The 57,671-nt window shown below is 36.2% G+C and carries 47 protein-coding genes (1 of these 47 running past the window's edge); 43 read left to right on the top strand and 4 right to left on the bottom strand.

Annotated elements, in window-relative coordinates:
- Positions 1–224: 224 nt before the first annotated feature.
- The 3 genes from MF646_RS01275 to MF646_RS01265 all read left to right on the top strand — a co-directional run bounded on the left by MF646_RS01275 (position 225) and on the right by MF646_RS01265 (position 3,751).
- Complete coding sequence (locus MF646_RS01275) at positions 225–1,184, top strand: aldolase catalytic domain-containing protein (protein ID WP_250094667.1); 960 nt, start codon at positions 225–227, stop codon at positions 1,182–1,184.
- Positions 1,185–1,556: 372 nt separating this feature from the next.
- Entirely contained in the window at positions 1,557–2,903 is a 1,347-nt protein-coding gene (brnQ, locus tag MF646_RS01270) for a branched-chain amino acid transport system II carrier protein (RefSeq protein WP_250094666.1), read from the top strand.
- A 221-nt stretch (positions 2,904–3,124) separates the two neighbouring features.
- Positions 3,125–3,751 carry an SGNH/GDSL hydrolase family protein gene (locus MF646_RS01265; RefSeq protein WP_250094665.1) on the top strand — a complete coding sequence of 209 codons (627 nt, stop codon included), beginning with the start codon at positions 3,125–3,127 and terminating at the stop codon, positions 3,749–3,751.
- A gap of 83 nt (positions 3,752–3,834) precedes the next feature.
- Here MF646_RS01265 and MF646_RS01260 read toward each other — a convergent pair whose 3' ends face one another.
- Complete coding sequence (locus MF646_RS01260) at positions 3,835–5,205, bottom strand: MATE family efflux transporter (RefSeq protein ID WP_250094664.1); 1,371 nt, start codon at positions 5,203–5,205, stop codon at positions 3,835–3,837.
- A gap of 352 nt (positions 5,206–5,557) precedes the next feature.
- Between MF646_RS01260 and MF646_RS01255 the strand changes: the two genes are divergently transcribed.
- The 22 genes from MF646_RS01255 to MF646_RS01150 all read left to right on the top strand — a co-directional run bounded on the left by MF646_RS01255 (position 5,558) and on the right by MF646_RS01150 (position 32,453).
- On the top strand, positions 5,558–6,511 hold the full coding sequence (locus MF646_RS01255; RefSeq protein ID WP_250094663.1) for a sugar kinase: 954 nt from the start codon (positions 5,558–5,560) through the stop codon (positions 6,509–6,511).
- Positions 6,512–6,547: 36 nt separating this feature from the next.
- Positions 6,548–7,183, top strand: coding sequence for a bifunctional 4-hydroxy-2-oxoglutarate aldolase/2-dehydro-3-deoxy-phosphogluconate aldolase (locus MF646_RS01250; RefSeq protein ID WP_250094662.1), 636 nt, complete (start codon positions 6,548–6,550; stop codon positions 7,181–7,183).
- A gap of 186 nt (positions 7,184–7,369) precedes the next feature.
- A complete protein-coding gene (locus MF646_RS01245; protein WP_250094661.1) occupies positions 7,370–8,941 on the top strand; it encodes a response regulator transcription factor in 1,572 nt (523 codons plus the stop codon).
- A 7-nt stretch (positions 8,942–8,948) separates the two neighbouring features.
- Complete coding sequence (locus tag MF646_RS01240; RefSeq protein ID WP_250094660.1) at positions 8,949–10,670, top strand: sensor histidine kinase; 1,722 nt, start codon at positions 8,949–8,951, stop codon at positions 10,668–10,670.
- A 125-nt stretch (positions 10,671–10,795) separates the two neighbouring features.
- Entirely contained in the window at positions 10,796–12,454 is a 1,659-nt protein-coding gene (locus MF646_RS01235; RefSeq protein WP_250094659.1) for an ABC transporter substrate-binding protein, read from the top strand.
- Positions 12,455–12,594: 140 nt separating this feature from the next.
- Positions 12,595–14,652 (top strand): alpha-glucuronidase family glycosyl hydrolase, encoded by a 2,058-nt coding sequence (locus MF646_RS01230; RefSeq protein ID WP_420842469.1) that lies wholly within the window; start codon positions 12,595–12,597, stop codon positions 14,650–14,652.
- A gap of 176 nt (positions 14,653–14,828) precedes the next feature.
- The gene (locus MF646_RS01225) at positions 14,829–15,467 is read left to right on the top strand and encodes a YesL family protein (RefSeq protein WP_250094658.1); all 639 of its coding nucleotides are present in this window, start codon (positions 14,829–14,831) and stop codon (positions 15,465–15,467) included.
- A 633-nt stretch (positions 15,468–16,100) separates the two neighbouring features.
- Positions 16,101–17,750, top strand: a complete 1,650-nt coding sequence (locus tag MF646_RS01220; RefSeq protein WP_250094657.1) for an extracellular solute-binding protein — start codon at positions 16,101–16,103, stop codon at positions 17,748–17,750.
- Positions 17,751–17,901: 151 nt separating this feature from the next.
- Positions 17,902–18,828, top strand: coding sequence for an ABC transporter permease (locus MF646_RS01215; protein ID WP_250094726.1), 927 nt, complete (start codon positions 17,902–17,904; stop codon positions 18,826–18,828).
- Positions 18,829–18,840: 12 nt separating this feature from the next.
- Entirely contained in the window at positions 18,841–19,722 is an 882-nt protein-coding gene (locus MF646_RS01210; RefSeq protein WP_250094656.1) for a carbohydrate ABC transporter permease, read from the top strand.
- 28 nt (positions 19,723–19,750) lie between these two features.
- Positions 19,751–21,259 (top strand): GH39 family glycosyl hydrolase, encoded by a 1,509-nt coding sequence (locus tag MF646_RS01205; protein WP_250094655.1) that lies wholly within the window; start codon positions 19,751–19,753, stop codon positions 21,257–21,259.
- Positions 21,260–21,380: 121 nt separating this feature from the next.
- The gene (locus MF646_RS01200; protein ID WP_250094654.1) at positions 21,381–22,481 is read left to right on the top strand and encodes a Gfo/Idh/MocA family protein; all 1,101 of its coding nucleotides are present in this window, start codon (positions 21,381–21,383) and stop codon (positions 22,479–22,481) included.
- 126 nt (positions 22,482–22,607) lie between these two features.
- A complete protein-coding gene (locus tag MF646_RS01195; protein WP_250094653.1) occupies positions 22,608–23,771 on the top strand; it encodes a Gfo/Idh/MocA family protein in 1,164 nt (387 codons plus the stop codon).
- 44 nt (positions 23,772–23,815) lie between these two features.
- Positions 23,816–24,355 carry a D-lyxose/D-mannose family sugar isomerase gene (locus MF646_RS01190; protein ID WP_250094652.1) on the top strand — a complete coding sequence of 180 codons (540 nt, stop codon included), beginning with the start codon at positions 23,816–23,818 and terminating at the stop codon, positions 24,353–24,355.
- A 75-nt stretch (positions 24,356–24,430) separates the two neighbouring features.
- Complete coding sequence (locus MF646_RS01185) at positions 24,431–25,114, top strand: GntR family transcriptional regulator (protein ID WP_420842468.1); 684 nt, start codon at positions 24,431–24,433, stop codon at positions 25,112–25,114.
- A 99-nt stretch (positions 25,115–25,213) separates the two neighbouring features.
- Positions 25,214–26,665 carry a glucuronate isomerase gene (gene uxaC / locus MF646_RS01180; RefSeq protein WP_275980161.1) on the top strand — a complete coding sequence of 484 codons (1,452 nt, stop codon included), beginning with the start codon at positions 25,214–25,216 and terminating at the stop codon, positions 26,663–26,665.
- Positions 26,628–27,725 (top strand): mannonate dehydratase, encoded by a 1,098-nt coding sequence (gene uxuA / locus MF646_RS01175; RefSeq protein ID WP_250094650.1) that lies wholly within the window; start codon positions 26,628–26,630, stop codon positions 27,723–27,725. Before uxaC ends, uxuA begins: the two co-directional genes overlap by 38 nt.
- Positions 27,701–28,549 (top strand): SDR family oxidoreductase, encoded by an 849-nt coding sequence (locus MF646_RS01170; protein ID WP_250094649.1) that lies wholly within the window; start codon positions 27,701–27,703, stop codon positions 28,547–28,549. Before uxuA ends, MF646_RS01170 begins: the two co-directional genes overlap by 25 nt.
- 377 nt (positions 28,550–28,926) lie before the next feature.
- The gene (locus MF646_RS01165; RefSeq protein WP_250094648.1) at positions 28,927–29,316 is read left to right on the top strand and encodes a GntR family transcriptional regulator; all 390 of its coding nucleotides are present in this window, start codon (positions 28,927–28,929) and stop codon (positions 29,314–29,316) included.
- On the top strand, positions 29,309–30,208 hold the full coding sequence (locus MF646_RS01160) for an ABC transporter ATP-binding protein (protein WP_250094647.1): 900 nt from the start codon (positions 29,309–29,311) through the stop codon (positions 30,206–30,208). Before MF646_RS01165 ends, MF646_RS01160 begins: the two co-directional genes overlap by 8 nt.
- The gene (locus tag MF646_RS01155; protein ID WP_250094646.1) at positions 30,183–32,180 is read left to right on the top strand and encodes a DUF6449 domain-containing protein; all 1,998 of its coding nucleotides are present in this window, start codon (positions 30,183–30,185) and stop codon (positions 32,178–32,180) included. Before MF646_RS01160 ends, MF646_RS01155 begins: the two co-directional genes overlap by 26 nt.
- A 15-nt stretch (positions 32,181–32,195) precedes the next feature.
- Complete coding sequence (locus tag MF646_RS01150) at positions 32,196–32,453, top strand: hypothetical protein (protein ID WP_250094645.1); 258 nt, start codon at positions 32,196–32,198, stop codon at positions 32,451–32,453.
- Positions 32,454–32,511: 58 nt separating this feature from the next.
- On the opposite strand, the gene MF646_RS01145 is transcribed toward MF646_RS01150, so the two are convergent.
- Both MF646_RS01145 and MF646_RS01140 read right to left on the bottom strand, forming a co-directional pair.
- On the bottom strand, positions 32,512–33,045 hold the full coding sequence (locus MF646_RS01145) for a CueP family metal-binding protein (RefSeq protein WP_250094644.1): 534 nt from the start codon (positions 33,043–33,045) through the stop codon (positions 32,512–32,514).
- Positions 33,046–33,209: 164 nt separating this feature from the next.
- A complete protein-coding gene (locus tag MF646_RS01140; protein WP_250094643.1) occupies positions 33,210–33,923 on the bottom strand; it encodes a GntR family transcriptional regulator in 714 nt (237 codons plus the stop codon).
- Positions 33,924–34,103: 180 nt separating this feature from the next.
- Between MF646_RS01140 and MF646_RS01135 the strand changes: the two genes are divergently transcribed.
- Together MF646_RS01135 and MF646_RS01130 are read left to right on the top strand one after the other, a co-directional pair.
- Complete coding sequence (locus MF646_RS01135) at positions 34,104–35,462, top strand: 6-phospho-alpha-glucosidase (protein ID WP_250094642.1); 1,359 nt, start codon at positions 34,104–34,106, stop codon at positions 35,460–35,462.
- A gap of 121 nt (positions 35,463–35,583) precedes the next feature.
- Positions 35,584–37,641 carry a PTS sugar transporter subunit IIABC gene (locus tag MF646_RS01130; protein WP_250094724.1) on the top strand — a complete coding sequence of 686 codons (2,058 nt, stop codon included), beginning with the start codon at positions 35,584–35,586 and terminating at the stop codon, positions 37,639–37,641.
- A 110-nt stretch (positions 37,642–37,751) separates the two neighbouring features.
- Here the strand turns inward: MF646_RS01130 and MF646_RS01125 are convergent, their stop codons facing one another.
- Complete coding sequence (locus MF646_RS01125; protein WP_250094641.1) at positions 37,752–38,915, bottom strand: dicarboxylate/amino acid:cation symporter; 1,164 nt, start codon at positions 38,913–38,915, stop codon at positions 37,752–37,754.
- A gap of 232 nt (positions 38,916–39,147) precedes the next feature.
- Between MF646_RS01125 and MF646_RS01120 the strand changes: the two genes are divergently transcribed.
- The 16 genes from MF646_RS01120 to MF646_RS01045 all read left to right on the top strand — a co-directional run.
- The gene (locus tag MF646_RS01120; protein ID WP_250094640.1) at positions 39,148–39,999 is read left to right on the top strand and encodes a patatin-like phospholipase family protein; all 852 of its coding nucleotides are present in this window, start codon (positions 39,148–39,150) and stop codon (positions 39,997–39,999) included.
- A gap of 413 nt (positions 40,000–40,412) precedes the next feature.
- Positions 40,413–41,408: a LacI family DNA-binding transcriptional regulator gene (locus MF646_RS01115; RefSeq protein WP_250094639.1), complete on the top strand. Its 996-nt coding sequence runs from the start codon at positions 40,413–40,415 to the stop codon at positions 41,406–41,408.
- Positions 41,405–42,334, top strand: a complete 930-nt coding sequence (rbsK, locus tag MF646_RS01110) for a ribokinase (protein WP_250094638.1) — start codon at positions 41,405–41,407, stop codon at positions 42,332–42,334. Before MF646_RS01115 ends, rbsK begins: the two co-directional genes overlap by 4 nt.
- 18 nt (positions 42,335–42,352) lie before the next feature.
- Positions 42,353–43,372 carry a TRAP transporter substrate-binding protein gene (locus tag MF646_RS01105; RefSeq protein ID WP_250094637.1) on the top strand — a complete coding sequence of 340 codons (1,020 nt, stop codon included), beginning with the start codon at positions 42,353–42,355 and terminating at the stop codon, positions 43,370–43,372.
- Positions 43,373–43,409: 37 nt separating this feature from the next.
- Entirely contained in the window at positions 43,410–43,907 is a 498-nt protein-coding gene (locus MF646_RS01100; RefSeq protein ID WP_250094636.1) for a TRAP transporter small permease, read from the top strand.
- A gap of 35 nt (positions 43,908–43,942) precedes the next feature.
- Positions 43,943–45,220, top strand: coding sequence for a TRAP transporter large permease (locus MF646_RS01095; protein WP_250094635.1), 1,278 nt, complete (start codon positions 43,943–43,945; stop codon positions 45,218–45,220).
- A 22-nt stretch (positions 45,221–45,242) separates the two neighbouring features.
- A complete protein-coding gene (rpiB, locus tag MF646_RS01090) occupies positions 45,243–45,695 on the top strand; it encodes a ribose 5-phosphate isomerase B (protein ID WP_250094634.1) in 453 nt (150 codons plus the stop codon).
- A 448-nt stretch (positions 45,696–46,143) separates the two neighbouring features.
- Positions 46,144–46,917, top strand: coding sequence for a 3-hydroxybutyrate dehydrogenase (locus MF646_RS01085; protein WP_250094633.1), 774 nt, complete (start codon positions 46,144–46,146; stop codon positions 46,915–46,917).
- Between the two features lie 101 nt (positions 46,918–47,018).
- Positions 47,019–48,302: a GntP family permease gene (locus MF646_RS01080; RefSeq protein ID WP_250094632.1), complete on the top strand. Its 1,284-nt coding sequence runs from the start codon at positions 47,019–47,021 to the stop codon at positions 48,300–48,302.
- An 87-nt stretch (positions 48,303–48,389) separates the two neighbouring features.
- Positions 48,390–49,805, top strand: a complete 1,416-nt coding sequence (locus tag MF646_RS01075; RefSeq protein WP_250094631.1) for a sigma-54 interaction domain-containing protein — start codon at positions 48,390–48,392, stop codon at positions 49,803–49,805.
- A gap of 275 nt (positions 49,806–50,080) precedes the next feature.
- Complete coding sequence (locus MF646_RS01070; protein WP_250094630.1) at positions 50,081–51,838, top strand: cache domain-containing sensor histidine kinase; 1,758 nt, start codon at positions 50,081–50,083, stop codon at positions 51,836–51,838.
- Entirely contained in the window at positions 51,828–52,997 is a 1,170-nt protein-coding gene (locus tag MF646_RS01065) for a response regulator transcription factor (RefSeq protein WP_250094629.1), read from the top strand. The genes MF646_RS01070 and MF646_RS01065 overlap by 11 nt, the downstream gene beginning before the upstream one ends.
- A 27-nt stretch (positions 52,998–53,024) precedes the next feature.
- The gene (locus tag MF646_RS01060; protein WP_250094628.1) at positions 53,025–54,275 is read left to right on the top strand and encodes an ABC transporter substrate-binding protein; all 1,251 of its coding nucleotides are present in this window, start codon (positions 53,025–53,027) and stop codon (positions 54,273–54,275) included.
- Positions 54,276–54,730: 455 nt separating this feature from the next.
- Positions 54,731–56,041, top strand: a complete 1,311-nt coding sequence (locus MF646_RS01055; protein WP_250094627.1) for a sugar ABC transporter substrate-binding protein — start codon at positions 54,731–54,733, stop codon at positions 56,039–56,041.
- A gap of 90 nt (positions 56,042–56,131) precedes the next feature.
- Positions 56,132–57,082 (top strand): carbohydrate ABC transporter permease, encoded by a 951-nt coding sequence (locus tag MF646_RS01050; RefSeq protein ID WP_250094626.1) that lies wholly within the window; start codon positions 56,132–56,134, stop codon positions 57,080–57,082.
- 17 nt (positions 57,083–57,099) lie between these two features.
- Positions 57,100–57,671: the 5' portion of a carbohydrate ABC transporter permease gene (locus tag MF646_RS01045; RefSeq protein WP_250094625.1), read on the top strand. 280 nt of this gene lie beyond the right edge of the window; only the first 572 of its 852 coding nucleotides appear in the window; it begins with the start codon at positions 57,100–57,102; its stop codon lies beyond the right edge, outside the window.

Below are 57,671 nucleotides of genomic sequence, written 5' to 3'. Positions count from 1 at the left end.
GCCTTTTTTGTGTTATCACGAGTAATTGGTGTAATGTGTCGAGTAAGACCGGTTTACGGCTAGTAAAGCTGTTCTTACGAAAGTTCTAAGAGGAAAAATTATTTGAATATTGACAACTATTATCGAATCATGGTACAAACTGCATATGGTTTTTCTACATATTGAGTTGTAAGTGGCACAAAAGAGCATACTGAAAATAAGAATAACAGAAGGAAGGTCTTACGATGGAACAGAGTTGCCAGATTATAGATTGTACCATTCGAGATGGGGGATTAATTAACAACTGGGATTTTAGCGTTGAATTTGTTCAAGACTTGTATGACGGCCTTAGCGCTGCAGGCGTTGAATATATGGAAATTGGCTATAAAAATTCACCAAAGCTTCTCCAAGCGACGGAGCCGAACCCATGGAGATTTCTTGATGATAACTTCTTAAAAGAAATTATTCCTGAGAAAAAGTTCACAAAGCTTTCTGCTTTAGTCGATATTGGGCGTGTTGACCCTGACGATATTTTGCCGCGTGAGCAAAGTCCTTTAGATATGATTCGTGTCGCTTGTTATATTCGTGAGGTTGATAAAGGATTAGAGCTTGTTCAAATGTTTCATGATTTGGGCTATGAGACATCGCTTAACATCATGGCGCTATCTAGTGTACCTGAGAATCAACTAATTGAAGCATTTAATATGGTGAAAAAGAGTGCTGTTGATGTAGTTTATATTGTTGACTCTTTTGGAAGTTTAGATCCAGCTGACATTCAGCACCAAGTTAACAAGTTTAAAGAAATGATACCTAACAAGAAGCTAGGCATTCATACACATAACAATATGCAATTAGCTTTTGCGAATACGCTGACTGCGATGCGAAATGGAGTTACCTTTCTTGATTCTTCTGTTTACGGAATGGGCCGAGCTGCAGGAAACTGTAATACAGAACTTCTCGTTACTCATATCCAAAAAGCGAGTTATGAATTAAAACCAGTACTTGATGTTATTGAAAAGCACATGCTAGAAATGCGTCAAAGATGGGAATGGGGATACATCATTCCTTATATGATCTCTGGAACCTTAAATGAACATCCACGTGTTGCTATGGCCTACCGTGCAAGCGAAGATCGTAATAAATTTGTTGATTTTTATGATAAGGTAACTTCACCAGAATCTTCTTTGGCTCCAGAGTCGAAGTAGGTTATTGATTCAAAAGAGAAGGGGCTGTCTAAAAACTCCAGAACAGAGGAGGCAATAGCACCGTCGCTAAGCTCCGTGAAAGTGTAATCCAATCCTCTCAAGGCTTTATTTTAAAAGATGTAGCGACTCCGCACATTGCTTCAGGGGTGTCTCAAAAGGTCAAAAACAGACCTTTTGAGACACCCCATTTTTGATTCAATTTCTACCCTTCCGAAAAATGTCGTATTTTCGGAATAAACATTGCTTTTACTATTTTAGTATGATATATTATCATCCGTTGGCTTTAAAATTATTGTAATTTAAATTTTTTGATAAAAGACAAAATTTCGTAATATAGTTTTTGTTCTGGGAAAATGTAGGAGGATATTATATATGTCATCAAGAGCTTCATTCACAAATGTTATTGCAGTAGGGTTTATGTTGTTTGCTTTATTTTTTGGAGCTGGGAATTTAATTTTCCCTGCGATGCTTGGTCAAATGGCTGGAGAGAATATACTATCTGCGAATGCTGGTTTTATCGTGACGGGTGTCGGATTACCAATTCTAGCGATATTAGCTTTGGCCTTTTCGGGTAAAGGTGATTTACAATCACTAGCAAGTCGAGTACATCCGTTTTACGGAATAATTTTTACTGTTGCTCTTTATTTAGCTATCGGGCCACTTTTTGCTATACCGAGAACAAACACGGTTTCTTTTGAAATGGGAATTAGGCCATTTTTAAGTAACCATGATAGCTTTTTACCATTGTTTCTTTTTTCAATCGTATTTTTTGGAATTGCACTCTTTTTCTCATTACAATCTAGCAAACTAGTTGATATTATTGGGAAAATTTTAACTCCATTATTATTAATTTTTATCGGAGTTCTTATTGCCGTTTCATTCGTTAAGCCGATTGGACAAGTTCAAGCACCAGTAGAATCCTTTATAGATAATAGCTTTTTCAAAGGATTCCAAGAGGGCTATTTAACGATGGATGTTCTTGCTGCTTTTGTCTTTGGTATTGTGATTATTAACATCATGAAGGACAGAGGAATTACGACGAAAAGGGAAATCATGATCTCTACTCTAAAAGTAGCATTAATTGCTGGCGGGCTACTCGCAATCATTTATTCTTCCCTTACGTACATGGGGGCAAAGAGTGTTATTGAGCTAGGCCATTTAGATAATGGAGGGGCCATTTTAGCGAGTGTATCAAATTACTATTTTGGATCTTTTGGTAAAGTAGTATTAGGCTTTATCGTGATTGCTGCATGTTTAACAACGAGTATCGGATTAATCACAGCCTGTGCATCATATTTTAATAAGATTGTACCTTCTATTTCTTATAAAAAATGGACAATAAGTTTTACGATTTTTAGTGCAGTCATTTCGAATTTTGGTTTATCTACTTTAATCAACATTTCGGTTCCGGTATTATACATGCTTTATCCATTAGCAATGTGTTTAATGGTTCTTACATTTTTACATCCGATCTTTAAAGGAAAACAGAAAGTTTATCAGATTAGTATTTTGTGTGCCTTTATTGTTAGTTTTTTTGAAGGGTTAAATGCAGCCGGCTTTCAAATTGAGACTGTCCATAATCTATTTACTGCGGTTCTTCCTTTATATACTGTTGGATTAGGTTGGGTTGTTCCGGCTATAGTAGGTGGAGTCATTGGCTTTTTGGTCAGTTCAGTTGGCAAAGAGACAGTGAACCATACTTTGGTTGAAGAGAAATAGAAAAACATAACTTAAAAGCTATCTAACGGCCAATGGGTGTTAGATAGCTTTTTGTTAGAAAGAGAGAAGTATAGTCCAAGAACATTGACTTCAACTACTTCATTAAGTTTTTAAATGATTTTATATACTTTTTACCCTTGGAAATAGAAATGATCTGAAATATAATAAACCTACTAATTACCAATATATACATATGTCATATTAATAGGGGAGCTTATAGAATGAAGGCGACAAAAATCTTATTTATTGGAGATAGTATAACTGATTGTGGAAGATTAGAAGATCACGATGGTTTGGGATATGGCTATGTAAGACTATTGCATGATTATTTGGTGACAACTTATCCATCTATGACTTTTCAATTTGTGAATGTAGGGATAAATGGAAATCGAATTGTTGATTTGTTTTCAAGGTGGCAAAAAGATGTAATAGACCATCAGCCAGACTTTGTTTCTATATCAATTGGAATAAATGATGTATGGAGACAACTAGACCGTCCAGAAATGGAACAAGTAACACCAGAAGACTATAATCGAATTTACATTGAGTTATTAAAAGAAGTTAGAGACAAAACCAATGCTAAAATCTTATTAATGGAACCAACGATCATTGGGGAGGACCCTAACTCAATTGGAAATGAAATGCTAGTAGATTATGTAGAGATCGTAAATACAGTAGCGAAACAGTTTAATGGAACAGTTATACCAACAAATAAAGCGTTTATCAACTTTTTGCAATCCAATCCTAATCATAAGCTGACGACAGATAGTGTACATATGAATACAAAAGGAAACATGCTAATGGCTACGACCTGGCTTAAAGCTATTGAAGATCAACTTGTATATTAAGTAGTTTCTTAGTAGGGCATTGAAAAAGGTGAAAAATTTACCTTTTTCAGTGTCCTCTACTCATTGTGTTTGACAGACTTCTTTTACCCAAGCGCTTTATTTTTCTGTTTTTCTTTTTTTACTAATACTTTCTTTTCCCAGACTCTGCTCTTCCAACGTCCAAATAAAACTAACCCTCGCAGCCATTCATCAACAACAAAAGCCAACCAAATCCCAATCAATCCGTAGCCAAGTTGAATACCTAGTAAATAATATAATGGGACACTAAAGCACCAGATGATGATAATGGTCACCATCATTAAGTAGCGTGCATCGCCAGCAGCCTGAATTGCTTGACCGAGGACAATGTTAAAGCAGCGACCAGGTTCTAGAAAAATCCCCATTAGAATCAACATACCACCTGTAGAAATAATTAATGGGTTATCAGTAAAAAGACTAAACAATGGTTCTCTAGCTAAAATAAGAATGATAGCAACACCTAGACAAAGTAACATACTCATCCGCAGATTTTTTAGAGCCGTTTTGTACGCTTGTTCAAATTCTCCGGCACCAACCAAGTGCCCTATTATAATTTGAGTTCCTCTTCCTAAAGAAATGGAAATGACAATCGCAAAGAATAAAATATTTAAAGTGTAAATTCTAGTCGTTAACATCTCCTGTCCAAGTGAAACAATAAAACCTGTAGTAACAATTTGACTTAATGAATAAGAAAGGTTACCAATTGCACTTGGAACGCCAATACTTAAGATTTGGTAGAGCCGTTCCTTATTCCAATCGATCATATCTTTTATATGTAGTCGAACGTCAACTCTCTTAAATAAAATCATAAAGTTAACGATAAGTCCTAAAAATTGACTTGCAACTGTGGCAACAGCAACTCCAACTACACCTAATTGGGGAAAGCCGAAAGCTCCAAAAATTAATAAATAATTTCCTATAATGTTTATAATGTTCATTCCTACTGTTACAAACATTGTATCCCTTGTAAAGCCATGGGCTTGAATAATTGCCGAAATAGTGAGCATCATCGCTTGCAGGAACAAAGCTCCCCCTACTATCAATAAAAAGCTTCTTGCTTGTTGAAATAATGCTGGTTCTAAGTTGAAGAATCCTAAAAACGTTTTGCTAAATAGAATCATAATGATGCTAATGATTAAACCAAACAAGAAATTAAAGGTAATCGCATTCCATGCAAATTTTCGAACATCATTGTATTTGTTTGCACCAAGATATTGAGCGATAACTACTCCTGCTCCAGTAGCACCAAATTGAAAAAGAAAAAACATAAACATAACTATTTGGTTAGAAACACCGACGGCTGCTACAGCTTCGTCTGATATGAAACTTAACATAAAGGTATCAGCTGTTCGAAGGGACATGTGCAAGAATGTTTCGATAAAAATAGGCCAGGTTATTGCAAAAAGAGAGAGTTTTTTTACTTCACTTGTAGCCATTAAAGTCTCCTATTCTAAAAATTTGTTCAAAATCATCTGTAAAACGCTTTCAATAACAAACTTAATCTATTCATTTGTTTATGGATTCATGCCCTAATAGTAATATATATTACTATAAATGCAACGGATAATTTTAAAGAGTATAAAGAAAAATAAGAAAAATATTAACCAATCTAATTGTTTGTCAAACTATTTATAACATCTGAATTATTACGAAAACTTAGTTTGAACGATACACAAACTAAGAATGTGATGATATAATCATAAAAAGTGAAAGCGGTAACAAATATTTTTGGAATAAGGCCATTGTTTTAAGATGGACCTAACTTTTTAAGGGAGGGAGAAAATTCTTATGGTAGATGTATTGACAATAGGAGATGCTATGGTTTCATTGAATCCTCAGGCAAAGGGACCTTTGAGGTTCGTATCAACTTTTGAACGCAAAGTAGGTGGAGCCGAGTTAAATGTGGCAATAGGTTGTTCCAGATTAGGATTACATACAAAATGGTTTAGTCGGCTTGGACAAGACGAATTTGGCAGATATATTCTTAACTTTGTTCGAGGTGAAGGTATTGATGTGTCTCATGTCAAGCTTGTTGAGGGATATCCTACCTCTGTCTATTTTAAAGAGATCATGGAGGATGGAAGTGGAAGTACATTTTATTATCGCTCGAACTCTCCAACATCAACATTAACAGAGGAAGAATTAGACGAATCGCAGTTTGTAGGTACAAAACTACTGCATATAACCGGTGTTTTTCCAGCTATTGATTCTAAAAAGAATATTAATGTTATTAAAAAGGCCATCATTTTAGCAAAAGAACAGAAAATGCTTATTTCTTTTGACCCTAACATACGTTTGAAATTATGGTCTAAGGAAGATGCGAAAGCGGCATTAACTGAATTTCTCCCATATGTCGATATTTTGTTAACTGGTTTAGATGAAGCAGAGATGTTATTTGGTACAAACGACCCCAAAACGATTATTGCAGAATGCAAGCAATTTGGAATCTCCTATGTTGCGATTAAGCTAGGAGATAAAGGGGCAATTGGGTTTTACGGGAACGAATATTTGGAGAGTCCACCAGTTGCACCAAAAAAAGTAGTGGATACAGTTGGTGCAGGTGATGGGTTTGATGCGGGTTTTATCTATGGAGTGTTGAATCAATGGCCGTTAGAAAAAACGCTGCATTTTGCTAATACAATTGGTTCCATGGTTGTCAGTGTAACTGGTGATAATGAAGGTCTGCCTTATTTAGATGATGTATTAGTGCAACTAGGTGAAAAAGAGTTTATTGAGCGATAATAATACATAGAAAGCAGAAAAGAATGGAGGAGAAGCATGAGTTTATTACAAGAAATTAAGGGTAGTGGAGTTGTCGCAATTATTAGAGGGGCCACGATTGATAATATTATTCCAATTTCAAAAGCATTACGTGAAGGTGGAGTGAAGACACTTGAGATCACTGTAGAAACACCAAATGTATTATCTATTATAGAAAAAGCTTCAACAGAATTAGATGGTGTGATCGTGGGGGCAGGTACTGTACTTGATCCTGAAACAGCACGAGCAGCTATTTTGTCAGGAGCTAAGTTTGTTTTCTCACCAACTGTGAATACAGAAACCATTCGAATGACGAAACGCTATGGTGTGATTAGCATATCAGGAGCTTTAACTCCTACAGAAATTTTAACAGCTTATGAACATGGATCTGATGTTATTAAAGTATTTCCGGCCAATGTATTTGGACCAACTTATTTGAAAGATGTGCATGGACCCCTTCCGCATATTCCTCTTATGCCAACAGGAGGAATTAACTTATCCAATACGGCTGATTACATAAAAGCCGGTGGGGTTGCTGTAGGACTTGGTAGTTCTTTAGTAAATACAAAGCTAGAAATGAATGAGAAAACGTTAGCAGATCTAACGGCTAAATCTAAAGAGTTTGTTAATGAGGTGCAAAAAGCAAGGCGTTGAGTCTATAAAAATTAGAAACAGCTTCGGAGGTGTCAAATAAGGTGATGTTGTCCCTTTTAATGGCACCTCTATCACTTTTTTATGATTCTTTACTTACATGTTATTTAGTTTCTCCCACTTTTTGTACAAAGTGTGAATGGGAACAGCATATAGACTGAATCTTGTATGAAAGGGGTTAGAAATAGGATGAACAAGGTAGTACTAGTAGATGACGAACACTTTGTTAGAAAAGGGATATTAGCACTTGTAGATTGGCAAGATTGTGGTTTTGAAGTTTGTGCAGAAGCATCTAACGGTGAAGATGCATTAGAAATCATTGAACGAACCAAGCCTGATTTAGTTATTACAGACATACGTATGCCTGTACTAGATGGTTTAGAATTAATACGGCATTTAGTGGAAGACAAACAATTTCCAACTAAGTTTATTATCCTAAGTGGCTACAATGACTTTAAGTATGCTCAAAAAGCTGTTCGATACGGAGTTGTCGATTTTATATTAAAACCACTTGATCAAGACGAGATTGAAATCGTATTAAAGCAATTGACCAAAACACTTGATGAAGAAAGGAAGGTCAAAGAGTACAGGCAAAACATATTAGTAACAAATTTGTTTGAAGAATTAGTTTCAGGGAACATGGAGAATGTCAAAGAAGAGCAAACCGATATGTTACGCTTAGATTCAGTTAATCAAATGAATTATTTAATTGTTGAAATAAATGAAATCATTTCAAGTCCTATAGATAGAACTAGGATAGAATCATATAAAACGGTGATCGGTAATGCGATATGCGATCTAACCAAAGAGGAAATATGGGCGGTAAGAGAACATGAGTTACTTCGATTTGGGGTAACAATTACCGACAACCATTTGGCGTGCTTTGATCATAATATTTTTGTGTTTGTAAGTAGCTTACAAAATAACTTACAACATGAACTTGATAAAAGTTTAACGATTTATATTGGTCAAACGGTAAATAAGATCAACCAACTAAATGTATCCTTTGAATCGGCAATTGAATCTTTGCAGTATAAATATATGAATGTTAGTAATCAACCAGTTATGTTTGATAAAGTTAAAGACTTGTCCATCGCTCATATGGATATAGATGACCATTTGTATACATCTCTTATGGAATCAATCGAAGAAAAGGATAAAAAGAACATTCAAGAAAAAATCGATCTTATTTTTTCAGAGTTTCAGGTTCAGCTCTTTGCTCCAGGGTCAATAAAAGCATCGATTACTCGATGTGTAAATAAAATCATCAAAACGATTAGAAGTATGGAAGGCAATGAACAACAACTGACTACGCTTACTCCTATGTTACATTTGCATGATAGCTCGGTGACATTCATTCAATTAAAAAAGTTATTTTCGGAATTGGTACTTGAGGCTTGTGAGTACATTTGCAGCTTGCGAAAGAAGAATGGAAAAGGTGATATATACAAGATAAAAGCGTATATTGAAAGTAATTTTAATGAAAATATTAGTTTGAAAAGTATAGCGAGTGCTTTTTATATGAATCCTGTCTATATGGGACAGCTTTTTAAAAAGACTTATGGGGTGTATTTTAAAGAATTCCTTCTGCAATTAAGGATTGATGAATCAAAAAAGCTCCTTAGGCAAACAACATTACGAGTTTATGAAATTGCTGAGAAAGTAGGATTTAGAAATTCAGATTATTTTGTTACTCAATTTGAGAAACAAGAAAGCATGACTCCAACTGAATATCGTAAGTCACTCGAAAGAAATGGATGAAACAGGTATGAAAAAGTTTAGCCTAAATAACGTTCAACTTAAGAATAAATTATTAATTACTTATTTCTTATCTGTCTTTATTCCGATCCTCCTAACAAACATCATTTTTTATCATGTAACAATCAATAATGTTAAAAAACAAAAAATGCATGATTTAACACTTGCTTTTGAGCAAGTAGAAAATGAATTTATTAATACAGTGGATGAGGCTATAGGGGTTTCGACAACGATATATACTGATAATATCATTCATGGTTTTTTAGAAAAAGAGTATGAATCTGTTATTGAGTATATAACAGATTATGAATCTATTTTTCGTAACTTTAATAAATATAGCCCTGTCTATTCTTCAATTAAAGAAATTACGTTTTATACCGATAATCAATCGATGCTGTTTGCAGGAGGGATTCACAAAATTACGGAGGACGTAAAAACGAATGCACTACATCAAGAATTTATGTTATTAGAACAATCGCATCCGGTTTTACGGAGAAATGAATCAACCGATATATTTAGTGTGATCCGAAAGTTAGACTATTTTCAAAATAATACAAGAGAGAAGTTCGTAAAAATAGACCTAAATACAGATATGATTAAACAAGCTTTTAACAATGTAACATTTCAAGGTCATATTTATTTAGTAGGTGCAGAGGATCAGATTGAATACAGTACGGGTACAGTTAAAAATGATGAGCAATTAAATTTCTCGAAACTGTCTGATATTCCTCAAGAGTCCATTACTTTTGAAAAGGAGTTCGAACTTAATTACTTAAATAATTGGAAGTTAGTTGGAGTTGTTTCTGAGAATGCTATATTAGAAGAAGTGCAGAATTCTGGAAACTTTATTTTGTATTTAGCCGCTCTTAATTTCTTCATACCATCTTTTGTTATTATATGGATTTCGTCTTCTCTTCATAGTCGGATATTACGAATACTACGCCATATGAAACGAATGAGAAACCAAAATTTCGCATTGATAGATGGTATAGAGTACAAAGATGAAATAGGGCAATTAACAAGTGAATTTAATCGGATGGCCAAAAAGATTAATGATTTAATCAACGACGTTTATATAGCTAATCTACAAAAGAAAGACTTAGAGCTAAAGAGAAAACAGGCTCAACTTAATGCGCTGCAGAGTCAAATTAACCCGCATTTTCTTTTTAATTCATTAGAAACCATTCGTATGAGAAGCTTACTGAAAAATGAAGTTGAGACAGCCAAGATTATTCAAAATATGGCTAAGTTGTTACGAAACTCTATATCGAGTGGGAAAGATTGGGTGAAGATTCAAGAAGAATTAAAAATTATTACTAGTTTCTTAGAGATTCAGCAATATCGGTTTGGTGAAAAGTTGCAATACGAGATAGACGTTGATCCAGCTTGTAAAGAGTTAGATATTCCATATATGTCTCTTATTCCTTTTGTAGAAAATGCAAGTATTCATGGAATTGAACCAAAAAGAGGTAATGGGTTTATCCATATCCAGTTAAAGAAGGTTGAAGACGGTGTGATGTTTACCATTACAGATGATGGAGTTGGCATGAATGATAGGAAGCTAAATAAGTTAGTGCAATCAACTCATAACGAAGATGATATGGGAGAAAACATTGGTGTAAAAAATGTCTACTACCGATTAAAGCTGCTTTATGGTGATGATTTTGATTTTGAAATAAACAGTATTATTGATAAAGGCACAGAAGTCCGAATCTTTTTTCCAAGTAAATAGAAGACTCTAAGCTTTTCTAAGTATGAACTATACTTTGCGGGGTCACAGCGACAGAATTTAAGCGTTATAATGTAAGTGCTTACAAAATAAGTGCTAATAAGTACACTTGTTAGGAGCAGTCATGCATGAGAACTAATTGTTTGCTTATTGCTACATTGTTTATTTGTTTAGGAGTAGTTACGGGATGTAATCGTGATGAAAGTGAACATGTGAATACCGATCTAAATGGAGAGGATCTAGTTACGTTCACATACTTTAATGCTGCTAATAACGGAAGAAACATGGATTCCAACGTAACGACGATTGGGAAAATGTTTGAACAAGAAACGGGAGTGAACTTTAAAGTAGAGTATCCTGTAGGTGATATTGATACACATGTTGGAGTGATGATAGCTAGTGGACATTATCCAGATGTATTAAGTCCCGATGTAGCCGTTGATAAAGTAGTTGAAGCTGGAGCCTTCATTCCATTAAACGATCTAATTGATGAATATGCGCCCAATTTAAAGGAAGTATACGAACCTTACTTAGATATGATGAAGCATGAAGATGGAAATATTTATTATATTCCTTTTGGAGCGAGTAACGGTTATATTCCCAATCCTAATATTTACCAAGGTGCTTTTTGGATACAACGAGGTGTTTTGAAAGAGTTTGGGTACCCAGAAATCACGACGCTCGATCAATACTTTGATCTAATCGAAGCATACGAAAAGAAGTACCCAAAGATTAACGAACAAGAAACGATTGGTTTTACAGCTCTAACGTATGATTGGAGGTTTTTTACTTTAGCTAATCCTCCTGCCCATTTAGCTGGATATCCTAATGATGGTGATGTAATTGTTGATATGGATACGTACGAAGCTGAAGTATATGGAAATAAAGACATCACTAAACGTTATTTACAAAAGCTGAATGAAATAAATAGCAAAGGATTATTTGATAATGAAGCTTTTATCTCAACCTATGAAGAATATTTAGAAAAAATATCTTCTGGTCGTGTGCTTGGATTTTTTGACTATCGTTGGCAGGTTGGGACAGCATTTAATTATTTAAGTGAAGCAGGGGACGATGATCGAGAATATATGGCATTACCGATTGTTTTTGATGAAACGATTAAAGATCAATATCTCGATCCACCATCATTTACGGCAAACAGAGGAGTTGGTATTACGATTAACGCCGAAGATCCTGTCCGTATTATGAAGTTCTTTGATCATTTGATGAAGGAAGAAAATCAGAAGTTGGTAAATTGGGGAATTGAAGGGAAAACGTATGAAGTGAATGACGAAGGGCGTTTTTATCGGACGGAGGAACAAATTGCTTTAACAAATCAAGCGGATTTCCGAGAACAATTTGGCTTTTCGATTTTTGAATGGTATTGGCCTCGAGGGAATGGGTTGTATTCTGATGGAAATGCATGGGAACCACGACGTCAGCAGGAAGTGGCTATGAATGATTATACAGAGGCAGATCGAGTACTACTAGATGCTTATAACATTGAAGTCTTTTCTGATTTATTTTCAGAACCGGCAGAGCGTCCATGGTTTCCGGCGTGGAGTGCAAACGTAGAGCCAGGATCGCAAGCAGCGATTTATGAACAGGAAAAGTACGAGTTACAAAGGCTTTGGTTCCCTCAAATGATTTTAGCTGATCCCGATGAATTTGAATCAGTTTGGGACATGTATGTAGAAGAGTTTAATCAAACAGGCTACGAAGCATTTGAGCAAGTGATGAATGATTTCATTCAAAAAAGAATTGAATTAAGCAAGAACAATCATTAAAAGATTTATGGTTATCATCAGCTGTACTCGATGACCTATTAGACATCATAAAGTAATCATTTTGCGTATAGAGAGATGTCATTTGAATACTCTTGAAAACTAGTCGTTTTAAGTCAAAGTAATTCAAGGAGGAAACAATAATGAGCATGAGCGTTAAAGAGGTAACTGAAGCATACAAAGGTTGGTTAAGATATGAAAAGATTCAAGATCAAGATTGGATGAATGAAAATGAGAAGTGGCTTTCTGCTATCGTATGTTCCGGTAGTCGTACTACAGTTATCGAATCAGCTATAGAGGAACTCATCGAAGCATTCACAAACATGGCAGGCCAAAAGCCGGTGCTAAGCAATTCTGTTCAAAGCTCCTATTCTATTGTTTTATCAAAGATAGAAGGAGGAGATGAAGCATCAAATGAATTAAATGATGATGGTTATATTATTCGAGCAGAAAAAACAGATAATGGATCGACCATTTTGTTAGCTGGTAAAACAGACATCGGCATTCTTTATGCAAGCTTTCACTTGTTAAGACTAATACAAACTAGAACCAACTTAGAGACCGTCAATCTGAGAGAAAACCCGACGAATCAGTTAAGAATGATTAACCAGTGGGATAATATGGATGGAAGTATTGAGCGAGGCTATGCTGGTGAATCTATTTTTTATGAGAATAATCAGTTTACAACCAATCTTGAACGAATTAAAGATTATGCCAGGTTGCTCTCCTCAGTTGGAATTAATGGAATATCCATTAATAACGTAAACGTTCATGCCGTTGAAACCAAGCTTATTACAAATGCATTTCTACCTAATGTAGCAAAAGTGGCCGAGATTTTTCGAGGTTACGGGATTAAAACGTTTTTAAGTATTAATTACGCTAGTCCTATTCAATTAGGCGATCTAGAAACGGCTGATCCGCTAGACGATAACGTTCGAAAATGGTGGAAGGAAAAAGCAAAAGATGTTTATAGTTATATTCCTGACTTTGGGGGATTTGTCGTCAAAGCAGATTCAGAACATCGCCCTGGACCTTTTACGTATGGAAGAAATCATGCAGATGGTTCGAATATGCTAGCAGAAGCGTTGGAGCCTTTCGGAGGAATTGTCATTTGGAGATGTTTCGTATACAACTGTATGCAAGATTGGCGTGATCGTAAAACAGATCGTGCAAGAGCTGCGTATGATCACTTTAAGCCATTAGATGGACAATTCCGTGAAAATGTCATCCTCCAGATAAAAAATGGACCAATGGATTTTCAGGTGCGTGAAGCGGTATCTCCACTATTTGGAGCCATGAATGAAACAAATCAAATGTTAGAGTTTCAAATAACCCAGGAATATACTGGACAGCAAAAGCACGTATGTTACTTAATTCCTCAATGGAAAGAGATTTTAGAATTTGAAACGTATGCAAAAGGGGAAGGAACTCCAATCAAACGGATTGTTGATGGTTCTACATTTGAAAATTGTTATAGTGGGATTACAGCCGTTTCAAATATTGGTAATGATACGAATTGGACTGGACATCAACTCGCTCAGGCAAATCTATTTGGGTTTGGTCGTTTGATTTGGAATCCTGATCTTTCTGTTGAAGAAATTACAAATGAATGGGTTCGTGCAACATTTGGAAATGACCCTGACGTGGTAGAGCAAATATCTATTATTCTTAAGGATTCATGGCCAATATACGAAAATTATACATCTCCACTTGGTGTCGGTTGGATGGTTAATCCCGACCATCATTATGGACCGAATGTAGATGGATATGAATACTCTGTATGGGGAACCTATCACTTTGCTGATTGTTACGGGATAGGAGTTGATCGTACGGTTGCTAGCGGAACAGGTTATACAGCTCAGTATTTTGCTGAGAATGCTAGCATGTATGAATCATTAGAAACATGCCCAGATGAGCTATTGCTATTTTTCCACCATGTTCCATATACGCATAAATTAAAATCTGGAAAGACCGTTATACAACATATCTATGATACTCATTTTGAAGGGGTCGAACAGGCGATAGCTTTAAAAGAGCGCTGGAGCAGCTTAGTAGGGAAGGTTGACCCGGAGCGCTATCAAAATATACTAGACCGACTCAATGGACAAATAGATCATGCAAAACAGTGGCGAGATATTATTAATACTTACTTCTTGCGGAAGTCTGGTATTCAAGATGAAAAAAATAGAAAGATTTATTAAATCATATTAAAGTGATGAGGATGATTCAAGTTATAGCTCCGAGACAACACGTATACACAATATACGGGTGTGACTATTTTCGGGAATATTAATTTGTAGTCATCCTCATCTTTCTAATTAGTAAGCCATTTATAAAAGTGTAATAAAAAGTTGATCACTATACGGAGGGGAATATGATGCAAGGGATCATGGGTGGGTTTTACCGGGCTAGTGAGTGGGTGATGAGACTTGCCTATATCAATGTACTGTGGATTTTATTTACATTATTAGGACTGGTCTTCTTCGGGATCATGCCTGCTACAATATCTATGTTTACGATTATTAGAAAATGGTTGAAAGGGGAAACGGATACGCCGATTTTTAAACTCTTTTTTTTCACATATAAAAAAGAATTTGTAAAGAGTAATTTATTATTTATCTCCTTATTTGCAATCGCTTATATATTATATATTGATTTCCAACTGCTCTCTCAAATTGGAGGAATAATGCAACTTCTATTAAACGCTATTTTGATTATAGTTGTATTTGCTTATTTAATCATGCTTGTCTATATTGTTCCTGTCTATGTTCACTACAACTTGAAGTTCTTTCAATATATGAAACATGCACTATTAATTGGGTTATTAAGCCCCATCATGACGATTGTGATGGCTATTGTTTTATTTATTGGATATTACTTATTCATGTATATCCCTGGTTTAATCCCATTGTTTGGAGTAAGTGCAATTGGTTATATCGTCATGGGATCAGCATACTTTGCCTTCAAGCACCTTGAATTGAGACGGCAAATTACAGAATTAAGAAATAGCAAGTAGGAAGAGGGGATTATCCATGGTGTTTCGGCTTCCAGAGCATAGTATTTAGTATGTGTCTTTGGATATACAAGAACGGATATCATCAGGATGGGCAGTTCTTCAGGAGTAATTTCCCTTCTTTTCTGAAATTTTAAATAAAACATATATACTTTTTAAAGTGTAAACTATATTTTGCTTAGTTTTTTTGGAGGATAGAGTTTTGTATAATTTATTTATAAGCAGCAAGGAAAACAAAATAAAATTACGTTCAGCTCATTAGATAGAGTTACTGAAATTTAAAAGGTTTTCTCATTTGGTCTGTAATGAAAACGCTTACTGTTGGGCGTTGAGAGAAAGAACGTACTAGTATAAATAATGAACGGTCGAAACGCATGGGGGTGTTCATGTTTTAATAAATACAGCAGATCTTGTATGGTAATGCATTAATATGGCAGCAGTCATTATTTTGAAAGGGTTTTCATGAGGTTGGTTTAAGGAGATTTCTACGGTTGTACTTAATCTAGAAATACTACCATACTAGTATGTCTAAAATGGTAATAAAGTTACATTATTTGAAAGGGGTGATGAAAAGAAATATATTAAACACTTTATGGTCGGTTTTTTCATTATAAAAATTATTAAGGAGGAAAGAAAATGCTAAAAAAATCATTGTTTACGCTTTTATCTTTACTACTTACTATTGGTATTTTGTCAGCTTGTTCAAATGAAGATGTTGCAACAGATCCAAGCACAGAAGATAGTGACGGAGCCGCTACCATCACAACAGCTCGTGTTCTTGATGACGGTACCGTGTTTAAAGACGGTGAGGATGTACACGATAATGTAGTAACAAGATGGGCAGAAGAAGAGTTAGGCATTAAATTTGTGACAGAATGGACACAACCAAATGATGAACAATTTAATACTCAGTTACGCCTAATGATGTCATCGCGTGAAAAATTGCCAGATGTCTTCTTAGTTTCAAATAATAATATTAAAGCAGACTTAATCCAATCGGGACTAGTTATGTCAATTGACGAAGCAATTGAAGAGCATGCTACACCTAGGGTTAAAGAACTTTTTGAAAGATTTCCAGAAGCCTTCTATCCATCAACGAATGAAGATGGAGAGCGTTACGGTGTACCAAGATACTCTGGTGGTAACGGTTCAGATACGCTTCTTTGGATTCGCCAAGATTGGCTTGATAAATTTGATTTAGAAGCTCCAGAAACACTTGAAGAATTAGAACATATTATGGATGTATTTGTTAATGAAGATCCAAATGAATCTGGAAGAGACGATACGATTGGGATTACGTTTGCAGCTGGGGACGAAGGTTTCCGTGGTGGAAACATAGCTGACTCAAGCTGGGTATTTGGAGCATTTGGTGATTATGTTCCTGGTAACTGGAGTCAAGCAGCTGATGGCTCTCTAGTTTACGGTTCCATCCAACCAAACGTTAAAGATGGATTATCTAAAATTAACGAATGGTATGAAAAAGGCTATTTATCAACTGATTTCGCGATTTTAAGTGCTGGTGATGCACAAGAAAGCTTTATTTCAGGAAGGTCTGGAATTATGGCAGCTCCACCTTGGGCACATGGTTATCCAATTGGTGAGATTGCACAAGTCGTTCCTGATGCTGTAGTAAAACCATTCCCGCACGTAACTGGACCAAATGGAGAGGCTGGACGTAGAGGAGAGGGATTAATTGTTGGTTCGTTCCTATTTAATAGAGAATTTGAGCATATGGATAAGTTCTTTGAATATTGGGATGCAATCCTTGGCTACACATTAGGTGAATCAGAGCATTTTCCACATGGTTTATTTGAAGGATATGATTACGTAATGCAAGACGGCGAGCCGGTTTATAATATTGAACAATTTGAAGAAATTACTGGGGAAGATCATGTTGATCCAGGTAGATATTTCTTACCTACGAATATTCCAACAATTCCATATGAAATGTATGGTTTATTAGAGGAATTTCATGATACAGGCAGAGATCCTGTAAATGGATATGAAGCTAATCTTGCTGGTAGAGAAAAAGATTACATTCATGCAGCGGCAATTGTTAATAAACAAAATGATATTCGCATCGTTAATGAGTTTTCGGGACCACCTACTGATACGATGAGTTCTAGATCTGAGCATTTAGAAAGATTAGAAGATGAGCTTTTTGTTGACATTATCTATGGCAACAAGCCATTAGATGCATTTGATCAATTTGTTGAAGATTGGTTAAGTTCTGGTGGTGAGCAAGTTACACAAGAAGTAAACGAATGGTATGAATCCGTTCGTTAATAAGATGATCTAAATAAAAGCAAAAAGGTGCGAACAATTAGTAGTTTATTAAATTTCTTGTTCGCACCTTGCTTTTAACTAGTTACTTTCTTTAGGTATAGGAGGGAAAGTCATGAGTCAGCAAGTTGTTCATAATAAGACGAATCAAGTTATGAAAGAACCGAAACTTAAAAAGAAAAAACAAAAATGGGACCTTAAAAGAACGTGGCAACTTCATGTACTTTTAATACCAGCACTCGTTTTAGGACTTATTTTCCAATATGCTCCCATGTTTGGGATTGTTATGGCGTTTCAAGATTTTAAACCGTGGTTAGGAATATGGGAGTCACAATGGGTAGGACTCGAACACTTCAGAACGATGTTTGAGTATGATTATGCGAGACAGGTAATATGGAACACTCTTATCATTTCTATGTTGAAAATTATCTTTGGATTAATTGTCCCAATTACGGTCGCATTATTGTTGAATGAAATGTACAAAATGGCCGTCAAGAGAACGGTTCAAACCATTATTTATTTACCATACTTTTTATCTTGGGTTATTCTAGGTGGTATTTTACTAGACTTACTATCTCCAGATGGAGGTCTTGTCAATCAATTCATAGGATTCTTCGGTGTCGATCCAATCTTTTTCTTAGGAAGTAATGATTGGTTTAGAACAACCGTTATTATAAGTGATCTTTGGAAAGAAACTGGATTTAATACGATCGTCTTTTTAGCAGCCATTACAGCTGTAAATCCTAGTTTATATGAAGCGGCTGTTGTAGATGGTGCGAATCGTTGGAAACAGACTCTTTATATCACGTTGCCAGCAATGCTACCAATCATCATTGTTGTTGGTACATTATCGCTTGGAAACGTTTTAAATGCAGGGTTTGACCAAATTTTTAACCTTTATAATCCATTAGTTTACCAAACCGGGGACATTATTGATACTTATGTATACCGTGTTTCACTAGTAAGTGGTGATTTTAGTTACGGTACAGCCGTTGGTTTATTCAAATCTGTAATTAGCTTAATTTTAATTGTTGTAGGTTATCGTTTAGCTTACAAGTATGCGAACTGGAGAATTTTCTAGGAGGGATTTCCTATGCGTGTCTATAAAACGAAAAGCTATACCATTTTCACGGTATTTAATTATAGCTTTCTCATCTTGATGGCATTACTTTGTATCCTGCCACTGGTACATATTTTGGCCGTATCATTAAGTGGAAGTGCAGCAGCAGCAGCAAATATTGTTACATTTTGGCCGGTTGATTTCACAATAGATGCTTATCAACGAACAATAGGAAACGATAATTTTATTCGTTCTTTTTTGATCTCGGTTTTACGTGTGGTATTAGGAACAGCAATCTCTATGGGGGCAATGCTTTGTGCAGCATATTCATTAGCGAAATATGATGAAGAATTTAAAGGGAGAAAATTATATGTTTGGTTCTTTGTCTTTACCATGATTTTTAATGGCGGATTAGTACCAACATACATGGTTGTAACAGGATTAGGTTTAACAAATACCATTTGGGCATTGGTATTACCAACAGCGATTAATGCATTTAACTTAATCTTACTATTAAATTTCTTCCGGACATCTGTACCAAAATCTTTGGAAGAGTCTGCAACGATTGATGGAGCCAATCATTTTCAAATATTCTTAAAAATATATTTGCCAATCGCAGTTCCTGCTATAGCAACTGTATCACTATTTACTATGGTCTTCCACTGGAATTCTTGGTTTGATGGCATGATTTACAATAACGATGCTAGAAACTATCCATTGCAGACATTTTTGCAAACGATTATTGTTCAACAAGACTTTAGCCAAATTACTGATGCTGAAACATTGCGGAACTTGTCACAACGAACAGTTCAATCTGCACAAATCTTTATTGCCGCTTTACCAATGTTAGTTGTTTATCCATTCATTCAAAAATACTTTGTAAAAGGTATTGTATTAGGTGCTGAAAAAGAGTAAAAGAGTAATGTTGAAAAGAAGGGATTTTATGAAAAAAATAAAGGTTCGTAAAGAGGTAGAAGCAACGTTAAATAATAATTGGAAATTTTGTGTTGGGACGGGACGTTTAGGGCTTGCATTACAGAAGGATTACTTAGAGCATTTGAAATTAGCTCAACAATCGATAGGATTTGAATATATCCGTGGTCATGGCCTATTACATGATAATGTAGGAATTTACCGTGAAATTGAAGTGAATGGGGAAACGAAACCATTTTATAATTTCACATACATTGATCGAATCTTTGATTCCTATTTGGAGTTAGGTATACGGCCATTTGTTGAAATTGGGTTTATGCCAGAACTGCTCGCTTCAAGTGAAGAAACAGTCTTTACGTGGAAAGGAAATGTAACTCCTCCGAATGACTATAATAAGTGGAAGGATTTAATTATTGCTGTTGTCTCCCATTTTATAGATCGGTATGGAGATGAAGAAGTGTTGAAATGGCCTTTTGAGATTTGGAATGAACCTAATCTAGTAAACTTCTGGAAAGATGCAAATAAGACAGAGTACTTCAAACTTTATAAAGTAACAGCAAATGCGATAAAAGAAGTACACCCAGATATTCAAGTAGGAGGTCCTGCTATATGTGGAGGTTCTGATGAGTGGATCGTTGAATTTCTTGATTTTTGTCATGAAGAAGAAGTTCCTGTTGACTTTGTTTCACGTCATGCCTATACATCAAGACCGCCAAGTAAGGTAACACCAGATTATTACTATCAGGAACTTGCGGATAATACGAAAATGCTTGATGAATTTAAAAACGTAAGGGAAATGATTGATGCATCTCCTTTTCCAGAGTTGCCATTTCATATAACGGAATACAATACATCTTATTCTCCTATTAATCCTGTTCATGATACAGCCTTAAATGCGACCTATCTTGCTCGGATTCTTAGTGAGGGCGGCGATTATGTTGATTCATTTTCATACTGGACGTTCAGTGATATTTTTGAAGAGCGAGATGTGCCAAGAGCTCAATTTCATGGCGGATTCGGGTTGATTGGAATGAATGAAGTACCAAAACCGACCTTTCATTTATTCTCGTTTTTTAACAAGTTAGGTCAAGAACGTTTATATCGTGATGATGATGTCATTGTAACACGTAAGAAAGACGGGTCCATTGCCCTTGTTGCTTGGAATCTTGTAATGGAAAAAGGAGAAGGGTTTGAAAAAGAATTATCCATTACGATTCCAATAAGAGATGGTGGTGTATTTATCAAACGTCAAACTGTTAATGAAGACTATGCTAACCCATGGAGAGTATGGAAAGAAATGGGGCGTCCACGTTTCCCTAGTAGGGAAATGATAGAAACCTTGCGTCAATCAGCTAAACCACTTATGAGAACATCACATGGTGAGTCTATTAATGGTGAGCTAACAATCGATATAACCTTATCGAAGAATGAACTAACGTTGGTTGAACTTACTCCTGTAAAGGATGAAACGGATTCCTACATTGGCTTAGATGATTCTCTAATTACTTCATACTCATAAGATACCTATGCTTTTCACCTCATATCATAAGCCATTTAAAATTAATCGTACCATACTAGTATGATTAAACTGTTAATTGAATAAGTATTATAAAAGCACCCATATGGAGGAGGATAAGACAATGAGCAAAAATGATGGCATGAATTATGCGCCTAAAGGGAAAGTAAGTCAAGTTGTTGAAAAAGGTGAGTTCCGTTTTGCTGCGATTGGATTGGATCACGGTCATATTTATGGGATGTGTAATGGATTGCTAGAAGCAGGAGGGGAATTAGTAGCTGTCTATGACCCAGATGAAAAGAAAGTAGATGGGTTTAAAGAGAAATATCCGGAAGTGATGATAGCTGTATCTGAGGACGAAATATTGCAGGATCCAACGATTCACTTGGTCGCTTCAGCTAATATTCCAGTTGATCGCTGTCGGTTAGGGCTTAAAGTACTAGATCATGGCAAACATTACTTTGCAGATAAACCAGCATTTACAACGAAGGAACAAGTAGAAAAAGCTAGACAAAAAACGGCAGAAACGGGCTTGAAATGGGGAATCTATTATAGTGAAAGATTGCATGTAGAAAGTGCGATATTTGCTGGTCAATTAATTGAAGAAGGGGCTATTGGCCGAGTCATACAAGTGATTGGTACAGGGCCACATCGTGCTAGAGCAAATGCTAGACCTGATTGGTTCTTTGACCCGAAGTATTATGGAGGTATTTTATGCGATATCGGAAGTCACCAAATTGAGCAATTCTTACATTTCTCAGGAGCAAACGATGCAAAAGTGTTACATAGCAAAGTAGCAAACTATCATTTTAAACAATATCCCAAGTTTGAAGATTATGGAGACGCTACGCTTGTTGCTGATAACGGAGCTACGTTTTATTTCCGAGTGGATTGGTTTACACCTGATGGTCTCGGTACATGGGGAGACGGCCGAGTTATTATTTTAGGAACGGAAGGGTATATCGAAGTGAGGAAATATATCGATATTGGTAGAGATTCTTCAGGAGATCATTTGTATCTCGTTAATCAAGAAGGAGAAAAGCATTTCGAATGCAACGGAAAAGTTGGCTGCCCATTCTTTGGAGAATTCATCTTGGATTGCTTAAATGGAACAGAACATGCGATGACACAGGAACATGCGTTTAAAGCAGCGGAATTATGTATCGATGCACAGGAAAAAGCGATTCAAGTTGAAACAGCTGATACACCGGTTGCTACGAAGTAAGAGCTGGTTGGTTACAAGAACTAGTTAGTACTAAGACCAGGTATTTGTTTGGTTAAGGTGGATGGAAGCTTTCTTTTATAAATGACAACTCATGGCTAAGTAAAATCTATCTCAGGAGATGATAATATGTTAAAAGTAGCAATCATAGGTACAGGAGCGATATCTCCATCTCATATTAAAGCTTATCAAGAATTTTCTAATCGGTGTGAAATTGTTGCCTTATGCGATATCTATCCAGAAAAAGCTGAAGAACTAGCTAATGAATTTAACTTAAATGTTAATATTTATGGGGATATCAAGGATATAGTGGAGCGCACAGATATTGATTTAGTTTCTGTTTGCACCCCGCCATACACACATGCTGAAACAGCGATTGCTTTACTAAATTCTGGGAAAAATGTACTCGTTGAAAAGCCGATGGCATCTTCTTTAGAAGAATGTGATGCTATGAATGAGGCAGCAAGAAGAAATCAAAAGGTGTTATCAGTTGTCGCGCAAAATCGTTTTGGGACACCAATGATGAAATTAAAGCACGTACTTAAATCGAAACTTATGGGACCAATCGTTCATACTCAGGTTGATTCTTTCTGGTGGAGAGGACATAGCTATTATGATTTATGGTGGAGAGGTACATGGGAGAAAGAAGGAGGAGGTTGTACGTTAAATCATGCTGTCCATCATATTGATATTTTTCAATGGATGAACGGAATGCCAAAGGAAGTAACAGCTGTATCCACAAATACATCTCATGATAATGCAGAAGTAGAGGACTTATCGATTGCCATTTGTCGCTATGATAATGGAAGTTTAGCCCAAGTGACAAGTTCAGTTGTTCATCATGGAGAAGAACAACAATTGATATTTCAAGGAAAGAATGCGCGTGTTTCAGTACCTTGGAAGTTAAAAGCCTCAACTGCACAAGAAAATGGTTTCCCAGTAGAAGATAAAGAATTAGAATCAAAGATTCAGCAAGTGTATGATGAACATCCAGTCGTTCAGTATGAAGGGCACACAGGCCAAATTCATGATGTACTCCTTGCTGTGGAAGGGAAAAAAAACGTTCTTGTTGATGGAGTACAAGGTCGACAAACGCTTGAGCTCATAACGGCCATTTATCAATCTTCTAGCTTTGGGGAGTCTGTGAAATTACCTTTAAAAGATGACAGCCTTTTTTATACAAGGGATGGGGTCAGGAAGCATGCCATTCATTTTTATGAGAAGAAAAACAGTATAGATAATTTCACTAACAATAAAATTACAACAGGTGGAAATTATTCAGCTGATTTATAACCTATATTCATAAGAAAACCTTTTACATTGCAGGGAGAGAGAAGATGGTAAGTGTAAGTGATTATCAAAAAGCAAAATTAAAAACAATAAGTTATTTTGAGAAAGCGAACATTATATTAACTAGTTTAGAACGAGAAAAAATTGAGATTGCCGATTTCGGGTTAAATGACTTAGAACGTCAAGGATTAGAATTAATAACGTATATAAATAACGAGCACTATTGTGCGAAAGAATTGGTATTGTTTCCACTGCAGACATGTCCTGAACATAAGCATCCACCAGTAGATGATTGCGCAGGAAAAACAGAGACATTTCGCTGCCGTTATGGGAAGGTATATTTGTATGTGGAAGGTGAGCCCACTAAGAACATAAAAGCTAACATCCCAAGTCCTAGCAAAGACTATTACACGGTCTTTCATGAAATTGAATTACATCCTGGAGATCAATTTACGATCCCTCCTAATACTCTCCACTGGTTTCAATCGGGTGAAGAGGGTGCAATTGTATCAGAGTTTTCCACTACAAGCAGGGATGAATACGATATCTTTACAGACCCACATATTATACGAATTCCTGAAAAATAGGTAGGATGTTGTAAACACCCTAGACTACCATACAAATCTACTTGTATGGTAGTCTAGATAAGGAGGTGTAGCAATGTGATTTTGGAACTTGATGAAAGAAACAAATTCGCTTCAACACGTGATTATGTTTATACCATTTTACGTGAAAATATTATCTCATTAAAACTTGAACCTGGACTAAATATTTCAGAGAAAGAAATCTCTGACATGCTTAAAGTTAGTAGAACACCTGTTAGAGAAGCATTTGTGAAGCTAGTACAGGATGAATTATTAGAGGTCTATCCGCAAAGGGGATCATTTGTTGCACTAATTGATTTAAAGCATGTAGAGGAAGCCCGATTTATTCGTGAGCATTTAGAAAGAGCTGCCATAGAATTAGCATGCAGCGTCTTTCCCCCTGAGTATGTGCAGAAATTAGAGTTTAATTTTTATATACAAAAGCGTTGTGTTGAAATGAAGGATTATAAGAAATTTTTTGAGCTTGATGAAGAGTTTCATGAAACCATATCTGAAGGTTGTGGAAAGAAAAGGATCTGGAATATTATTCAACAAATGAATGTTCATTTAAACCGAGTTAGAATGCTTAGTTTAACAGAAGAACATAATTGGGATACCATTTTACAACAACATGAAGAGATGATTCACGCGATTCGAGAAAAGAATGCGGTTAAAGCGAAAATGATCATAACAGAGCATCTAACGCTAGTGAATGAAGATCAGGGAAAATTAAAAGAACGTTATCCGATGTATTTTAAATAGGTCAAATAGCCAGGCAGCTGGTTGTTTGCTACAACATTTGAAAGCGCTGCCTTTAAGGCGATAAAACTTGGTAACTGAGGTGATTAAGTGAATTCATTTATGAATCAGGACTTTTTGTTAGAAACGGAAACGGCAAAGAGGTTATTTCATGACTATGCAAAAGATATGCCGATAATTGATTATCATTGCCACCTTTCAGCAAAAGAAATAGCAGAGAACAAAAGGTTTTTTACAATCACAGAAGTATGGCTTGGTGATGATCATTATAAATGGAGAGCATTGCGAGCAAATGGAGTATCTGAAGAGTATGTGACAGGTGAAAAAAGTGTTAAAGATAAGTTTCTAAAATGGGCAGAGACGGTTCCAAACCTTATAGGAAACCCTCTTTATCACTGGACTCATCTCGAGCTGCAGCGTTGCTTTGGGATTAATGAAGTTCTGACCCCAGAAACAGCGGAGTTCATATGGGAAACATGTAATAAAGAATTGCAAACAGGTGATTTAACAGCAAAAGAGATCATTAATCAATTTAAAGTGAAGGCGTTATGTACAACAGATGATCCTGTAGACTCTCTTTTTTATCATAAGCAGCTAAAAGAAGATCCAACCTTTTCTGTCAAGGTTTTGCCTACGTTTCGTCCGGATGGAGCATTAAATATTGAAAAGAACTCATTTAGCGATTGGGTAAAAGAGCTTGAGTTGGTTTCAAATAGAAACATTGCTACCTATCAAGATTTTAAAAAGGCATTGGAAGATCGAGTGAATTATTTTCATGATGTTGGATGCCGTTTATCAGATCATGGATTAGATTCATCTTTCTATAGAACCTCTCATGAATCTGATATAGAAACGATTTTCAATAAAGCGCTAGCAAATGAAATAATCAATGAAGAAGAAGTGGTGCAATACAAATCAGCACTTATGGTCTATTTAGGGCAACTTTATGCTAAAAAGGGTTGGGCGATGCAGCTACATATTGGTGGACTCAGAAATGCAAATACAAAAATGATAAAAAAAGTAGGGCCAAATACAGGATTTGATTCCATTGCAGACTTTACGTATGCACAGGATCTAGCAAATTTGTTAAATGAGTTAGAAATAAATGATTGTTTGCCTAAGACCATTTTGTATTGCTTGAATCCGCGTGATAATTACATGGTTGCTACATTGGCTGGAAATTTTCAAAGTGAAGTACCAGGTAAAATCCAATTTGGAACAGCTTGGTGGTTTAATGATCAGCGTGATGGAATGGAAGACCAAATAAAAACATTAGCAAATGTAGGGGTATTATCTAACTTCGTTGGTATGCTTACGGATTCTAGAAGTCTTCTTTCCTATACTAGACATGAATATTTTAGGAGAATTCTTTGCAATGTAATCGGTAAGTGGGTTGAAAATGGAGAATACCCAGCTGATTTTGAACAGCTAGGAAAGATAGTAAAAGACATTAGTTATTCAAACATTGAGAACTATTTAGGATTCGATCAAGTAGAGGGGAAGGAGCTGGGACACGTTGAAAATGACATTTCGGTGGTTTGGGGAAGGCAATGACCTAATCCCTTTGGAGCACGTGAAACAAATCCCAGGGGTAGAGGGAATTGTTTGGGCACTTCATGACATTCCAGCAGGAGAAGAATGGCCGTTAGATCGCATTATGGAAGTAAAAGAGCTTGCTAACCAACATGGTTTTCACATCGATGTTGTTGAAAGCGTGAACGTACATGAGGATATTAAACTCGGGTTGCCTACAAGAGATCGCTATATTGCTAATTATAAGCGAACGATTGAGAAGTTGGCTCAGGCGGGTGTGAAGGTTATTTGCTATAACTTTATGCCTGTATTTGATTGGACTCGGACGGACCTGTTTAAAGAACTAGAAGATGGATCAACAGCTCTCTTTTTCGAGAATGCTAAAATTAAAGACCTTGATCCGGTGGAATTAGTGAAAGAAATCGCCGGCAACTCAACCCTCACAATGCCAGGGTGGGAACCTGAGAGGCTCCAATCTTTATCTAAGCTTTTTGAACAATACAAATACGTGACAGAAGAAGATTTATGGGTAAACTTGCAATACTTTTTAGAAGAAATCATACCAGTTGCTGAAGAGAACGATATAAAAATGGCCATTCATCCAGATGACCCTCCGTTTTCTGTTTTTGGTTTGCCAAGAATTATCATTAACAAAGAGAACATTCATCGTTTCTTAAAGCTTGTTGATCGTCCTGCTAATGGGTTGACTCTTTGCAGTGGATCATTAGGTGCAAATCCCACTAATGACGTAGCTGAAATGATAAGAGAGTTTGCGTGCCGAATTCATTTTGCTCATATTCGCAATGTCAAAACGTATGACAACGGCGATTTCATTGAAACATCTCATCGCTCATCTGACGGTACTGTTGATATTTTGGAGATTATGAAAGCTTACCATGAAATAGGATTTACAGGTTATGCAAGACCGGATCATGGCCGTCATATTTGGGGTGAAAAGTGTAGACCTGGTTATGGACTATATGATCGAGGACTTGGGATTATGTATTTATGGGGTATTTGGGATTTGCTTGAGCGTACAAAAAAGGAGGAAGCGTTATGTTACCAATCAATGAAAATTTGAAAGGGAAAGTAGCGGTGATTACTGGTGGAAGTGGTGTATTATGTGGGGCAATGGCTAAAGAACTTGGCAGGCAAGGTGTAAAGGTGGCGATATTAAATCGCCAGCTTGAAAAAGGTAAGGTAGTTGAACAAGAAATACGTGAGAATGGTGGTACGGCTCTTGCAGTTTCTTGTGATGTCCTAGATGTTGAAAGCGTAAAAGAAGCAGAAGCCCTCATTGCAGAACAGCTCGGTGAGTGTGATATTTTAATAAATGGGGCTGGTGGGAATCATCCAGATGGTTCAACTACAAATGAAACGTTAAAACTAGAGGATCTCGAAAATAAGGAGCTAAAGACATTTTTCGATCTAACTACAGAAGGCTTTCAGTTTGTCTTTAATTTAAATTTAATTGGTACGATTATTCCAACTCAAGTATTTTCAAAGAAAATGATGAATAAAAAAGGGGCAACCATTATTAATATGTCTTCGATGAGTGCGCCGTCACCAATGACAAAGGTGCCAGCATATAGTGCGGCAAAGGCAGGTATTGATAATTTCACACAATGGTTAGCGGTACATATGGCTGAAGTTGGGATTAGAGTCAATTCAATTGCACCTGGATTTTTCCTTACACAACAAAATAAAAGATTGTTGACGAATGAAGATGGCTCCTTAACAGAGCGCTCTCACAAAATATTAGCTCATACTCCGATGCAAAGGTTTGGAACACCTGAAGATTTACTTGGCACATTAATTTGGTTGTCAGATGAAAATATGTCAGGATTTATTACAGGGATTACTGTCCCGGTTGATGGAGGATTTTTATCCTATGCAGGAGTGTAATACAACATCTAAGCGAGAGAATAGATGACATACCAAAAAAAGCAGTGGTATCTAGGAAGTTGAAAAGGTTTTATAACCTTTTATGCTCCTAGATTTCCACTGTTTTTTTGATTTTTAGAATGTAAGGAATAAAAACAAGTTATGTTATCAGCTGAAGACGATCATTAATTTAGTCAAATACGAGAAGATACCAATACAATAACGTTTTTTTAAGCAAAGTTTGAAGAGTATTAGGCTAGCGCCAGTAATCAAAATGATTTATTTATTGGAAAAGTATTGCAAAACCAGCCAATTTATATATAATTAAAACTGTATTATGATAAATAGTACAGTTAGTTCAGTTAGTACAAAATAGACATCCTAGAAAGGGGGAAGCCATGTTCCAGTTAGATACACGTAGCAGGAAGCCGATTTATGAACAGTTAGTTGAGAAAATGAAAGAGCTAATTATTCACGAAGTTTATCAACCTGATGAGCAGCTCCCGTCTGTAAGAGTTCTCTCGCAACAATTAACGATTAATCCAAATACAATTCAAAAAGCATATCGGGAGCTAGAGCATCAAGGGTACATTTATTCGATTCCAGGTAAAGGGAAATTTGTAGCCCCTCAATCAGAAACAATAAATGAGGAAAAGGTGAAAAAAATGAAACAAGAGCTGATTAAACTCTTATCGGAAGCCATGTATTTAGGGATGGACAAAGAAGATATTCTATCTTTACTTGATATTGCAGAGAAATCGGTGAAAGGAGGAGAAGAACATGATTGAAGTGAGGAACATTAAAAAGGGATTTGACGAACTCGAAGCCGTTCAAGGTATTAATCTCCATATTAAAAAAGGTTCGATCTACGGTCTGCTTGGCTCAAATGGTGCTGGGAAAACAACGTTATTAAAAATGATTGCCGGTATTTATAAGCAAGATTCAGGAGAAATTTTGATAAGTGGAGAGCCAATCTTTGAAAATGTTCAATGGAAACAAAGGATTATATTTCTTGCTGATTCATTATTTTTCTTCCCGAACTCAACCATTAAACAAGCCGCACAGTTTTATAAAAGTATGTATGTTAATTGGAACGAGGAACGGTTTCAGAGTTTAAAAGATGTTTTCAACATTGATGTCAACAAAAAGGTGCACCGTCTGTCAAAGGGAATGCAAAGACAAGTATCTTTTTGGCTTACGTTATCAACGATGCCAGACATCTTAATTTTAGACGAACCCTTTGATGGTCTTGATGCCGTAATGCGGCAAAAGGTGAAAAACTTGCTAGTCCAAGATGTTGCTGAGCGTGAAATGACGATCTTAATTTCTTCTCATAACTTACGTGAAGTAGAGGACCTCTGTGATCAGGTTGGGATCTTGCATCATGGTCAACTAAGGATTGAAAAAGATTTGGATGATTTAAAATCGGATGTTCATAAGATTCAGGTTGCCTTCAAGCAAGAAGTACCAGCTGTTTTCTTACATGGATTTGATATTTTATATAAGGAAGAACGTGGGAGTGTGCGTTTATATATTGTTAGAGGGAAGCAGGATAAGGTAACCTCTCATATCGATACGTTCCACCCTGTTCTATTTGATATTTTACCACTCACTCTTGAAGAGATTTTTATTTATGAAATGAGGGATGTCGGCTATGCTATCGAAAACATTCTCGTTTAATCGGGGAATCATGATTCAAGATTTAAGAAGTGTCGGATGGGTCGGAATTGCCTATTTCCTCTGCCTGCTTTTTGCATTGCCATTACAAATTTTAATGGCTTATTCAAGAGATGGGCATTATCATCATATTTTTGTAAGGGATTCGACAAGTTTATTCGCCATTTCAAACGCTTTTCAAGTGTTTTTGTTGTTCTTAATTCCTGTCTTGCTTTCTATTTTTATTTTTCGCTATATGCAAGTTAAGCTTTCTAGTGACTACATGCACAGTCTACCAATAAAAAGAGAAGCTATTTATCATTTACATGTCATCCTAGGTGTTCTTATTCTGCTTGTGCCTGTTCTCTTAACAGGGATTGTTCTATTAATATTAGGAAGCGTCATGCCATTACAAGAGCTATTATCTTATCAAGCAATCGTAGAATGGGTAGCATGGACTTCTTTTTTTAATATATTTGTTTTTATTGCTGGTGTGTTTGTTGCGTTGCTTACAGGGATGTCTGTGTTGCAAGGTGCTCTTATCTATATAATGTTACTCTTTCCCGCTGGGATATCCATACTCGTTCTCATGAATCTACAGTTCTCTTTGTATGGGTTGTCTGCGGATTACTATTTAAACAAAAATGTAGAGAGGCTTATCCCTTTTGTACGTGTGAATGAACTGACACATACATCACTAACGATGCTAGAATTTATCGGCTATCTACTATTTATTGTCTTCTTCTATCTTTGCTCATTATGGATGTATAGGAAAAGGAATGTCGAAGCTGCTACTCAAGCGATCGCGTTTCGACCGTTACAACCTATTTTTAAATATGGTGTGACATTCTGTACGATGTTAGTCGGTGGATTATACTTTGGGGCTACTACAAACGATGCCCCCGGTTGGATTGTTTTTGGTTATGTAACAGCTTCTATCATTGGTTATTTCCTTGCCGTGATGATTTTAGAAAAAAGCTGGAGAGTTTTTACGAAATGGAAAGGCTATGCCATTTATGCAGTATTCATTATCATCATTGGTTTCTTTGTACAAATGGATGTGATCGGATTTGAAAAAAACATCCCAAATGTCGATGATGTGCACGAAGTCTATTTTGCAGACACTGTCCATTTTTTAGATGACGATGAAGGCCGATATTTTGATGGCTATGAAAGAGAAATTAGGCCTAGTTATTTTTATCAAGATGAAAGTAACATAAAAAACATTCACTCTTTCCACGAACAGCTTATCGCCGATAAACCTTCGATCCGAGCGAATAACGAAGAGTCTCGTCTGGTGGCATTTGGTTATGAGTTGAAAAATGGAGAGAGACTAGTACGACAATATCGTATTCCTGCAGAACAATATGAAAGCTTATATAAACCAATTGTGGAATCACAAGAATACAAACGAAACCAAAATCCAGTTCTTGCTGTTGATGACCTTTCGCAATTAGACCGAATTGCCCTCAACGTACCACAAGGCGGAAAAAGGCTGGTTCTTACTGATCCCGATGAAATGAATGAATTCCATCAACTCTTACAATCGGAAATCGAAGAAGAGTCCTATGAAGAAAGCCATGAGTATCGCGCTCCATGGGCAGAGGTTGAATATTTATGGACGAATAACAAACGAATTCGCTCACAATGGAAAAAGTCATACGTTCAAATTGAAGAATGGCTAGATCAAAAAGGTTTACTAGATCAAGCAAGAATGACCGCTGATGACATTGCCTATGCGATTGTTATTAAAAACGATGACCATAGTAGTGTTTACGAATATATTCACGAAAACAATCTAGATCATACTCTTGAAAGTCGTGATGACGCGTTACGAATTAACGACGCAGAACAACTGGAACAAATGTTACGAACTACAACTTGGAGCAGTCAGGGAACCTACATTGTTGCCTTTTACTATCATCAACATATGTATCCAGACTTCCAAACTTTCCCTGACGATGAAGTCCCAGACTTTATTAAAGAGCAATTTTAGCTGAGGAGGGATTACATGAAATTGATTAGTACGAATGGTCAAGAAGAGGATTTGGTAGTAGAATGCGATACCTTATTAACAGGAACATTTAATGGAAATCTTACTGTATTACCAGGAGCCAAACTTTGTTTAGATGGTAAATTAATTGGTGATCTATTCTTAAAGAAAGGGTCCATTGTTTCTGTCCAAAACACTATTGCCGGAAATGTTTATAATGAAGGAGCAAGAATTGAGATGATTGGTTTGATTGAAGGCGAGATGTTTGAGGTCTAATTGGCACGATCTAATCAATAGAACACACAAAAGCACCTAATCGATAGGTGCTTTTGTGCTACATCAACTGCATATCTGTAATACAAGTCTTGTCTCCCTCAAACGTGGAAAGTTCCGACTCAGCTATTTTATCGTCATGTGTAATCGTTACATGGTACGTTTTTTCTCGTGGCAGCCACAAATCAATAAATCCATTTGCTAGAGATGTCATTTTTTCATCTACTAAAACATTTCCATCCATATCTTCAATGTATACATTAAATTCTTCGTTCACGATTTCTCCTTGACAACCTGTCAAGTTATGATTGTGTCAAGGGTGGGTTTCATTGACATATGGCGCAATTGATAGAAAGAATTCATCTTCAGGTAGGTCATAGCTTACTTTGGTCCCATCACTGTCAGTGACAATCAGTTCATGCGACGTGATCGAAGCGGACTGATTTAAAATGTTGCCTACGCTGTAATCGTGCACCAATTCCTTGATATTATCAACGTCATAATCTGTTGTTGCACTTTCACTGTTTCCCGTAAAAAAGTACACAGCTATGGCAACGAAAGCTAATCCAACAATAACAGAAATTTTCCGTTTCATTTGTGTTTCTCTCCCTGTTCCTCTATTTGTCTTTTTTAAAATTTGGTACATGTATAAAGTTATTTTAACATGAAAATGATGCATTACTTGTGAAACTATCGTGAACCATCAACAAGTAAAGTGAGAAGGTTTTTTATCACCCATAAAATCTAGTTCTAGAAAAATTAAAATCTATTTGCGACAATTGTAAACTTATAATCATCGCTCTTAAAGAAGAGCTCTGTATACTCAAAGACAACGTCATTTTCTAGCGTCGACCAAAGACGAACTTTTAAAATAGGAGTACCTTCTTTTAAGGAAAGCAATTTCCTGATTTCTTCATCTGGTAAAAGAGGGATAATCTCTTGGAAGCTCTGCTTAATTCGCCATTTCTTTTGCTGCTCTATAAATTTATATTTTGATCCTTGCATGACCTCATAAGAAAGGTCTGGGAAAAGGGTTACTGGTAAATAAGTCCTCTCGAAAACGACGGGTTTATCGTCAACATAACGTAAACGACTGACGAAAAACGTTTGGTCATCCTCGTCTAAACCTAAAATACCTCTGATTTTTTCATCTGGATGCTTCAATTCATAACATAACACTTTATTAATGGTCTTCTTTTTTAACTGCTCCATTTCTTCTGTAAACCCTTGAAGGTGATATATATTATGTTCAATTTTTTTTTCACTAACATAGGTTCCACTTCCTTGAACCCTACGTAATAACTCTTGACTAACTAGTAAATCAATAGCTTGTCTAATGGTAACACGACTAACTCCATATGTTTCTGCAAGTTTATTTTCAGAAGGGATAGCATCTCCTTCGGAAAGCTCTCCATTATGAATTTGCTGTTTAATTTTTTTTGCTAGTTGCTTATATAACGGTGATGAACTCATTTTTCCACTCCTTAATAAATCGCTCCTTGTTTCTATCATACGCGAATTATTAAGTTGTTCAAATTATTTTTTTTGAAAATAATTATTGACCGCCTTTATAAAATGTATTAAATTAGTATTAACAATTTAAATACAAATATAATACAACTTTGAAAGCGTATTATACTTAGGAGGTCTATAATGAAAAAGCAAAAGTTAGTTGTAGTTGGTGGAGGGAGTACATATACACCGGGAATGATTATGAGTTTAATAGAAGAAAAAGAGAATTTCCCTCTAAAAAGCATCACGTTCTATGATACAGATGTTGAAAGACAAGAAAAGGTTGCTAAGGCGTGTGAAGTAATCTTAAAGGAAAAGTATCCTGAGTTGGAGGCATTTCATTATACAACGGATAAAGAAGAGGCATTTTCTAATGTTGATTTTGCTTTCGTTCAAATTCGCACTGGCGGACTTGCTATGCGTGAACAAGATGAACAAATTTCGTTAAAACATGGAGTCGTAGGACAAGAAACATGTGGTCCAGGCGGCATGGCATATGGAATGCGTTCTATCGGAGACATGATTGAACTTGTTAATGACATCAGAAGCTATTCTCCTGATGCATGGATTCTCAATTATACAAACCCAGCAGCTATTGTAGCAGAAGCACTAAACAGAGCGTTCCCTGAAGATAAAAAGATTCTTAACATTTGTGATATGCCAGCTGCAATTATGGTAAGTTACGCGAGCATTCTTAAGAGAGAGATTTGGGATCTCGTGCCTGAATACTTTGGTTTAAATCATTTTGGCTGGTTTACTAAATTGTATGATAAAGAAGGAAATGATCTTACGGATGAAATTAAAAGTCATATTTTGAATCATGGATTCTTACCTGAGGACTCAGAGATTGTAAATGATCCATCTTGGATTAAGACATTTAAACAAGTGAAAACAATGGTAACGGATTTCCCTGAATATTTACCTAACACGTATTTACAATACTATTTATACCCGCAGGAAATGGTGGATAAAGAAGATGTATGTAATACAAGAGGAAGACAAGTAATTAACGGACGTGAGAAGAGAGTTCACAGCTTATGTGACCAGCTGATTGAAAATAAAACAACAGATGGCGCTCATTTGGAAGTGGATATTCATGGTTGTTATATGATTCGAGTTGCGGCGTCTCTTGCTTATAACAATGGAGATACATTTATTGTCATTGTTAAAAACAATGGTATTATTTCCAACCTACAAGATGATGCAATGGTAGAAGTGCCTGCACAGCTTACAAATCATGGACCAAAACCATTTGCAGTAGGGAAAATTCCTACATTTTATAAAGGGTTAATTGAGGGGCAACTTGCTTATGAGAAGCTTGTTGTAGCTGCTTTCTTTGAAAATGATTATAATAAAGCACTACAAGCGTTAACCTTGAATCGAACAGTTGTAAATGCACCGGTAGCGAGAGAAATTTTAGATGATATGATTGAGGCTAACCGAAATTATTGGCCTGAGTTAAATGGGAATTTAAAAGTAAAGGAACCGGCATCTGTATAATAATAGGTAATTTAGGTGAAGGAGGGCCCTTCACCTAATTTATGAAATGAAAACGGTTAAGTAAGGAGGTAGTACGTTGAAATTTGATTTTGGGAAATTACAAAAGTTTGGTAAAGCATTAATGGTGCCAGTTGCATTGTTACCAGCAGCAGGGATTTTGCTTGGTATTGGTGCCGCATTATCTGGCCCTTTAGCAGATCGGATTCAATTGTTGCAAAATCCAGTTGTAGCAGAAATTAGTGCGGCGATGCTTCGAATTGGAATAAGTTTATTTGAAAACCTTCCCATTATTTTTGCGCTTGGTATTGCTATTGGGTTAACAGGTGGATCGGGAATTGCGGCACTTGCTGCACTACTTGGATATATCATTATGAATACAACGATTTCATTTTCGTTGAAAATTACACCTGAAATGACTGCTCAAAGTGGAGAATACGGAATGGCCTTAGGGATTCCGACTTTAGAGACGGGAGTCCTAGGCGGGATCGTTGTCGGATTTCTAGCAGTTTATATTTACAATAAGTTTCATAAGTTTCAGCCCCCGGAAATGTTAGGTTTTTTTGCAGGAGATCGGTCTGTTGGAATAGCGATGGTATTTGCGTCAATTTTTCTAGCGTTTCTAATGATGATTGTTTGGCCTCCGGTTCAAGGAGTTATTAATACTATCGCTTCTGTTATTGCAACGGATGCTACGAATCCATTATATATAGGGTTATACGGAGCTTTTGAGAGGCTGCTTATTCCAACAGGACTACACCACATTTGGTATGCACCATTTTTATGGACTGGTTTAGGGGGAACAACTGAAGTTGCAGGCCAATTGGTTTCTGGTGATCAGTATATTTTCTTAGCGCAAATAGCCGCGGGAGTGGAAGTCACTGCGGGGCGATTTATGGCCGGGAAATTTCCAATTATTATGTTCGGCCTATTAGGTGCAGCATTGGCTATGTATAAAAGAGCAGATAAAGATAAGAGACCTGTTGTTAAAGGAATGTTAATTGCAGCAGCAGGAACAGCTTTTCTAACTGGAATAACAGAGCCAATTGAATTTACTTTCTTATTTGTAGCGCCGTTGTTATATGTGTTTCATGCGATATTAACAGGTGTTTCATACGCGGTTGCCTACATCCTTGGTGTTCACCTTGGGTGGGCTGGTGGATCAGGTTTCATTGATTATGTTCTAGTTAATGTTTTACCGGGTACTCCAAATTGGTGGATGAACCTTGTATTAGGAGCTATTTTCTTTGCTGTTTATTACTATTCTTTTAGTTTTGCAATCAACAAATGGAATATTGCTACACCTGGCCGTGGAGGACAAGAGGCTAAGTTGTTTACCAGAAATGATTTCAATCAACAGAAAGCGGGAAAAAAGCAGAGTAAGCAAGAAAAAAATAAGGAAATAGCTAAGCATATTATTGTTGCTTTAGGTGGACCTGGCAATTTAGTTCACGTTGACGCTTGTTTTACAAGATTACGTGTGGAAGTTAAAGAGGTTAACCGAATTAACGAAGATATGTTAAAAGGTCTTGGAGCAGCAGGTGTTGTAAAAGTTAGAAATAATATTCAAGCCATTTTTGGAGGGAATTCAGACCTCTATAAAAATGAAATGAATGAATTATTAAAGGCAGAAACCCTATTTGATGAGTTGGAGCTTTTAGAAGAAGTAAAAGAAGAGGAAGTACAATTAACAAAAAAACAGATTAAAGTGGATAAGATCGTCACACCGGTACAGGGGAATATCTTACCACTTACAGACGTGCCAGATGAAGTCTTTTCTAAAAAAATGATGGGAGATGGCTTTGCAATCGAACCAGCTAATGGTACTATTTGTACTCCTGTTAATGGGACAATTATCAATGTATTTCCAACGAAACATGCGATTGGTATAAAATCTGAAAATGGGCTTGAATTATTGGTTCATGTAGGAATTGATACAGTAACCTTAAATGGAAAAGGATTTGAAACGTTTGTTCAAGAGGGACAGAAAGTAAAAGCTGGTCAAAAAATAGTTGAAGTAGATCTAGATTATATTCTAGAGCATGCTACATCTATCGTGACACCGATTATCTTTACTAATTTGCAGGAAGAGCAGTATGTTAGTATTGCAAAAATTGGTTTTGTAGAAGAAAACGAAGAGGGCATTATTACGGTGATGTCGACTGAGAAAAAAGGTGCATAAAAGTAAATCTTTTGAAATGGAACTATCCGTTGATAAGGGCAGACTTATTATGGTATTTTTTTACCAAGGGATAAATAGAAAAAACATCTGCGAAAGCAGATGTTTTTTTGCTAACTCGTCATCTTATTAATCCGATCAACAGAAGCTGAAATAGCTCCATCACCGGTAACATTACAAGCTGTACCAAAGCTATCTTGTGCAAGGTATAGTGCAATCATAAGCGTGATCATCGTTTGGTCAAAGCCAAGCATCGTTTCTAGCAAACCTAAAGCAGCCATAACTGCACCACCTGGAACTCCCGGAGCAGCAACCATTGTAATACCTAGCATGAGGATAAATGGTAGAACAGAACCGATTGTAGGTGTGTCTCCCATCAGAAACATAATTGCCATAGAACAGCTGACGAGTGTAATCGTACTACCTGATAAATGAACGGTAGCAAGTAAAGGGACTGTGAAATCTGCTATTCTTTCTCGTACCCCTATTTTCTTTGTTTCTCTTAATGTTACTGGTATCGTTGAGGCAGATGATTGTGTTCCTAGTGCCGTAAAGTAGGCAGGAAGCATACCTTTCATCATTGAGATAGGATTCTTTTTATTTAAGACGCCACTACCAGTATATTGTAATACCAACATAACTAAATGAAGAATAATAACTAAGATAAACACTTTCGCAAAAACAGACATGATTGTTTCTACTTGTCCAGCTTTTGACATATTCGCAAAAATGCCAAGGATGTGGACTGGCAATAATGGAATAATGACAGCAGTAATAACCTTTTCAATAATTCCACGGAACTCAACTAAAACATTTGTTAATGTATCTCCTTTTACGAATGTCACCCCTAATCCTAACAAGAACGCTAGGAGTAATGCGGACATTACACCCATGATAGCAGGCATTTCAACTGTGAAAAATGAGGAGAGTAAGCCTTCCTCAGGATTTTCAAAACTTGCTAGAAAACCATCAACCTGCAAAATATTAGGATAAATGGCAGAAGTAGCAAAAAAGGCTAATAAACCAGCTGTGATGGTAGAAAGGTATGCAATTCCAGCTGTGATCCCTAGTAGTTTTCCTGCTCCCTTTCCTAATTGAGCTATTCCAGGTGCGATAAATCCAATAATAATTAGAGGAATGATAAAGCCTAAGAAATTCCCGAACAGTCCGTTAAACGTAGCGAGCACTCTTACGGTCCAATCAGGTGCTACTTTACCAATAATAATCCCAATAATGATTGCCAAAATAATACGAGGCAAAAGTCCAAAACGTTTCATACTTTTTCTCCTAATCTATAAAAATTTTATCATTATGAGATTATACAATAATTTATTAGAATAGTTAATATATTATTTTAGTTTTTAAAATTTAAACAAGTGAATCAGTATGAACTGAATATATATAGTTGGAAAAAGGTACTTTCTTTTTAACTAGTGAATGACTATTCGCTAATTTTTACCTATGATATTATTAAAATAGATTAAGTAGTATAGAAAAGGACTATCACACATGCAAAACTGCGGACTTGTTTTAGAAGGTGGGGGTATGAAAGGACTCTATACGGCTGGGGTTCTAGAATACTTCCTTGAGAAGGATTTGTTTTTTCTATATGTCATTGGCGTTTCAGCCGGTGCTTGTATGGGGGCATCTTATGTATCGAGACAAAAGGGGAGAAATAAAAAGGTCAATGTTGGACTTGTGAATGATCCACGGTATTTATCCTTTCGAAACTTCCTTTTTAAGAGAGAAATGTTTGGGATGGATTTTTTGTTTGATGAAGTGCCAAATCATATTGTTCCATTTGATTTTGACACCTTTGCAATGACAAAACAACAATTTTTAATAGGGACGATGGATTGTCATTCGGGTGAAGCAATTTACTATAATAAACAGCGGCATAAAGACGATATACTGAAAATCATTAGAGCTTCTAGCTCTATCCCTTTCATTGCTCGTCCTGTGGAATATGATGGGCGATTGCTCCTAGATGGTGGTTTGGTTGATCCAATTCCTTTAGGAAAAGCGAAAAAAGACGGAAATCAGAAAAACATTGTCATTATGACAAAATCAACTAATGAACGGTTGAAAGCTAGTAGGGTATCTTCCGTATTGAAGCGACTTTATCGAAAGTTCCCAGCGGTTGCTGATTCTTTTGAGAAGCGGTTGATTACATATAATGATACGTTATCCTTTATTGAATCCGAGCAGGAAGAAAAGAATGTCTTTTTAATTCAGCCTAGTATCGATCTGTCTTTAAGCGGCTTTGAACGAAATCAAAAGAGACTGTTAGAATTATACGAACTTGGCTATCATGATGCAAAACTGCAGTTTGAACGGTTGAAGAAGTGGTTAGAGGAATGAGTATAGCAGCAAGTTAGGGTTTGAATAAAAGGTTCCTGCGTGCTGTAACGTAACCATGGGGTGCAGGAACCATTTTTAATGATATCCCCTAAATTCTAAGAATATAAAAAGGTGAGTTAGCTAGTGGAGAACACAATTATGAGATAAATAAATATACTTCAAAAAAATAATGAAATCTAAAATTATTATGCGTAATTTATTTAACGAAGAGGATTGACAATGAAGACTAATTAGAATTTTCATTTTTTTCTAAATTGTATTGACATTTTTATAGATGAAGGTGTAATATTCACTTATAACATTGTAACCGGTTACACAAAGCGTGTTGTTTTTTTTGAACTAAAAAGTAACCGGTTACACAGGATCAATATTTTTTAAATTAAAAAGTAACCGGTTACATTGAAGGTGAGAGTATGGCAACGATTAGAGAAGTAGCGAAAAAGGCTGGAGTTTCCGTCGCCACAGTGTCGCGAGTAATTAATAGGACAGGGCGAGTCAAGAAAGAAACAGAAGAAAAAGTACTGGAAATTGTAAAACAGTTAAATTACACCCCGAGTTCTATCGCAGTTAGTCTGAATAATAAAAAGTCAAAAACTATTGGATTACTCCTACCTGATATCACCAACCCTTTCTTTGCTGAATTAGCTAAGGGGGTTGAAGAAGTAGCTAAGAAAAAAGGCTACACAGTCATTTTGTGTAATTCTAATGGTGACCTACAAAGTGAGTTAGATCATTTGCAAGTATTAGAACAGAAATACGTAGATGGAATCATTTTATCTTCACACACGCTAACGTATTCACACATTGAGGAATGTAAAATTCCAATTGTGTCTATTGATCGAACTTTAGATGGAAAGCTGTCATCTGTTACATCTAAAAATTATGAAGGGGCTATGCTAGCAACTCGGCATTTACTGAAAAAGGGATGTGAAAGAATTGCGCATATTGCTGGTCCGCAAAATATTGTAACAGCAAGAAAAAGGCTCGAAGGTTATTTGGCTGTTGTAAAAGATTCATCCTGGTACTCGGATGAATTGTTGGTATATGGTGATTATGAAATTCAGACAGGATATGAAGCAACCTTAAAACTATTAAACTCTACTCAAAAAATTGATGGGATATTTGCGGGTAATGATTTAATGGCCGTAGGGAGTCTAAAAGCTATATATTCGTTAGGTTTGAGAGTTCCTGAAGATGTAGCGGTAATCGGTTTTGATGGAATTAACTTTTCTAAAATTACAATTCCAGAGTTGAGCACTATTGCCCAACCAATTTTTGAAATGGGATTATTAGCAACAGATACTATTTTAGATGAAATTGTAAATAGCAAAAAAAATCAATCGTTCCATGAGCTTAGTGTCAGTTTAATTGAAAGAGATTCTACTAAAAAAAGTAGGTGTGACTATTGAATAGAAAACCTAGAATAACCGTAATTGGTAGTTCAAATGTTGACTATGTTGTACGTTCAGCAACGTATCCTCAAGTAGGAGAAACAATTATTGGAACAAGTTTTCAGGAGTTTATGGGAGGAAAAGGAGCTAATCAAGCTGTAGCAGCAGCTAGGCTAGGTGGTGATGTATCTTTTATCTCATCTGTAGGAGCAGACAGTCAAGGTGTTCAGATCAAGGAGAATCTATCAAATGAGTGTGTTAATATTGACGGAATTTATACTTCTCCTAATAATTCAAGTGGTATTGCATTTATAAATGTTTCTAATGATACGAATAAGATTACAGTCATTCCTGGGGCAAATTACGATTTATTGCCAGAGCACATCGATCAACAAGAAAGGCTAATAGCTTCTTCAGATATTATCTTAGTTCAATTAGAAATACCGCTAGAAACGGTTTCGAAGGCAATGGAACTCGCAACATTACACTCCATTCCTATCATACTAAACCCGGCCCCAGCACAACCATTATCTGCTGAATTAATTGGAAAAACAACTTATTTAACACCAAACTTCAGTGAGATGCAAGCAATGACGGGTTTAGATTTAAAGAATCAGCAAGATCTTGAAATAGGTTTTTCTCAACTCTTTAAACAAAGAGTGAAAAATATAATCCTAACTAGGGGGGAAGATGGTGTAATATTCAGCAGTCATTCGAATCAAACTCTACAAGAAGTAAAAAGTGTGAAGGTTGTTCCAGTTGATACTACTGGTGCAGGGGATACGTTTAATGGTGCTCTCGCTTATTCATTAGCAAGTGGTAATGATTTAGAAGCTGCTATTCGATTTTCCAACTTAGCAGCAGCTCTTTCTGTTACAAAAAACGGAGCTCAACTCGGTATGCCAACGAATGAAGAAATGCATGGATATGCCTCAAAACTATGAAAAAAAGGGGAGAAAAAAATGAAAAAATTATTATCAATACTTTCACTAACTATGATGGTGGGCTTCTTAGGTGCATGTGGTTCAACTACTGAGGATTCAACTACATCAGATTCATCTTCTTCAACTGGAGAAACAGTAGCAGAAGAAAAGACGATCACCTTCTCACTCGATCAGCCTTCGTCTCATATTTGGGTAAAAGCAACAAATAAATTTGCAGAATTAGTAGAGGAAAAAACGGAAGGCACTATTAAGGTCGAAGTTCATGATTCTGCATCACTTGGAACTCAACGTGAAGCTTTAGAAGGTATGAAAATTGGAACAATGGGTGGAACCGTTAGTTTGGAGCCGGTATCTGCTTGGGTTGAGGAAATCGGTATTTTTGGAGTTCCGTACTTGTTCGAAGATAGTGATCATCTAAACAACTTTTTAACAAGTGAATCTGGTGAAGAATTAAATGAATTAATGATCGAAGAAGGGTTTAAACCACTTACGTATTTCATGAGAGCTCCAAGACAAATTTCAAGTAACAAAAAAATCGAATCTATTGATGATCTAAGAGGTTTAAACATTCGTGTACCTGAATCACCGACTGCCCCTCCAGCATTTGAAGCAATGGGAGCGAGAGTGGTCACACTTCCTATTTCTGAAGTGTATTCAGCTTTACAACAAAATGTTATAGATGCGCAAGAGAATCCAATTACGCAAATTTATTCAGATAAATTCTATGAAGTTCAAGATTACATTACTCTTTCAAATCATCAATACCAAGCTGCTTACCTTCTAATTAGTAATGATATTTTTGAAAGCTTAACAGATGAGCAAAAACAAGCAATTGAAGAAGCGGCTCAAGAAACAAAAGAGTTTGAGCATAATCTACATGTTGAAGAATTAGAAGCTGCATTTGCTGGGCTAGAGGAAGCTGGTGTAGAGATAATTGAAGTTGATTCTTCAGAATTTGCTGAAGCTGCTTCACAAGCATACTCTAGCTATGATGCCCTTATGCAAACGTGGATTGAGAGGGTTAACGAGAGTAAATAACAGAGAGGGGCCTTCCCCCTCTTAAGGTGGGATTAAGATGTTGCGGAGATTTAAACTGATCAATTTCCTAGAATTCACTGCTTTTCTATTGGTAATCTCTCTTGTATTTATCATGTTTGTACAGGTTTTTGCGCGACAGTTTTTTGACAAGATACCTATTTGGAGCGGAGAAGAGGTGGCTACACTTTTATTAATTTGGTTAGTTAATATTGGTGCTGCAGTAGCTGCTGGCCGTAATACACACATTAGTATGGATTATATTGTTGAGAAATTCCCACAACAATGGAGAAATAGAATCGAAATTGTGGTGTATACAGTTATTTGCTTGTTTTTACTTACGGTCGGGGTCATTCTTTTTCAACTAGCATGGAGTGGTCGTGGAGCATCTACTGCACGCTTAAATATTTCAATGTTTTGGATTCAAATTAGTATGTTTGTCGGCATGATTATTATGTCTTATTACTATGTCAAACTTCTCATAAAATCAATTTGCAATCTAAGAGGGAAAAGTAAGAATAGCATTACAAAAAATTGATTGATTTAAGTAGTAACAAGAAAGGAGAAGTTAATATGGCATTAGTAGTCATGCTTATATTGTTCATTTTATTATTAGTTTTACGCTTTCCTATATTTATTGTTATTGGCTTGTCGTCATTAGCTTATATCATTATAAGTGACATTCCTCCATTATTAATAGGGCAAAGAATTACGACTCAACTGACCTCCTTTTCATTATTGGCGATTCCATTTTACTTATTATTGGCAGCCATATTGAATTCCGGAATGGCTACTAAAAGGCTTATCAGGTTTGTTGTTTCGATAGTAGGATATATAAGAGGTGGGTTAGGGATTGCCAATGTTGGTATAAGTATGTTGTTCTCAGGTATTTCTGGTACAGCAGTGGCTGATACGGCTGGATTAGGGAAAACATTAATACCTGCAATGAAAAAAGAAGGATATCCATCTGCTTATGCGGCAGCTATAACAGGTGCATCTTCAACAGTAGGACCTATTATTCCTCCAAGTATCAATATTATTATTGCTGGGGTTACAGCAGGATTATCAATTTATGAACTATTTTTAGCGGGAATTATTCCGGGTATATTAATGGGGATCGCAATGATGGTCACAGCTTATATAATTGCTGTTAAAAGAAAGTTCCCTAAATCAAATGAATTTCAAGTAGCGGAAATCTGGGAAAGCTTTAAAGGATGTATTTGGGAGCTCGGATTAATTGTTTTTATTCTTTACGGAGTATTAGGTGGTTTATTTACACCAACAGAGGCTGGAGCAATGGGGGTATTTGCCGCTCTTGTGCTAGGATTTATTATCCGTAGAGATGTAAGTTTGAGAGATTTGTACAGATCATGTGTGGAGACAGCTCAATTTACAGGAACAGTCTTAATTATTGTTGGATTCGCTGCTACCTATGGTTGGATTATTGCATCAGAGAGAATCCCACAAACCATTTCCGAATCAATCTTACTAATTACAGTTGTTCCAATTTTGGCAATATTACTAGTTAATTTAGTATTGTTTGTAGTCGGATCTGTTATGGAAACGATCGCTTCTCTAGTAATTGTGTTACCAACATTATTAGTACTTGGCTCTTCATTAGGTATTGATCCAATTCATATGACAATGATTGTCGTAATTAACCTTACTTTAGGTCTTTTAACACCACCGATTGGAGTTGTCCTGTATATAGTGACCTCGATTAGCGGGGATAAGATTGGATCAGTCATAAAAGAAGTAATGCCGTTTTTTATTGCTAATGTTGTAGTATTATTACTAGTGATCCTATTCCCGAGCTTAACACTTTGGTTACCTGAATTAGTAAATAGATAAAAGTTGAAAGGTGGAACAGACTATGAAAATAGCAATTGGTTCTGATCATGCAGGATTTCCGTTAAAAGGATCGGTTTTAGAATTTCTGAGAAAAGAAGGCCATGAAATCATTGATTTTGGTTCTCATAATACAGATCCTGTAGATTTTCCAGTTATCACAAAGCAAGTATGTCAAGCAGTTCTAGATAACGAAGCAGAACGAGGTATAATGATCTGTGGTACAGGTGTTGGGGCCAGTATAGCGGCAAATAAAGTACCAGGTATAAGGGCTTCGGTGTGTCATGATATTTATACTGCACATCAATGTGTTGAACATGATGATGTTAACGTTATGGCAATTGGAGCTCAAATTATTGGTCACACAGTAGCAAATGAGCTAATTGAAAGATTTCTATCAGCAACATTTAGCACATCAGAAGAGTTTAGAAGACGAGTAGAAATGTTACATGAGATGGATAATAGTAATCAAAAGTAATAAAAAAGGTTCCTGTACTGTGCTATAACGCACGGTGGACAGGAACCTTTTTTATTTATTGTTTATTCCGAAATTACGGAAAATAGACATGGGAACATTCCTGTAATACGGAATATTCCACATTTGCGGAAATGACAAAGTATAAGAAAGCATGGATAAACAAAACCACAAAATATAATTTTGTTTTTTGAGAATGTAAGCAAGTTCGTAACTGGAGAGAGATTTTATAGTTCATTTTTACATTTTTTAAAGGTAATTAAAAAAGTTGGCACAAAACTTGCTTAATCTTTGGTGAGTGTGTCAAAGAAGCACTTGTTTTGTTGAAAGCGCTGTCTTAATGGAGATTTTAGTTATTATCCCTTATTACACGTCGACAACAAAATGGGGGAGCGGTTAACGAGTCCCTCATTCACAGAGATAATTAGTAGAGATTAGGGAGGAAAGAAGAATGGAAAACAAAGTAACGTTTATTACAGGTGCAGCGAGCGGAATCGGGTATCAAATTGGAGAAGCATTTCTTAAGGATGGTTATAGAGTAGTTTTTACAGATATTAATGAAGAAAAAGTTAACGAAGTAACAGAAAACCTGAGAAAACAAGGATATGATTGTTTAGGATTAAAAGTGGATGTAACAAAAGAAGAAGATATAAAAGCAGCAATTGATACAACAATGCAAAAATTTGGAAGGCTTGATGTTCTGTTTAACAATGCAGGATTACAACATGTTTCACCTATTGAAGAGTTTCCAACTGAAAAGTTTGAATTCATGATTAAAGTGATGCAAATCGCCCCATTTGTTGCGACAAAGCATGTATTGCCAATTATGAAAAAGCAAGGATTTGGACGAATTATTAATATGGCTTCAATTAATGGGGTGATTGGCTTTGCTGGAAAGGCTGCATACAACAGTGCAAAACACGGAGTAATTGGTTTAACAAAGGTAGCAGCACTTGAAACAGCAGAGCATAACATCACCGTGAATGCTCTTTGTCCAGGTTATGTGGATACGCCGCTCGTTCGTGGACAATTTGAAGACTTAGCAAAAACTCGTAATGTTCCTGTTGAAAAAGTAAAAGAAGAGGTGCTTTATCCATTAGTTCCACAAAAACGATTATTAGCAGTTCAAGAAATTGCTGATTATGCTCTATTTTTAAGTAGTGAAAAAGCAAAAGGAGTTACTGGGCAGGCGGTATTGTTAGACGGGGGATATACGGCACAGTAGTAATAGTCCGTCTTACTAGCCCGGGTATATATACACCCTGACATTCTAAGTAGTAGGGTAGGTAAAAATGCAGATAATCTATTAGATAATGGGGTGGAATGATGATTGGTATTATTTTAGGTTTAATTGTTTTGATGACGCTTGCATTTATGGGGTGGTCGATCATTTGGGTTGCACCAATTGCGGCCGGTGTTGTAGCACTTACTGGTGGGTTAGATCTGTTAGATGCATACACAAATACGTATATGAGTGGGTTTGTGAACTTTGCTAAACAATGGTTCCCAGTATTCATGTTAAGTGCGATTTTCGGTAAATTAATGGAAGATACAGGGATGGCAAAATCAATTGCTGTTGTTTTATCGAAATTAATGGGAACAAAACGAGCCATTTTAGGAGTTATTTTATCTTGTGCTGTATTAACATATGGAGGAATCAGTTTATTCGTTGTAGTGTTTGCGGTTTATCCACTTGCATTATCTTTATTTAGAGAGGCGAATATTAGCAGAAGAATTATGCCAGCTACGATTGCATTAGGTGCGTTTACCTTTACAATGACAGCGTTACCAGGAACGCCGCAAATTCAAAACCTGATTCCAATGCCATATTTCCAAACCAATGCAATGGCAGCTCCAGTTATGGGAATTGTTTCTGCTTTAATTATGGCAATCGGAGGCTATTTTTATTTAATTTGGCGTCAAAAACAGCTTACGGAAAAAGGGGAAGGGTTTACAGAGCCAAAAGATACGAGCATGTTAAAGGTAGAAGGGAATTCCCCGAACGTGCTCTTATCTCTACTACCACTACTAACCGTGCTATTAACGTTAAACTTACTCGAATGGCATATTGTTGTGGCATTGCTTTCTGGTATTCTATTAATCTTATTATTAAATATTACGAAAATGAAAGGCTTTGTAAAATCCATCAATAGTGGTGCGACAGGGTCGATTATAGCAATTATTAATACGAGTGCAGCAGTAGGATTCGGGACCGTTGTTCAAGCAGTACCAGGCTTTAAAAAGCTTACTGAAATGTTAATGAATGTTCCAGGAAACCCCCTTATCTCTGAAGCAATCGCTGTTAATTTATTAGCTGGTGCAACAGGTTCGGCTTCAGGTGGGATGGGAATTGCCCTTGAAGCATTGGGAGATCAATATTATCAAATCGCCCTAAGTACTGGAATTAGCCCGGAAGCATTTCATCGTATTGCTTCCTTATCTTCGGGAGGATTAGATGTCCTTCCTCATAATGGTGCTGTATTGACGTTACTAACCATAACAGGATTATCACATAAAGAAAGTTATAAAGACATTGCTGTTGTTGCGATCGTTATCCCTATTATTGCAACGGTTGCAGCAATCGCGTTAGCTGCAATGGGGATCTATTAAGATTTAGGTTAAGAAGCTGTTCAATTGAGGGCAGCTTCTTCCTTTTTCTACTATGTTATAATTGGTCTATTGATTGGAGGAGTATTCATGAAGCTAGATATGAGAAGGCTTTCAATTGACTGGTTAATTGAGATCATTCACATAGGGATAGAACGTATTGTCATAGTGGATCGAGATGGAATCATTGTTTATATAGATGAGGCATATTGTGAGTTTATTGGGACGACTTTTGATGATGCAATTGGCCGGCCAGTCCAAGAAATCATTGAAAATACACGAATGCATATTGTTGCAAAAACTGGGGAAAAAGAAATTGAAAATCTTCAACCTATTAATGGCAGTGTGATGATTGCTAATCGCTACCCCATTTTTATAGATGGAAAATTAGTAGGGGCATTTGGTACGGTTATTTTTCCTGACCCAGATAACTTACGACATTTTAAAAATAAGATGAATAACCTTTTGGAAGAGCTAAACTTCTATAAAAATAAGGCAGTAAATGAATTAACAAGTAAATATTCATTCGATGATTTAATAGGAAACAGTCATACATTTAAAGCCGCAAAAGCATTGGGAGAAAAGGTTGCTGGAAGTGACTCATCTGTTTTAATTACGGGTGAGTCTGGTACCGGAAAAGAGTTATTTGCTCACGCGATTCATCATAGTAGTGCACGTAGTAGTTTTCCGTTTGTAGCTATTAACTGTGCTTCCATTCCGGAAGTGTTGTTTGAATCAGAGTTATTTGGTTATGAGGACGGAGCATTTACAGGAGCGAAAAAGGGAGGAAAAGAAGGCCTTTTTACAGTGGCAAATAAGGGGACGGTTTTTCTAGATGAGATTGGAGACATGCCGCTCTCTATGCAAAGTAAATTGTTACGAGCTCTACAGGAAAAAGAGGTACAACCTGTTGGAGGACAAAAGACCATTCCGATTGATTTACGAATTATTGCAGCAACAAATCGAGATTTAACGAAGATGATAGAAGAGGGAACATTCCGTCAAGATTTGTTTTACCGTCTTAATGTCATAAATATTGAAATTCCACCACTTAGAAAGCGAAAAGATGATATTGAAGCTATCTCAAATAAGTTATTACAGAAACTTGAAAGGAAATTTTATCGAAAAGGTACCGTCTTATCACCTGAAGTTGTGACGAAACTAGAAGAACATAAGTGGCCGGGGAATGTGCGGGAACTGGAGAACGTACTAGAGAGAGCCATAAATGTTTTGGATGGTACGGTGATTTTATCAGAGCATTTGCCTCTGTACATACGGGATCAAAAAATGAAAGCAAGCGAACAAGAATCTTTAAATAATAATTCATCCAAGCATGTATCTCCACTCGCAGTTCAACCTCTGAAAGAAACTTTAGCCCAGGCTGAAAAAAAGGCGATGACACATGCGCTTAAGATAGCAGACGGAGATAAATTAGCAGCAGCCAAGTTACTCGGAATAGGTAAGACAAGTTTTTATGATAAGTGTAAGGTTTATGATATTAGATAAAGTTACAGAGTTAAAAGTCCTTTCATGATATTGAAAGGGCTTTTTACGGTTGAATGTACCTATTTTTTGTCTTGCATAATAAAAATTTAAACACAAATAAAAAAAATACCCCACTTTGATAGCGCTTTAATGAAATTATAATGAAAAGATACACAATAAATCAAAGGGTCATAAACTGCCATATCATTGATTCCTTTTATTCCCAAGTATACGTAGTTCTTTCCGTGTGCTACTATTTCAATAACACAAATCATTCAGAAAAATGGGTGTTTTTTATGAAGTTTCAAAATAAAATTCTTATTGCATTTTTGGTTTTTATTCTATTGCCGATTTTTATTTTAGGTTTTGTTTCCTACCATGTCACTTCTTCAACGTTAAAAAACAAGGTTGGGGATGAAACGTTACATACGTTAGAAGCAATTGATCTGAATTTACAAATGATCTTGTCTGAGGTTGACAATTTATCAAATTACATTATTTCTTCTAGGGAAGTTCAAGACTTTATTAAATTTAATGACGAGCAATCATTACTGGATTTTTATAATCGAGGCCAAGCCATTGCTGGACTTATGTATGGTCAATCGAAACTTGATGATTTAGTTCTTTATAGTGCTAATGGTCATGTTTATAGTTTTAAAAAGCCAAGTATTCCTACATTCGAACACTTTCAAGAATCAGAGTATTTTAATCTTATGGTGGAGGGGGAAGGACGGCCAGTCTGGTTATCAACTGCTGAAAGTGACAAGTTTGTTGAAGGGGAGAAACCAATCTTCTCCCAAGGGCGTGTCATCAAGGACATTCATACTCTTCATGATATTGGATATCTCATAATTGACGTGAAGTTGGATCGCTTTGATGAAGTATTTAAAGGACTTCAACAGAAGGATTCTCAGGAAATGATTGTGAACCAAGAAGGAGAGATTGTTTATAACCGTAACCATGAATTGGTTGGTGAAACGATCGAGCTCCCAAAAGAAATGGTGACAAATCAAACTGGAACATTAATTAGTGATTGGGAAAAAGAAAAAAGTTTAATTACGTACATCCCGATTAGCTTTAATGAGAACGAAGATTCCGAGTTTTTCCTTGTATCCATCAAACCATGGAGCTTCATTACAGATGAAACGAGATTTATACGACAAGTGACTATTTTTTTAGTTATTTTTGTGACGGTGTTCGCTGTCTGTTTTAAGCAAATCTTTTTAAATAGGATTATCCAGTTTATAACAGAGTTTCAATATAATATGAGAAAAGTTGAAGAAGGACAATTATCTACTAGGATGAAAGCGTTTTCTGTTGTTGAGTTGAACCATTTAGCGAAAGGGTTTAATCGAATGGTTGAGGAAATATCAACATTGTTAAAGAGAGTCAAAAATGAACAGGAACGAAAAAGAAGAGCTGAATTTAAAGTATTACAAAATCAAATTAATCCGCATTTCTTATATAACACGTTAGAGTCTATTAATTCATTGGCTGTATTACATGGAAGTAGAGATATTAGCAAAATGACAATCAATCTTGGAAAGCTTCTACGTCTTAGTATTAATTCAGATAACAAAGTAACGGTTAGAGATGAAGTACGTCATGTTGTTAGTTATATGGAAATTCAGAAGGTTCGATTTGATGAAAGGTTTACGTTCGAAATTAACGTAGATAAACAATTAGAAACTTATGCTATCTTAAAACTCGTTCTACAACCATTAGTAGAAAATATATTAATTCATGCTTTTAATCGCAATAAAACAGATGGTGTCATAAAGATCCGTGGAGGAATGTCTGACAAAGAAGGATTCTTTTTTATTGAAGATAATGGCGTTGGAATGACAAATGAGGTCCTTTCCACTTTTAATAAATATAAACAAGGTTGCAAAGAATCGAAACGAAAGTTAGGTTGTGGAGTAATGAATGTTCAAGAACGCTTGGAACTTTATTATGGAGAACGTTACGGCTTAATGATCTGCTCTAAGGAGAGCAAAGGAACAATCATCAAGCTGACGTTTCCTTTAACTCAGGGGGAACAACATGACTTATAAAGTGTTGCTAGTTGACGACGAATCGCTCATTCTTAGAAGTCTGCAGAAAATTATTGACTGGAAAGCTTTAGGTTGTGAGATTGCTGGAACAGCTAATGATGGCCAGGATGCAGCTCTTCTTGTTCAAGACATTCAGCCAGATATTGTAATAACTGATATTTGTATGCCCGAAATGAATGGGCTTGATTTATTAAAAAGGATTCAAACAATGCCGGTAAAACCAGAAGTGATTCTGTTAAGTGGCTACAATGAATTTGAGTATGCTAGAGAAGGCTTACAAAATAATGCATTTGATTATATTTTAAAGCCGATCGATCATGAAGAATTAGAAGAATGTATAAATAGAGTCATTACTAAATTTGAAGAATTAAGAAAGAAAGAATACGAGCATCGGAAACACCTCATTTATGAAGCGATCACACTTGGAGAAACAAAGCTCAGTCTTGAAAATGATGATCGAACGTATGTGATTTCGGCATTAGAGTTTAATAAAGGATCAGCAAATGATGAACAACAGCTTAGGGACTGGGTCAAATTTGTGAGTGCAGAGCAAATCTCAGAAGTATTCTTATATAAATTTGAAAGTACACGCTATATCCTTGTTTGTTCTCACCTAAAGAAGAATAAAGGTTTAGCTGCTAAGGTTAAATTAGCAATGCAGGAGTTTGGTAATAAAATAGACGGGTTGGTGAAAATAGCTGTGGGTAAGGATGTAGTTGGAATGAATAATCTTTCCCAATCCTATCAGCAAACATGGAAATTATTAGACTCTGCTTCGTTTTTAAAAATGAATCTGATCTCTGAAGATCACATTAAAAGTGAATATCAATCAAAGTATTCTCCAGATGCAGCAATCAAAAAAGCAAAAACATATTTACAGGAAAACTTTACAAAGGAAATTGGTATTGACTCCGTAGCTGAAGAAGTTGATTTAAGTGTCAGTTATTTTAGTGTTTTATTTAAGCAAAAAACGGGCGTAACGTTTTTAGAATATGTTACAAACTTAAGAATTGAGCATGCCTGTGTACTATTAAAGACGACGGATCTAAAAACCTATGAAATTGCCAACATGGTCGGTTACAATGACCAACGGTACTTTAGCCAAGTATTTAAAAAACGGCAAAAAGTTACACCGAGTCAATACAGAAAAAGTGATTAGAATTGCTTTTTAAAAGGGAGGCTCAAAATGAAAACAAATAACATAATAGGCTGTTCGCTTGTAATCGCGAGTTTATTTTTGAGCGCTTGTTCCACTACAGGAGAAGAAGTTCAGCATGAAACGAAGAAAAAACTGATTGAATTCTTCCAACCAAAACCAGAAGCTGTTGAATTTTTCAATGAGATGATTGACCAGTTTGAAATGCTTCATCCTGATATTGAGATTGAACAAGTAAACGTTCCCGACGGTATGGCAGTTTTAAAAACAAGGATTGCACGCGGCAACGTTCCTGATATTTTTATCACTTATCCAATAGAGCAAGATTATGTTGTACGTGCGGAAAAAGGGTATTTGTTAGATCTTACAAATGAAAATTTCATTCAACAAGTTGATCCTGAGATTCAAAATAGATATTTAATTAATGAGAAAATGTATGGAGTAGCCTTATCACAAAATGCAGTTGGAGTTATTTATAATACCCATATATTTGAGGAATTACAGCTTGATATTCCGCAGACATGGGACGAATTTCTGCTTACACTAGAGTTACTAGAAATGGAAGGAAAACAGCCGATATTAATAGGAAATAAAGAACTTGAGAACATAAGTGTTTTTAATTTAAACTTTATAGCTAACGAGTTTGATAGTGATTATTGGAATAAATTGAATCAAGGTAAAGTGACGATTACAAACGACCCGAGATGGATAGAAGCTTCAGAAAAAATGCTACAAGTACTAGATTACGTTCAAGACAACTCATTTAGTTATGATTCTGAAGCGGTTATTCATGCATTTATTGAAGGTGATGCAGCTATGTTTGTCGATGGGGTATGGATGCTTCCTCGAATAGAAAAATTAGATCCTCAATTAACCTATGGGATATTTCCATTTCCTGTTACAAATGATGTGGAAAGTAATAACGTTTTAGGGGGGGTTGATGGAGGCTTTGCGATTTCGGCCGATACGAACAACCCTGATGAAGCAAAGCTTTTTTTAGAGTTTCTTCTCACAAAAGAAAATGCGCAAAAATTCTCCGATTATGAAGGGAATATTAGTGCTGTAAAAGGAGTGAACATGAACAAGCCAGAAGTAAACCGTCTAGCCGAGCATGTTACTATGGGGAAGACAGTAAATTGGCCGAACCATCATTGGGCTGGAGGTACAGCTGCTGAAGCAGAGTTTAGAAGAATTTCACAGCAATTTTTTTTAGATCGTGATATTGATACTTTTCTAGAGAAATTAGAAATAATGTTTCAGAATTATAGGCAGCAACAATAGGGTTAAAACGAGTCTTTCCCTTTAAACAACATAAAAGGTGAACGAAAAAATCTTCCATTATAAGGAGGCCACTGAAAAAGGTACGGTTTTGACCTTTTTCAGTGGCCTTTAAGCAATGAGCGGAACCGTTGCTTTGCCTTAAAGCCTGCTATGAGTGGTTTTCTTATAGCAGGCGCGCAACGTGTGGAGCCATTGCTGCTTCCTCGAATCCGCTAAAAAGGACTTTTTCAGTGGATTCATTATAAGTGGAGGATTTTTTTGTTGAAAATCTTTTTTAAAAGTACTAAGAATAAGAATTTCAACAAAAATCAAAGATATACCTCGTTTTGAAAGCGCTTTATTAATTATACAATGAGTTTATAGAAGTCGAACAAAAACGGAGGTGAAGCAGAGAAATCTAGTAAATAGTTCATGTTGTGAAAGCGAAAACATTAAAGATTATAGGGGGAAATGAAATGAAACGTTGGGGATTAGGCTTCCTTTCAATTTTAACTGCAGCAGGTATTGCTACAGGATGTTCTTCAAATGATGATGTTGTAAGTAATGAGGAAAGTAATAACAATCAGTCGGGAAGTAGCGGAGATGTAGTTAACCTCACCGTTTGGCATCCTGAAGCAAGTAGAGAGATGACAGCAGCTTATAGTGAAATATTTGAGGAATTTAACGAGAGGCACGAAGGAGAGATTGAGGTAAGTTATGAGTTTATCCCACGAGGAAACCAATATGCTTACGAAGACCAAGTCTCCGCTGCTGCATCAAGTAGTTCATTACCTGATCTACTATCATTAGATGGACCGAACGTTGCTAATTATGCAGACTCAGGAATTATTCAACCAATTGATGGTTTAGTAGATAATATTGATGACTTTGTTGACTCAGTAATCATTCAGGGAACATTTGAGGATGAGCTGTATGCTATTGGACCAACAGAATCTACAGTTGCACTTTTCTATAACGTTGAAATGCTAGAAGAAGCAGGGATTACACCTCCTACAAGTTTAGAGGATGCTTGGACATGGGAGGAATTTTACGAAGCAGCTAAGACACTAACAGACAGGGAAAACGGAATATACGGTGTGAACTGGACACTTGATTACGGTGAATGGATCATTTATTTCTCAGGACCGACTGTTTGGAGTAACGGTGGAGGATTTATCGCAGAAGATGGCTCAACAACAGAAGGAATCATGAACAGCCCTGAAACAATTGAAGCACTTGAATTCTTACAAAAGTTTACGGAGGAAGGACTTGTCAATCTTCAACCTACACCAACAGAATTTGAGGATGGCAATGCAGCTATGATGTTAATGGGATCTTGGCAATGGGAAAACTTAAAAGAATACCCAGATACGGAGTGGGGAATCACATACTACCCGAGAAGTCCAAAAGGTGAACAAGTATCTCCATCGGGTGACTGGACGTGGGGAATGTCAACAAACACTGAGCATCAAGAGGAAGCAGCTCTCCTGTTAAACTTCTTAACAAACGAAGAGAATGGTTTAAAGCTTGCACTAGCTTCTGGAAAGCCAGCTGCTAGAAAATCTGCATTTGACAATATGACTGAGTGGAATGAACTGCCTCTTCGTGTGCTGAAGGATCAAGTTATTGAAACATCACACCCAAGACCTCGTACAACGTCTTACCCGGTATTATCTGCACGATACGGAGAAGCTGTACAAAATATTTTCCTTGGTGCAGATGCTAAAGAAGAGCTTGATCGAGTGGCAAGTGAAGTCGAAAGAGACATTGAAAGACAAAGTAGATAACCCAATGTTTATATTCCAAGGGGGACACCTCCCTTGGAACATAATAGAGTGATTTTAACGTTTTAGTAAAAGAAAAGGTGGTGTGACTTGATGGAAGCTGCAAAAAAAGAACAATTTGAACCACAAAGTCCAAACCCAATCAAAATGGTAAAAAGAAATAACCCAAATCGAATGACGTATAAAAGACAAAAGAAAGTTCTTGGAATCCTCTTTTCATTACCGGCACTCGTATTGCTTTTTACGTTTTTGATTCTCCCGGTCCTTCTCGCATTTATTTATAGTTTTATGGACTATGCGATGTTACGACCAGGTGAAAAAACATTTATCGGACTTGATAATTATCAGAGACTATTAACAGATGGGAACTTTCTTAACGCATTAAAAAATACCATGTATTTTACAGCTGTCGTTGTGCCTCTACAATCATTAGTTGCCCTGGGCTTAGCCTTACTTGTTAATAAAAAAGTAAAACTAGCTTCCCTTGGCCGAGTATTCTTCTTTAGTCCAGTTGTCACTTCCATGGTCGTTGTTGCGATACTTTGGACGTTTTTATATAACGTTGAAAATGGATTAATTAATAGTGTTTTAAATTTATTTGGAATTCCTAATCAACCTTTTCTACTAAGTCCAAATCAAGCCATGAATTCTATTATTTTTATGTCAATTTGGCAGGCTGCCGGATTTCAAATGATTATATTCTTGGCAGGTCTAAAAGAAGTTCCAGAAGAATTATATGAAGCTGCCGAAATAGATGGGGCAAATGCATGGAGAAAATTTTTAAATGTAACACTGCCAGCACTAAAGCATGTAACCGCATTTGTACTTATTATTACAACCATTCAAGCGTTCCGGTTATTTGTACAACCGTTTGTAATGACTAATGGGGGTCCAAGCGGGTCGACAAAGACGCTCGTCTATATGTTGTATGAAGAAGGGTTTCAGTTCCGTGATGTTGGCTACTCTTCGGCCATTTCAGTCGTGTTCTTTATAATAGTTTTAAGTGTTTCATTAATTATGAAAAAGTTCCTTGTGAAAGAGTAGAGAGGGGAGGGAATGGCATGAACTACAAAACAAAAAAACGTCTGGCAAAAGTGGGTGTTAATCTAACCATTATTGTTGTCGGGTTACTTTTCATAGCGCCTCTTTTGTGGATGATGATTTCGTCTTTGAAGCCAGAAACGAAAATATTCACGCAAATGGGTCTTGAAGCTTTTATTCCAGAAAGTCTTACTTTTGAAAATTACTATAATATTTTATTTAACAAAGAAACAGGCACTAACTTCTTTTTGTATATGTGGAATAGCTTGTATACAGTTGGAATGATTGTCATATTAGGTCTAATTGTAAACTCCCTTTGTGCCTATGCTCTTGTTAAATTGAAGTTCCCTGGTGCTGGGCTAATTCTTATGGTCATTATCGCTCTATATATTGTTCCATTTGAAAGTGTGTTGATTCCACTTTATTTAATTGTGAATGCGTTTGGGTGGGTAAATGAATATCCAGCATTATATGTCCCATTTATTGCTAACTGTTTTAACATCTTTTTGTTCCGTCAATTCTTTTTAAACATACCAAAAGAATTAGAAGAAGCTGCCCATATAGATGGGGCATCTCCATGGACCACATTTTG

Origin of the sequence: Halalkalibacter alkaliphilus, assembly GCF_023555415.1 — a bacterium.
GTDB classification, from domain to species: Bacteria; Bacillota; Bacilli; order Bacillales; family Bacillaceae_D; genus Halalkalibacter; species Halalkalibacter alkaliphilus.
This window is presented reverse-complemented; position numbering and strand designations above follow the sequence as displayed.

Excerpts from the sequence above, each read along its gene's own strand:
- MF646_RS01275 (WP_250094667.1), top strand. The coding sequence starts at position 225 with ATGGAACAGAGTTGCCAGATTATAGATTGTACCATTCGAGATGGGGGA.
- brnQ (WP_250094666.1), top strand. The coding sequence starts at position 1,557 with ATGTCATCAAGAGCTTCATTCACAAATGTTATTGCAGTAGGGTTTATG.
- MF646_RS01265 (WP_250094665.1), top strand. The coding sequence starts at position 3,125 with ATGAAGGCGACAAAAATCTTATTTATTGGAGATAGTATAACTGATTGT.
- MF646_RS01260 (WP_250094664.1), bottom strand. The coding sequence starts at position 5,205 with ATGGCTACAAGTGAAGTAAAAAAACTCTCTCTTTTTGCAATAACCTGG.
- MF646_RS01255 (WP_250094663.1), top strand. The coding sequence starts at position 5,558 with ATGGTAGATGTATTGACAATAGGAGATGCTATGGTTTCATTGAATCCT.
- MF646_RS01250 (WP_250094662.1), top strand. The coding sequence starts at position 6,548 with ATGAGTTTATTACAAGAAATTAAGGGTAGTGGAGTTGTCGCAATTATT.
- MF646_RS01245 (WP_250094661.1), top strand. The coding sequence starts at position 7,370 with ATGAACAAGGTAGTACTAGTAGATGACGAACACTTTGTTAGAAAAGGG.
- MF646_RS01240 (WP_250094660.1), top strand. The coding sequence starts at position 8,949 with ATGAAAAAGTTTAGCCTAAATAACGTTCAACTTAAGAATAAATTATTA.
- MF646_RS01235 (WP_250094659.1), top strand. The coding sequence starts at position 10,796 with ATGAGAACTAATTGTTTGCTTATTGCTACATTGTTTATTTGTTTAGGA.
- MF646_RS01230 (WP_420842469.1), top strand. The coding sequence starts at position 12,595 with ATGAGCATGAGCGTTAAAGAGGTAACTGAAGCATACAAAGGTTGGTTA.
- MF646_RS01225 (WP_250094658.1), top strand. The coding sequence starts at position 14,829 with ATGCAAGGGATCATGGGTGGGTTTTACCGGGCTAGTGAGTGGGTGATG.
- MF646_RS01220 (WP_250094657.1), top strand. The coding sequence starts at position 16,101 with ATGCTAAAAAAATCATTGTTTACGCTTTTATCTTTACTACTTACTATT.
- MF646_RS01215 (WP_250094726.1), top strand. The coding sequence starts at position 17,902 with ATGAAAGAACCGAAACTTAAAAAGAAAAAACAAAAATGGGACCTTAAA.
- MF646_RS01210 (WP_250094656.1), top strand. The coding sequence starts at position 18,841 with ATGCGTGTCTATAAAACGAAAAGCTATACCATTTTCACGGTATTTAAT.
- MF646_RS01205 (WP_250094655.1), top strand. The coding sequence starts at position 19,751 with ATGAAAAAAATAAAGGTTCGTAAAGAGGTAGAAGCAACGTTAAATAAT.
- MF646_RS01200 (WP_250094654.1), top strand. The coding sequence starts at position 21,381 with ATGAGCAAAAATGATGGCATGAATTATGCGCCTAAAGGGAAAGTAAGT.
- MF646_RS01195 (WP_250094653.1), top strand. The coding sequence starts at position 22,608 with ATGTTAAAAGTAGCAATCATAGGTACAGGAGCGATATCTCCATCTCAT.
- MF646_RS01190 (WP_250094652.1), top strand. The coding sequence starts at position 23,816 with ATGGTAAGTGTAAGTGATTATCAAAAAGCAAAATTAAAAACAATAAGT.
- uxaC (WP_275980161.1), top strand. The coding sequence starts at position 25,214 with ATGAATCAGGACTTTTTGTTAGAAACGGAAACGGCAAAGAGGTTATTT.
- MF646_RS01170 (WP_250094649.1), top strand. The coding sequence starts at position 27,701 with ATGTTACCAATCAATGAAAATTTGAAAGGGAAAGTAGCGGTGATTACT.
- MF646_RS01165 (WP_250094648.1), top strand. The coding sequence starts at position 28,927 with ATGTTCCAGTTAGATACACGTAGCAGGAAGCCGATTTATGAACAGTTA.
- MF646_RS01160 (WP_250094647.1), top strand. The coding sequence starts at position 29,309 with ATGATTGAAGTGAGGAACATTAAAAAGGGATTTGACGAACTCGAAGCC.
- MF646_RS01155 (WP_250094646.1), top strand. The coding sequence starts at position 30,183 with ATGCTATCGAAAACATTCTCGTTTAATCGGGGAATCATGATTCAAGAT.
- MF646_RS01150 (WP_250094645.1), top strand. The coding sequence starts at position 32,196 with ATGAAATTGATTAGTACGAATGGTCAAGAAGAGGATTTGGTAGTAGAA.
- MF646_RS01140 (WP_250094643.1), bottom strand. The coding sequence starts at position 33,923 with ATGAGTTCATCACCGTTATATAAGCAACTAGCAAAAAAAATTAAACAG.
- MF646_RS01135 (WP_250094642.1), top strand. The coding sequence starts at position 34,104 with ATGAAAAAGCAAAAGTTAGTTGTAGTTGGTGGAGGGAGTACATATACA.
- MF646_RS01130 (WP_250094724.1), top strand. The coding sequence starts at position 35,584 with ATGGTGCCAGTTGCATTGTTACCAGCAGCAGGGATTTTGCTTGGTATT.
- MF646_RS01125 (WP_250094641.1), bottom strand. The coding sequence starts at position 38,915 with ATGAAACGTTTTGGACTTTTGCCTCGTATTATTTTGGCAATCATTATT.
- MF646_RS01120 (WP_250094640.1), top strand. The coding sequence starts at position 39,148 with ATGCAAAACTGCGGACTTGTTTTAGAAGGTGGGGGTATGAAAGGACTC.
- MF646_RS01115 (WP_250094639.1), top strand. The coding sequence starts at position 40,413 with ATGGCAACGATTAGAGAAGTAGCGAAAAAGGCTGGAGTTTCCGTCGCC.
- MF646_RS01105 (WP_250094637.1), top strand. The coding sequence starts at position 42,353 with ATGAAAAAATTATTATCAATACTTTCACTAACTATGATGGTGGGCTTC.
- MF646_RS01100 (WP_250094636.1), top strand. The coding sequence starts at position 43,410 with ATGTTGCGGAGATTTAAACTGATCAATTTCCTAGAATTCACTGCTTTT.
- MF646_RS01095 (WP_250094635.1), top strand. The coding sequence starts at position 43,943 with ATGGCATTAGTAGTCATGCTTATATTGTTCATTTTATTATTAGTTTTA.
- rpiB (WP_250094634.1), top strand. The coding sequence starts at position 45,243 with ATGAAAATAGCAATTGGTTCTGATCATGCAGGATTTCCGTTAAAAGGA.
- MF646_RS01085 (WP_250094633.1), top strand. The coding sequence starts at position 46,144 with ATGGAAAACAAAGTAACGTTTATTACAGGTGCAGCGAGCGGAATCGGG.
- MF646_RS01080 (WP_250094632.1), top strand. The coding sequence starts at position 47,019 with ATGATTGGTATTATTTTAGGTTTAATTGTTTTGATGACGCTTGCATTT.
- MF646_RS01075 (WP_250094631.1), top strand. The coding sequence starts at position 48,390 with ATGAAGCTAGATATGAGAAGGCTTTCAATTGACTGGTTAATTGAGATC.
- MF646_RS01070 (WP_250094630.1), top strand. The coding sequence starts at position 50,081 with ATGAAGTTTCAAAATAAAATTCTTATTGCATTTTTGGTTTTTATTCTA.
- MF646_RS01065 (WP_250094629.1), top strand. The coding sequence starts at position 51,828 with ATGACTTATAAAGTGTTGCTAGTTGACGACGAATCGCTCATTCTTAGA.
- MF646_RS01060 (WP_250094628.1), top strand. The coding sequence starts at position 53,025 with ATGAAAACAAATAACATAATAGGCTGTTCGCTTGTAATCGCGAGTTTA.
- MF646_RS01055 (WP_250094627.1), top strand. The coding sequence starts at position 54,731 with ATGAAACGTTGGGGATTAGGCTTCCTTTCAATTTTAACTGCAGCAGGT.
- MF646_RS01050 (WP_250094626.1), top strand. The coding sequence starts at position 56,132 with ATGGAAGCTGCAAAAAAAGAACAATTTGAACCACAAAGTCCAAACCCA.